Genomic DNA, 55,222 nt, shown 5'->3' on the forward strand with positions numbered 1-55,222 from the left:
ACTGGTCGTCCCGCATGGTCATCACGACGGCGCGCTCCTGTGTCGTCAGATGGGTATAGATTTTCGGCATGGCAGCACCTTACAGCAAAGGGTGTTGCACTTGGTTTTAGAGGCTGCCCCTTCTCTACGTCCATACCGCTGGAGATCCAGTCGATTATCACTGGACTCGAACCTTCGTTTTTGGAGCACTTGCTGGGACGGCACTTTTTATTTTTAGGCGGCAGCAGAAAAACCGCAATTTACCTTGACGGCGGCTTTCCATCGTCCGCTTCGGGTCGGATGCGGCCAGTCAGCAAAAATTGCAACAAGTTCAGATTAGCAACATGCTAGACTTGTCCGAACAGCCGGATTTGGCCAAAAGCGGACCCGCCAATGGACGATCTCTCGACTTTGCGCTAACGTAAGAATTCAGTATCTGGACGACTTTGACCATGAAGAAAAACCTAGCGATTCCCGGAACACTATTTCAGATGGGGTTGTTTACGGTTTTATGCATTAGTTGCGTTATTGCGTTGATGCGTAAATTCCCCGCCCTTCACGATATTAATTTGGCACAATCAGGGTCAATATTGTCATTGTTTTGCACCGCTTGTGCGGTTATCCACCACATATGGTGGGACCTTGCTGATTCGGTCACTGACTTCGGAAGTAACTTCGTTATCCGCCGCAGAGGTAAGGTTATTTCGATCAAACTTGAAGAGATTGCTTGGGTTGGATTCTCTGTCCAACGGCCCCCGCTGGTGACTTTCCACTTTTATCACGCAAACATATTCGGTAAGGAAATCTCTTTCATTCCAGTTGGGGAGACTTGGCAGATTGCTATCGAGAAGAAGAGCTCAATTGCCGAACTGACAAATCATCGGCTTGTGGAAGCGAAAAAATTGACATAGGTAACGTCCGCAATGGGTCGATACCAGACGGCCAGTGGCAGACTGCTTTCGGCCAGAAGCGGCCGTTCAACTAACTTGGAAAAACAAGATGTGTATTGTTGGCTGGCCTGAAGAACCGGACGCAGACGGCGGCATACTTCCTGTGACGATTGTTGACGTAGATTTTCAGGGAACGCCGGAAGAGCTACGTGCAATTGGAGAGTTTCTGTTGAAGGCAGCGGCGGAAGTCGACCTTGCTGAGGCCAACAACTCGGCATTGTACTTAAGCGTTGATCTGGGAAATTCCAACCCTCGCGCCGAAGTTGGCCTCTCGGTTAACGTCGTGCGACATACCGAAGCCTGAGCGTCTGCAATGGGTCGAAAGTTGCCTTATACTGAACGCCCGAGATCGGTAACAGCGGACTTACGCGAAGAACAGAAGAGACGCTAATGTCGACCGCCATGCCAACAACAAATTTAAAAGATCAGGGCGATCAGTATTTGCCATTGTCGCCGCCACTTGCGCGCATTTGTTGGTTTTTGTCGGCGCTGCTGCTTTGGCTGTTCTTGAGTTCCTGTTTCGACTCGGTCGTCGTGTTCAATTATTCGACTGTACGGGAGCCTGCCGATCTAAAAACAACCACTTTTAGGATTACAGAGGTGCGCGACCGGACGCCAAATTTTAAAGTCCGATTCGGCGATGGGGAAACCACATGGCTGTCGTTTCCCGACCAGCTAGGCGGCGATCCCAAAGGCGGTCTCAAGATGCCGCAGATTACCGACGATGCCGGACGACAGCTCAAAGGCTGCATGGCCACGGCAAAAATAAGGGCGGTGCTCAGCTCGTTTGGAAGGGTAAATCAAGTCTGGGATCTCGATTGTCCGCAGGCGCATATCCACTACGGCCCTGAAGCGGCGGCAAGTCAAATCACACAGCATCCTAAGTTCGACCTGGCATTCAACCTGTTGATGGCAACGTTTTTGCTGTGCGGTGCGTACCTTACGGGCATGGTCGCCCATGCACTAGGTAAAAAACGATAGATGAAAAATCGTTGACGTTGTCTGGTGGTCCTGCTGATGCGTCGCTAAACGGCATGCTGTGAAAAACGTCTGCTTTGGGTCGATAGCGGACGTACGCTGACCCAGTTAGGGCACTAACATGGCGTCCGTGTTCGTAGACGGACTGATACCATGGCCCGAGCACTTCTTCCCGAAGACCTGTGGTCACTTATCGCAGCTCATCTTCCAACCCGTCGCCTATCGCCGAAAGGCGGCCGCCCGCGCATCGATGATCGTGCGGCCTTGACTGGAATCCTGTTTGTTCTTAAGACTGGAATACCGTGGGAGTACCTGCCGCGAGAACTTGGCTGCGGCAGTGGCATGACTTGCTGGCGTCGTCTTCACGAATGGATGCTAGCGGGCGTTTGGCAGCGCATCCACGAGGCGATTCTTCGACGGCTCCGAGAGCACGACCAGATCATGTGGGATCGAGCTTGCGTTGACGCTGCAAGCGTACCGGCACCTGCCGGGGCGAGCACACAGGCCGAAACCTAAGCGATCGCGGCAAACTCGGAAGCAAACACCATTTGCTGGTCGATGAGCGTGGGCTTCCGCTGGTAGCTCAGATCTCGGGCGCCCAAGTACACGACTCGCGTTTCCTCATCCCGCTGGTAGAGTCAATTCCCGCGGTTAAAGGGTTGGCTGGCCGTGCACGCAAACGTCCAGGTAAGCTGCATGCTGACCGAGCGTATGCTTCGAGAGTTCATCGGGCCTGGCTGCGCAGTCGGGGCATCGCGGCTCGGATCGCGCTACGGTGTAGATTCGCGCGAAAGGCTCGGACGGTGGCGTTGGGTCGTCGAGCGAACGTTGGGTTGGCTACACCGCTTCCGCAGATTGTGCATCCGACATGAGCGGCGAGCGGATGTGCACCAGGCTTTCCTGTCGCTTGCCTGCTCGCTCATCTGTTGGCGGTATGTCGAGAGGTTTTGTTAGGCGCTCTTAATCAAAGACACTCTGCCTGATTTTCTTTCGAGTCCTCTCAGTCTTTTACCAGATTTTCTGCGTTAGTAGAATGTAGTGTCCGACATCGCGGCGAGCGCCATCACATCCTTGCGAGGGCGAGCATCGTACTTTCGATCACACTTGCAATGGCGAAATTTGTCGAATACGCCAGAACCCGCGTAGAATGCGGGTGTCGCGGGTGTAGCTCAATGGTAGAGCAGAAGCTTCCCAAGCTTACGACGAGGGTTCGATTCCCTTCACCCGCTCCAGTCATCACGGCGCAGCTGTACGGCCTGCCACAGGTCCGTTGCACAGGCTGAGCGCTCGCTGCGAACGTGAGCGCCACCCGATTCCTTGAATTTGAGCAATATGCTAGGCTCAAATTTTTGCTTCCGGCGCCCTCCGTGAAATCCCTTGCCCTGTACGCCATCCGGCTCTATCAACGTTACCTGTCGCCCTACAAGGGGTTTTCGTGCGCCTATGCGGCCGTGTGCGGGCATGCCAGCTGTTCCGCTCTGGGTTACCGGGCGATCCGCCGGTTTGGCCTGTGGCGCGGCGTTGGCGTGCTCGATCAGCGCCTGTACCGTTGCGGCGTGGCGTACCGGCGCCTGCAGCGCGTCACCCTGGCGGTGCCCCGTTCGCGTCAGGCAGGCATCATCGATTGCGGCGGCTGTGATGTGCCATCTAGCTGCGATCTGCCCTGTCACGGCCCGCACGGCTGCCACCTGCCGCATCTGTTTGATGGGTGCGATCTGAGCAGCTGCGGCGGTGACTGCAACTGGCGCCGCCGCCAGCCGCCAGTCGACCAGGATCAACAGCAGGCCGAAGAGGCGGCGCTGCCCGTGCGCAGCCGGCGCGCCGGGCCGTAGTGCCAACGCCAACGCCAACGCCAACGCCAACGCCAACGCAAACGCAAACGGCCGGTGCCACCATTGGGCACCGGCCGTTTTTTGCTGAACTGCTGAACTGAGGAATTACGCTTTGTTCAGCTTGATCTGGCTCACTTCCGCCGTCAGATAACCCACGGCAGCGCCAAATTTATCCTTGTAGTTGGCGCGGATCAGGGGATCGAGCTGGGTTTTGACTTTGCCGTGGATGCCGCCCCAGTCGCCGGCGTGCTGGAAGTTGCTCATGATGTAAGTCCAGCCATTGACCTCATCGACCGCGTGCAGGCCGGTCGACTCGCCGCCGGACGGGATCGACATGATGCGCGAGAGCGCCTTGGTGTCGACGTTGTAGGCCCACAGGAAGTTGTTGACGTGCTGGCTGCTGTCTTCGCCGATGAACAGGGTGCGCATTTTCTCCGAGAATTTCAGATTGTCGGGATTGGCGATCTTGTCCGGGTTGGCGGTGTTGCCCAGATCATCGGCGGCGATGTCTTCGCCCGTCAGCAGCGCCTTGGTGTCGGCCGGCATCCATTCGCTGTCGATGGCGGCGCCGATGCTGTCCTTTTGTCCGCCGGTCAGGTTCAGCATCATGACGGCACCAGCATCGAGCGCCTTCGGAATCGAGATGCCATTGCCGGGCACGTTAAAGGTATTGCCGGCGACCATGGAGCCCTGGCAGTTCTGCAGCGCCGAGTAGGCGATCTTGTCGTGGATGTTGACGGTGGTGCCTTCCATCTTGGTAAAGCCCATCGACGCGCCCACCAGTGCGGCGTAGCGGTGGGTTTCCAGGAAGGCGGCCGCTTTTTGCATGTTCGGCATCACTTTGATCCACTCGACGCGGCCGTTGGCGGTCACCTTGGTGAAGGTGGTGTCCTTCGGATCGTTGATGCGCACATCCATGACGTCGAGCGGTTTGAGGGTATTGGCCAGCTGGCGGATTTCCGCGCTGGAGGCCGAACCGAGCTTGATCCAGGTCAGCGGCGCGGCGCTGGCGGCGGGGTCGAGCGAAAAGCCGGCGCCCACTTTTGCCACGTACAGGCTGCCCGCCGACAAGTCTTTGGCAACGTCGGCGATGAACACGAAATAGCCGCTGTTGGTGGCGTCGTCGCCCATGATGACGGTGCGGTTGTCCGGCATCACCTGCACCAGCTCGTGCGAAATACGGCCCATGCAGTAATGCTTCTTGATCGAGGCGGTGCCATCGACGTTGACCGTCACTTCCGGCAGGTGGCCGTAGTTGTACGGGTTGGCGGCCGTTTCGCTACCGTACAGATTTTTGCTGTAGGCCTTGAACTGGGGATCGGTGGAGGCAAGGTAGGCGTTCGGCTCGTATTCTTCGCTCGACAAGTGGGTGCCCCATGGCGACAGGCTGGCGCCGCAGGTGATCCACAGGCCATTGACGGAGGCGGTGTCGACGTTGTGGTATTTCACCAGGCTCAGTTTGCCCGTGGTGGTGTCCTGGTCGAGCGTGAGCACGGCAATCGGCGACGGCAGTCTGCCGTACATGCTGGTGGTGCCATCCTGCGCCCAGGTGGTGTATTCGAACTGCACCACGGCAAACACGGTGTTGCCCTTGACGCCAGCGACCTTGGCATTCGGTACCGTCAGCAAGGAGGTGCCGTCTGGCGAATCGGAAAAAAACTGGCGGTTTTTGCCAGCCACCGTGGTGTCGATGATGGGCTGGTTGTTGATGTCGACATAGCCGCCGGCCAGGATCTTGCCACCGTTGCCATCGTTGACCAGATCGCCCGTCATGAAGAACGGCTGGTACGCGAGCTTGAACTCGACTTTCGACAGGTCGGTGAAGGTGGCCGTCATCGACGAGCCCACCGAGGTGGTGGCCATGGCGGCAGCATTGTTCAGGTTGGGTGCGGCCATGCCGCTGAAGCTGACGCTGGCGAACGATACCGGGGTCGGTGCCGGCGTCACCACGGGCAGGGGAACGCCCGGGTCAGCACCGCCGCCGCAGCCGGCCAGCAGGGCGGCCGACGACAGGCCAGCCAGTGGGAGCAGGGGGGCGGCGCCAAACAGTTGCAACAGACGGCGACGCGACAGATCGGTAACAGCATTCATGTAACACTCCAGGGTGGATAAACGCGGGGCAACTGCGTGGGCAGTTTGCCAATATTGTTGGCGCAGTGTAGCCAACGAATATGTCAGGAAGATGACGCTGCCCCGCCATGTTCGGCCACCGCCGTGCGATATAATGGCGGCCGCATTCGACTCTCCCCTGGCCTTCCATGTCCGCAGAAAACCCTTCCAGCAGTGGCCGTGCCATGCTGTACGATCCCACCGAGCACCGCATCCGCAGCTTCGTCACCCGCGCCGGCCGGCTGTCGATCGCGCAGGCGCGCGCGCTCGAAGAACTGGGCCCGCAATTTCTGATCGGCTACCGCAAGGCGCCGCTCGATTTCGTCGACGCCTTCGGCCGCACGGCGCCGGTGGTGCTGGAAATTGGCTTTGGCATGGGCGCGACCACCTCGCATATCGCCAAGGCCATGCCAGGCACCGATTTTATCGGCGTGGAAGTGCATACCCCCGGGGTCGGCAGCCTGCTCAAGCAGATCGGCGAAGAAGGGTTGACCAACCTGCGCCTGATCCAGCACGATGCCGTCGAAGTGCTCAATCAAATGATCCCCGATGCCTCGCTGGCGGGGGTGCACGTGTTCTTTCCCGATCCCTGGCACAAGGCGCGCCACAACAAGCGGCGCCTGCTGCAAGCGCCGTTCGTCAAGCTGCTGGCCGAGAAACTGGCGCCAGGCGGCTACCTGCACTGCGCCACCGACTGGGAAGATTACGCCGTCCAGATGCTCGACGTGCTGGGCAGCGAGCCGCTGCTCCACAATACCGTCGAGGGCTATGCGCCGCAACCGGCCTACCGCCCGCTGACCAAGTTTGAAAACCGCGGTATTAAGCTGGGGCATGGGGTGTGGGATTTGGTGTTTATCAAACAAAAGTAAAAACCACCTTTTGTTTGGGCTTGAAGTGAGAAGCGAAGGTGAACACCGGCTTACAGGCGCAAAGATGGTCAGGTAAGAATCACTGGCGAAGCCAGTGATTCTTAGGGGGACGTCAACCCGATGCTGATCTGCGTTTGCCTCGGGGGCGTAGGCTTGTGGCCCGCATGCGCTGCGATGGCCGTTTTGGCCTAACGCCGCGATGCCGGCAGCAGGGGGCTGGCACCGCTGGTGCCTGTCCCATTTTTCCCAACATCCACAGCATGCTGTGATTTTCATTTGACATAGTTCGATGCTTAGCTAATAATCTAATCCATGAACACTGTCTTCAAAGCCCTGTCCGACCCCACCCGCCGCTCCGTGCTGCAGTTGCTGCAGGCGGGGCCGCTGGGCGCCGGTGAAATTGCCGCCCAGTTCGCCGTATCGAAGCCGACCATGTCGGCCCACTTCGCCGTCCTCGCCGAGGCAGGGCTGATCGTCGCTGACAAGCAGGGCCGGGCGATCACCTACCACCTCAATATGTCCGTACTCGAAGAAGCGCTGCTCGGGTTTGCCGGCGTGTTCGGCCTGCAGCTGCAGCGCGCCACCCCACCATTGCGTTCCCCACACCTGAAGGGAAAGTCATGAATCTGACGCATCACGACCGTACTCAACTGCTGCGCGCTCTGCTCGCCGCTGGCATCCTGCTACTGACGGCAGGTGTTTCGAAAATCGCGTCGCCCGCCTTCCTCAGCGCCGATGGCGCCGCGCGCCTGCTCGGCATCGCGATGGGCGCGCTGGTGGTCATGTATGCCAACCAGGCACCAAAAATTCTCGCGCCGCTGGCATCGCGCTGCAGCGCCGCCCACACGCAGGCGCTGCGCCGCTTCACCGGCTGGGCACTGGTGCTCGGTGGCCTCGGCTACATGGCAGCATGGCTGCTGGCACCGGTCGACCAGGCGGCAACGCTGGCGCTGGCGCTGCTGGGAACCGCCTTTGCGCTGGTGCTGCTACGCCTGCTGCATGCGATTGTCCATTGATGTTTAACTCAAGCAATGGGGAGCGCACATGGTCGCCTGGCTATTCGGCTTGAAAAACGTGCCGCCGGCGGCCCTGCACGACCGCCTGGGCGCGGTAGTGGTGGTCGACGTCAACAGCATCCACAGCTGGACGGCTGCGCACGTGCCGCAGGCGCGCCGGCTCGCCCCCTTGAACTTCACGGCCGCCGACCTGCCAGCCGAGCGCACCACGCCGCTCGTGTTTTATTGTTCGAACTGGCTGTGCAGCAAAGCGCCGAATGCAGCGCGGCGAGCCCGCCAGATGGGGTTTAGCGATGTCGCCGTGATGTCGGCGGGAATCGCCGGCTGGCAGGCGGCCGGCCTGCCGACTGCAAGCGGTTGACGGGCTGACAATGAGGGAAGAGCTTCCCTAGGCCATCTCGTTGATGATGGCAACAATCTCGTCGCCATACGACACCAGCTTTTTCTCGCCGACTCCCGTCACGCCGCGTAAATCGTCGATCGACGACGGCTTGACCTTGGCGATTTCGCGTAAGGTCGCATCGACGAAAATGACGTAAGCGGGCACGCCGTGGGCGCGCGCCGTTTCCACCCGCCACCAGCGCAGCTTCTCGAAAATCGCCTGTTCCGATTTCGACAGTTCCATCTCCAGATGCGGCTTGGCCGCAGCGCCCGGCGCACGCTTTTGCTTGACCGGTTTTTGATACTGGCGCAACTGCACCTGCTGGCCGCCTTTTAATACAGGGCGCGCCGCATCGGTCAGTTTCAAGGAGCTGTAGACTTCGTGGTCGACCGTCACCAGGCCCAGCGCAATCGCCTGGCGCAGGATGGCGCGCCACTCCTGCTCGCTGCGTTCGGCGCCGATGCCGTATACCGACAGGGCGTCGTGGTGCCACTGGGTGATGCGCTCGGACGAAACGCCGCGCAGCACATCGATCACATGGCCGGCAGCAAAACGCTGGTCGACCCGGTAAATCGTCGACAGCAGCTTTTGCACCGGCACCGTGCCATCGAACGACACGGGTGGCAGCAGGCAGGTATCGCAATTGCCGCACGGGCTGGCCCGTTCGCCAAAATATTCGAGCAGGCGCACGCGCCGGCAGGTGAGCGTTTCGCACAGCCCCAGCATGGCGTCGAGCTTCATCGACAGCACCCGCTTGAAACTGTCGTCGGCATCCGATTCGTCGATCATGCGACGCTGCAGCACCACGTCCTGCAAGCCATACGCCATCCAGGCCGAAGCCGGCATGCCGTCACGGCCGCCGCGGCCCGTCTCCTGGTAATAACCCTCGATGCTTTTCGGCAGATCGAGGTGGCAGACAAAGCGCACGTCCGGCTTGTCGATACCCATGCCGAAGGCAATCGTGGCGACCATCACGATGTGTTCTTCGCGCAGGAACTTGGCCTGGTTGGCGCTGCGCTTGGCGTACTCCATGCCGGCGTGGTACGGCAGCGCGCGGATGCCGTTTTCGTTCAAAAATTCGGCGGTCTCTTCGACCTTCTTGCGCGACAGGCAGTAGACAATGCCGGCGTCGCCCGCATGCTCGGTGCTGATGAAGTCGAGCAACTGCTTGCGGCCATTGGCCTTTTCGACGATCTGGTAACGGATATTCGGGCGGTCGAACGACGAGACGAATTCGCGCGCCTCGCCCAGTTGCAGGCGCAGGGCGATTTCAGCGCGCGTCTGGTGGTCGGCGGTGGCGGTTAAGGCGATTCGCGGGACGTTGGGGAAACGCTCGTGCAGGATCGATAGCTTGATGTATTCAGGCCGGAAGTCATGCCCCCATTGCGACACGCAGTGCGCTTCGTCGATGGCGAACAGGGCGATGTTCGACGCTTCGAACAGTTCGAGGCAACGGGGCGTCATCAGGCGCTCCGGCGCCACGTAGACCAGGTCGATGCCGCCCGTGCGCACCAGCCGCTCGATGCGCGATGCTTCTTCGTAGGTCTGGGTCGAATTGAGGAAGGCGGCGCGCACGCCCACTTCGGCCAGCGCATCGACCTGGTCTTGCATCAACGCGATCAGCGGCGACACCACCACGCCGACACCATCGCGCAGCAGGGCGGGAATCTGGTAACACAGCGACTTGCCGCCCCCGGTCGGCATCAGCACCAGGGCGTCGCCGCCGCTGGCGACGTGTTCGACGATCTCGGCCTGCTGGCCGCGAAAGGCCGGGTAGCCGAACACAGTGTCGAGAATGGCCAGCGCGCGCGCGCCCAGGTCACTGGTGCTGCTGCCGGCGTCGTCCATCAGATTGCTGCTCATAGCGTGGTTCAAACCCTTACTCGACCCATTGCACCCACCCGTAATGGGCACTGGCGATGATAACAATACCGAAGGCGATGCGGTACCAGGCGAACCACGTGAAGTCGTGCGAACTGATGTAACGCAGCAGCCAGCGCACGCACAGGAATGCCGACACGAAGGCGGCAAAGCCGCCGATGCCAAACAGCGGCAGGTCGGCCAGCGACAGCATGGCGCGTTCCTTGTAGACCGAATAGACGGTGGCCGCCAGCAGCGTGGGAATGGCGAGGAAGAACGAGAATTCGGTGGCCGCCTTGCGCGACAGGCCCAGCATCATGCCGCCAATGATGGTGGCACCCGAGCGGCTGGTGCCGGGAATTAAGGCAAAGGCCTGGGCACAGCCGACCTTGAAGGCATCCATTGCCGTCATGTCGTCGACCGAATCGATGCGCGCGATATTGCCTTGCTGGCGCTGGCGTTTTTCCACCCACAGGATGATCAGGCCGCCGACGATGAAGGCCAGCGCCACTGGCACCGGGGCGAACAAATGGGCCTTGATCATCTTGCTAAACAGCAGGCCCAGGATGGCGGCTGGCAAAAAAGCGACGAACAGGTTGAGGACGAATTTTTGCTGCTTGCGCTCGCCGATGCCGCTGAACACCGCCTTGATACGCGCACGGAATTCCCACATCACGGCGAGAATGGCGCCGGCCTGGATGGCGATATCGAATACCTTGGCGCGCTCGTCAGTAAAGTTGAGCAGGCTGCCAGCGAGAATTAAGTGACCCGTGGAAGAAATCGGCAGAAATTCGGTGAAACCTTCCACCAGGCCCATGACAATGGCTTTGATCGCGAGAATGAGATCCATGTATGTTTTCGAAGAGGTGAGAGAAGCGGTGAGAGAAGCGGTGAGAGAAGCGGTGAGAGAAGCGGTGAGGAAAGTGGTGTAAGCGTCGGCGAAATACGCGCTGCGCAAAACGAATCGGCAGCGGCCTTGCGCGCAGCGCTGCGCAGGAACCGCGCCGAAGCTTACCACGAGCGGCCCCCTTGCTGCCGCGCTGCCGGCCCGATCGGAGCCTGTTTTTTGCGCGGCGGCGCCGCCAGGCTTGGTCGGACGCGGCAGCCGCGCTATCATCGACGGCACGCACGCTGAAGGGGGATGACAGATGATCACTGCATTACAGGAAACGCTGGCGGGACTGCTGGGCACCAACGTCGACTGGAAGCAAGTCTTGCTGGCCGGCGCCACGCCGTTTTTCCTGCTCGCCTTCGTGGTCGAATGGCGCGGTGCGCGCCGGCGCGGTCAGCAGGCCAGTTTTCAGTGGAAAGAAATTCTCGCCAACGTCGCCCTTGGCAGCGCCTACCAGGTGGCCGAAGCGCTGGCCTGGGTGCTGGCGACAGGGGCGATTTTTTCCTGGGTGTACCAGCATCGGCTGTGGACCATCGCCGTCAATGGCTGGACCGTGTTACCGATTTTTGTGCTGTTCGAAGCGTGTTATTACTGCTTTCACCGCAGCTCGCACCGGGTGCGCTGGTGGTGGGCCGCGCATGTCCCCCATCACAGCGGCGAAACCATGAATTTCAGCACGGCCGCGCGCCAGAGCGTGCTCAATGTGGTCGTCGGCTCCTTCATTTTTTATGTGCCGCCCGTCTGGCTGGGGGTGCCGCCGGCGGTGGTGATGTTCATGCTGGCGGTCGATCTGGTCTACCAGTATTTTGTCCACACAGAAGCGATCGGCACATTGCCGCGCTGGTACGAAGCGATTTTTAATACGCCATCGCACCACCGCGTCCACCACGGCCGCAACCGTCAATACATCGACAAAAATTATGGCGGTGTGCTGATCATCTTCGACCGCCTGTTCGGCACCTTCGCGGAGGAAAAGGAAAAGGTCGAGTACGGCATCCCGCGGCAAATTCGTTCGTATAATTTTCTGGTGCTCAATCTGCACGAACTGGTCGACCTGCTGCGCGACGTCGCCGCGCCGGGGCCGCTGCGGCAGCGCCTGCGCCACCTGTGGATGCCGCCGGACTGGCAGCGGCCCGGCCATGTGCCGCGGCACACGTGGACGGTCGAGCGGCGCGATGCGGCAGCCGAGCAGGCGCCGCCCTGACGGCGACTTAGCTGGGGACGGGCGCGGTGGCGATTTCCAGCGCGGTCAGCCACATCATCGCCTCGACCCGGCTGGCGCCGCACATCTCGGCCGATGGCTGCAAACCCGCACAAAAACCCGGCCGCCCGGCTTGGCCAAAGATCAGGCACAAGTGGTTGTCGCCCAGCTGGATGCAGCGCACGCCCGCCGGCTTGCCGTTCGGCATGCCCGGGATGGGGCTGGTGATCGACGGCGCCGTGCAGCAGGCGCCGCAGTCGGGGCGGCATTCAAAGGACGTCAACATGGGCAAAAAACCAGGGCAGGGCGCGCGCGGGGGGCCAGTATAGCGCTCACGCCAGCGGCCGCCGGCGGTAATTGCGCACGTCATCCATCATCGGCACCGCCGCCAGCGCCAGCAGCAAGGCGGCCAGCGGCAAGGTGGTGGCGTAGCCGACATACCGAAAACCGTAGGCACCCATGAAGGCGCCAGCGGTGAAGCAGCCGGCCAGGCCGAATAACAGGCGCAGGTGGGCACGGTCGGCGTGCACCGGCGGCAGATCGTCATGCCTGCCCGAATGCCAGTAAAACATCCGCCCCAGCTCGATGCCGATGTCGGTGACGATGCCGGTGATGTGGGTGGTGCGGATTTCGGCGCCCGATAATTTGGTAATCAGCGCATTTTGCAAGCCCATCACGAAGCACAGCAGGGCCATGGTGAAGGGCAGGGTCAGCGGATGACGCTCATTGAGTTGCGCGCCTACCACACCAAAACACAGCAGCAGCAGCGCTTCCAGCATCAGCGGCATCGCGTATTGACTGTGTAACTGGCGCCGGCGCGCGAAGTTGACCATCAGCGACGAGACGGCAGCACCGATCACGAAGGCCCCCAGCGCCGCCAGGCCCAGTGGAATGGCATTGCTGTGCCCCAGCACGGCATTGTCTGCCATTGCCGAAACGATGCCGGTCATGTGCGAGGTGTACTGTTTGACGGCCAGGAACCCCCCCGCATTGAGGGCGCCGGCGATGAAGGCAAGCACCATCCCGAGTTGCTGGTTTGCGCGCTGGACGCGCTGGGCGCCGGCCAGAGTGCGGGCAAATTGAACGGGCATGTAAACTCCTCAGCTTGGTGAAACATCATACTCCACCGGCCGTTCGCTTGACGCTGGACGACTGCCCCGCCTACTATTAGTGACCCGTGGTTAATTAATTTAATTCACAATTGGCGGGCCAAAAGTGTTGTCAAAAAACTCAAATGGCGTCGGTCCGGGTCATATTCTTTCCTCCATTGCAATAAAGATAGAGCAGGTCCATCGCATGTCATGCCCGTTTGACCCCAAGCCGCGCTGGGAACGCCGAAAAGATGCGCGTCCGCAGGAAGTGCTGGCGGCTGCGCTGGACCTGTTTGTCGAGCGCGGCTTTGCTTCCACCCGGCTGGAAGACGTCGCCCGCTGCGCCGGCGTGTCGAAAGGCACGCTCTACCTGTATTTTGCCAGCAAGGAAGAGCTGTTCAAGGCGGTGGTGCGCGCCAGCATCGTGCCGATCATCGGCGAGGCCGAAGACACCATCGCCCATTTCGACGGTCCCAGCGATCAACTGATGCGCACCGTCATCATGGGCTGGTGGCAGCGCAGCGGCGAATGCAAAACCTCGGGCATCCCGAAGCTGATCATGGCAGAAGCCGGTAATTTCCCCGACATTGCCAGTTTTTACAAAGATGAAGTGATCAACCGCGGCAGCCGCATGATTGCCAGCATGCTCGAGCGCGCCATCGCGCGCGGGGAATTCCGTCCTGTCAACGTCGCCGCCATGACCCAGGTGCTGATCGCCCCCATGCTCATGCTGATGACCTGGAAACACTCGGTGGGCCCGTGCGACCACGCCGATCTCGACCCGCACACCTTTCTTGCTACCTTCCTCGACATGGCCTTGCACGGCTTGAGCGCGCCCGCTGCAGTCGTCCCCGCAGTCGTCCCCGCAGGCATCCCATAAGCGGCGCCGCAGCCACGTCGCCCCTATCCGACGTTCAGCCCCTTCAAACTGCAGACTGTCGCAATTTCAGGCGGTCTGAGATTGCTTGTCGTTAAGATGTCTGGGTGCGGTCCGTTCACGATAAAATATCGCATTATCATTTTCCCCACCGAGTCTCACCATGAATATTGAACAAGCCCGTTTTAACATGATCGAACAGCAGATCCGCCCCTGGAACGTGCTGGACCAGGACGTGCTCGATACCCTGGTGGTGGTCAAGCGCGAGCAGTTCGTGCCGGAAGCGGCGCGGGCGCTGGCCTTTGTCGACACCGAAATTCCCCTCGGCAGCGGGCAGTTCATGTTCACGCCCAAGCTGGAAGCGCGCATTTTGCAGGAAGTGCAACTGAAAAAACACGAGACCGTGCTGGAAATCGGCAGCGGCAGCGGCTACATGGCCGCCCTGCTGGCCCATAAAGGCCGCTCGGTGACCACGGTCGAAAACGTGCCAGCCCTCAAAACGTTGGCAGAAAGCAATCTGGCGAATGCCGGTGTGAGCAATGTCACCGTCGAACTGGGCAATGGCGCGCAGGGCTGGGAGCATGGCGCACCCTACGACGTCATCGTCATTTCCGGCGCCCTCGAAGTGCTGCCGGAAGCGTTCCTCAAGCAGGTCAAGGTGGGCGGTCGCATCGCCGCCATCATCGGCCAGGCGCCGGTGATGTCGTGCAACATCATCACGCGCGTCTCCGACAGCGGTTACGACACCGTCAAGGTGTTCGAGACCAATGTGGCTTATCTGGCCGACGCCGCCGTGGTTTCCCACTTCACGTTCTGAACGATGCAACATCTCAGCGCGCCTGAACTGGCAGCCCGACTTGCCGACGCCGCCCAGCCGCGCCCGCTGCTGCTCGACGTGCGCGAGCCGTGGGAATATGAACACTGCCATCTGGACGGTTCGACCCTGATGACCATGAACACCATTCCGGCCCGCATCGATGACCTCGATGAGGATGCCGAAATCGTTTGCATCTGCCATCACGGCGCGCGCAGCCTGCAGGTGGCGGCGTTTTTGGAACGCAATGGCTTCGCCAGGGTCATCAATTTGACGGGCGGCATCCACGCCTGGGCCGTACAGGTCGACGGCAGCATGCCGACCTACTGATTTTTATTTTAAATTTCAATTTTTTAATTTTCAATTCGACACTCCCACGGAGAGAGCAATGCAGAAACCCCTGATCGCCGCGCTGATTGCCAGCGCATGCCTGTCGCTCAATGTCCACGCGGCCGACCTGATCCAGGTCTACCAGCAGGCCTTGGCGAACGACGCGGTGTATGCCAGCGCGCGCGCCGCGCTGGCGGCGGGGCGCGAGAAGGTGCCGCAAGGCATGGCCGGGCTGCTGCCCACCGTGGGCTTGAGCGGTGCCTATTCCCGCAACAACAATGAGGCGTCGCCCTACAACGAGGGCGTGGTGCTGACCAATCCCGTGACTGGCCTGCAGAGCACGGTGGGCAAATCGAACGCCAGCTACACGTCGAACCAGGTCACGCTGGCGCTGTCGCAACCGCTGTTTCGCTGGGATCGCTGGGAAACCTACGAGCAAAGCAAGCTGGTGCAGGCGATCACCGAAGCCCAGTTTGCCCAGGCCCAGCAAGACTTGATCACCCGCGTGGCGCAAGCCTATTTTGATGTGCTGGCGGCGCAGGACACGCTGGACTCGACGCGTGCGCAAAAAACCGCCACCACCGAGCAGCTGGCCTCGGCCAAGCGCAATTTCGAGGTGGGCACCCAGACCATTACCGATACCCACGAAGCGCAGGCCGCCTATGACCTGGTGGTGGCGCAAGAGTTTGCCGCTCTGAATGATCTGGAAAACAAGAAGAGCGCCCTGCAAGCGATCATTGGCGCGGCGCCCGCCGCGCTGGCGACCTTGAAGACCGGCATCGTGCTGGCGCCACCGCAGCCGGCCGTCATCGATCCCTGGGTGTCGTCGGCGGAAACGCAAAACTATGGCGTGACGGTATCGCAGTTGTCGCTCGAGTCCGCCAAGCGCGATATCAAGCGCAACCGCGCCGGTCACTACCCGACCGCCGACCTGGTCGCCACCTCGCAGCGCATTCACGCTGGCGGTGCCACGTCGAACTCGGGTACCACCACCAGCAACGCCATTGGCGTGCAGTGGAGCATCCCCATCTTCAGCGGCTTTGCCGTCACCAGCCGCGTGCGTGAATCGATTGCGCTGGAAGACAAGGCCCGCAACGACCTCGAAAGCACCAAGCGCAACGCCGCTCTGGCCGCGCGCCAGTCCTTCCTTGGCGTCAATAGCGGGCTGGCCCAGGTGAAAGCGCTGGAAGCGGCGGAAATCTCCAGCCAGTCAGCGCTCGACTCGAACAAGCTGGGCTACCAGGTGGGCGTACGCATCAATATCGATGTCTTGAATGCCCAGCGCCAGTTGTATTCGACGCGCCGCGACCTGTCGCGCGCCCGCTACGACACCATCATGAACGGCTTGCGGCTGAAGGCGGCGGCCGGCTCGCTGCGCGAAGCGGACCTGGGCCCGGTCAATGCGCTGCTGGTGCGTTAGAGATAGATAAACGTTCAGCTTGATTAAAAAAGGGTGCTGCGGCACCCTTTTTTACGTCTGAAAATTATTTTAATTATTTAGTAAAAAATTATTTTTTAATTCTTCTATTAAATTAATTTTATAGTCCGGTATTTTGTTCCATTCTTCAATGCTTATTATCAATTGGTGATATTTTCGCTGGCGATTGCCGACGTCATTTATCAGATTCCTGTTAACCTTGATAGAAAACCAGAATATGCACAGCCATGATTCTGCGCAGCGATATACTTTGCTCACTTTCCAGCCATCGCCGGGAAGTGAGCAGCACGCTTCTCCTGCAGAGGCGTATCCGCCAACGTGTAAATAAGGTATTTACTTGGGAGCCTATGATGAATCTAGAACAGCGCAAGCCATTAAATGAAGATGAAGTGGTGATTCACGTTGCAAAAGGCGGTGCGCCGCACGTGCGCATCGTGGAAAACGACGCAGCTACTTTATCGAATGAAATCACGGTACAGGTCAGCAAAAAACGTAAAACATCGGCAATGCCGGTGCTGGGCGTGATTGTCAAATAAGTTGCAGCGCGTGGCGCCGCGTGCATGGCGGCGCCTGTCCAACCCGTTGTATGCGAGGCTGCCATGGTCGACCTTCATTGTTGTCCCGTGTTGCGCTCTGACGCCATCGTCGCCATTGCAGACGATGCCATCGAACTGGCCATCGAAGATCATGTATTTACCGTGTCCGGGCCGCCACCGGCACCGCTGTGCCATGCGCTGACAGCCATGAACGGCGCGCTGACGGTCACTGCGCTGGCGCGCTTGAGCGGGCTGGTGCAAGCCACCCTGCAACAGGTGATCGGGCAATTGCTGGAGCAGGGTGTGCTGGCGCTGGCGTTGCCTGATGCCGCTGCCGGCGGCGATGGTGCTTGGGAACCTGAACAGTTCGGCGCCCTGTGCCGGCGCCTTAATGACAGCTGGAAGCAAAGGCTGTTCTCGCACCCCCTGTGGACGGGGCTGGCGGCGGGCAACTTGCCCCGGTCTGTATTTGTCGGCTGGGTGGTCGAATCGATGTGGTTCATCGATGGCGTGATGGACCGCTTGCCGATGGCCATTGCGTTCGCACGCGATCGCGCCACCCGCACGATCTTCAGCAAGCACTTTGCCGAAGAATGGGATCATTTCCGCTTTTTTACCCATGCGCTCGACTCCCTCGGTGTCGATGCCGCGCAGCGGCAGCAGGGCCGGCCGTTGCCCGCCACGGCGGCCGTGCAGCACGCCATGCGCGCGGCGGCCCGGCAAGACCCCTTGTTCTACGCCGTCTGCTCGGGTTTTCTGGAGTCCACCGGCAAGGACCGCCTGGCGGCCAGCGAATTTTTTCGCCAGGTCGGGCGCAGCTACGACAATACCGGCAGCGACGGTGGCGGTGGCGCCGTGCGGCCGATGGCTGCCCACGTCGCCCTCGATGAAGAATATGGCCACGGCGGCTTTGTCGACAAGGTCCTCGCCCATGCCGGCAGGCTCGATCGGGCGCGCGTGCGCGCGGCGCTGCAACATGGCTACGGCCTGGTCGAAACACTCGAAATGTGGTCGACCGACATCATGCGGCACTACCAGGCGGCCGACGCGCTGCCATTACGGACGCTGCGCAACTATCGACGGGAGGCGGTATGACAGCGCACATCCACCATCCATGGCGCCTGTCGGCCGGCTGTACCATCCGCAGCGGGCTTGATGGCGTGGTGCTTGACACGCGTGAAGACAGCATCACGATTGCCTCGAATCAGCCAGCGGCGCTGGCCGCCTGGCTCGCGCAATTGCAAACCGGCACGGCGCCGCTGGCAGCGCCCGCCGCTCTGGCCGACCTGTGCGCGCAGCTGCGCGAGGCCGATTTGCTGCTGGAGATCGATGGCGCCGTCAACGCCCGTGACAGCGATGCGCTGGTGCTGGCGTTCGAGCGCGAGGCGCGCTTCTGGGCCCGTGCCATTTTCGAGCAGCCGTTCTGGGTGCGCCTGCTGGCGGGCGACTGCACGTCGGCCCAGGTGTTTGGCTGGGGCACCGAGTTTTATCACTTTGTTGACGCCGCCAATCTGTACATGCCGATCGGCGTCGCCCACAGCGGGCAGACGCGCAGCCTGCGTCCGGCACTGGCCCGCCACTATGTCGAAGAAATGAACCATGGCGAGATTTTTCTGGCCGGTCTGCGCCAGAGCGGAATCGATAGCCGCTCGGTGCAACTGGCGCCGGCGCTGCCCCAAACCGCCGCACTGATCAATAATCTGACCGAGCTGGCCTATGAAGGCGGGGTCGCCTACGCCGCCTGTTTTGCCGTCATGCAGCCGGGACTGTCGACCGGTACCGCGGCCGAGCTGGAACATTTTTATCGCAGCTTGACGGCGCTGTACCCGTACGCCGGCGAAATGTTCGCCGCCTTTCACAAGCATGCCAGCATGGACCTGCTGCTCGAGCACGCTGCACCGCCGTTTTTCGCCCTGTGCCGCGAAGAGCCCGCCCTGTCGCCACAGGCGCGGCGCCGCGCCAGCGCGGTCATGCAAAGTGTGGCGGAATCGTTCATCCTGTTTTTTGAGGGCATCCACGACGCGTATGCCGATAGCGGCGCCTTCGCCCCGCGGCGGCCGTTCGCGCTGGAGGCGGTGCAATGAGCGCGGCGACGGCGGCCGATGCGCTGATCGCCAGTTATTGCAGCGAGTTGGGCGGCGCCGCCTATCGCGACGGCGCCGCCAGCCGCCTCGCTGGCGGCGCCCCCCACGACAGCTGGCGCTTTGCCCCCTTTCCCATCGTCTTCGAGCGCGCCGCCGGCGGCTACAAGTGGGACGTCAGCGGTCGCCGCTATATCGACCTGTGGACGGGGCACGGCTCGCTCATGTTCGGCAATGCGCAGCCAGCGGTGGTTGAGGCGGTCACGCGCCAGATCGCACTCGGTCAGCACCTCGGCGGCGTTCACCGCCTGCACCACGAATGGGCCGAGCTGCTGTGCCAGCTGGTGCCCAGTTGCGAACGGGTGCGCTTTACCGGCTCCGGCACCGAGGCGACGCTGCTGGCGATGCGGGTGGCGCGCGCGTGGACCGGGCGGGCGCGCATCGTGCGCATCGATGGCAATTTTCACGGCTGGCACGACGATGCACTGGCGCATGCCATGCCGGCCACGGCGGCCGGTTTTAACCCGGGCGGCGCCGATTTCATTGACCTGGCGGCGCCGCTCGACATTGACTCGGTGGCCGAGCTGCTGGTTGACGATGACGTCGCCGCCGTGTTTGTCGAGCCCGGTGGTGGCAGTGCCGGTTGCCTGCCATGGTCGGCCCCTTATCTGGCCGCCTTGCGCAAGCTGACCGAGGCGCACGGCACGCTGCTGGTGTTTGACGAAGTGATCAGCTGCTTTCGCTATGCCGCCGGCGGCGTGCAGCAGCTGGCCGGGGTCACGCCCGACTTGACCGTGATGGCCAAGATCGCTGCCGGCGGCATGCCTGGCGGTGTGGTCGGTGGTAAAGCGTCCCTGCTGGGGGTGATCGGCGGTGGACCGATGGCAAACGGGCAAGCTGCCTATGCGCCCCACAGCGGCACCTTCAATGGCTTTGCGCTGAGCGCGGCGGCAGCGCTGGCGACCCTGCCGCAGATTGCCGATGGCAACGCCGTACGCGCTGCGGCCAGCGCGACCGCGCGCCTGGTCGACGGCATCAACGACGCGGCGCGCGCTTGCGGTGTCGATGTGCGGGCGTTTCATCAAAGCTCGATTTTTCACTTGATGATAGGGGCGGTCGCCGCCGGCGAAGCGGCCGCGCCGGGCGCTGCTGCCATCGGACTGACGCGCAGCAGGGCGCACCTGCATCGCTTGCTGCGCGCCGCGCTGTTGCTCGAACACATCGATTGCCATGCCAGCCATGGATGGGTGTCAGCGGTGCACGAGCGCGCGGCCATCGATGAAGCGATCGGCTGTTTCGCGCGCGCCTTCGAGCGCTTGCGCGCGCTGCCGGAATTTGCCGCCCCGGCGCAGCCCTTGCAGCAGTTGCAGCACTTGCAACCCTCTGCCGCCAGCGACACCTGCACGCAGTCGTGCCATCAGCCTGACTGTGCTGCGCGCGTGCGCATGGTGGCGGGCTGCTCGCTACCGATTAGTACGGTCAGCGCGGCGCCATGAGGATCCTGGCTGAACTGGTCGATGGCGTACTGGCCCGTCCCGCTGGCGCTGACACCGTCGTCGCCCGCAATCCGGCCAACGGCGCTTTGATCGGCCATGCGCCGGCCGCTTCGCCGGCACGCGTGGCGCAGGCGCTGACGGCGGCGCGGCTGGCATTCGATGACGGCCGCTGGTCGCGCCAAAGCGCCGCCTACCGCGCCGACCGGCTGCGCGAACTTGCCGATCTGCTCGAGGACAACCTGGCCGCCCTGGCCGATGCCGAAACCGCCAATACCGGCATGCTGCTGAAAATGACCACCCAGGGACACTTGCCACGGGCGATTGCCCACCTGCGCTATTTCGCCGGCGAGGCCGAGCGCATGAGCGGTGAATGCGTCGCCACCGAGGATGCTTATCTGCAGCTGGTGCGGCGCGAGCCGCTGGGCGTGGTGGCCATCCTGGCGCCATGGAATGCGCCGCTGGCGGTGGCAACCATCAATCTGGCGGCGGCGCTGGCAGCGGGCAACACGGTGCTGATCAAGAGTTCGGAACGGGCACCGTTATCGCTGTCGCTCCTGGCCGAACTGGCGGCCGGCGTCGATTTTCCCGCCGGCGTCATCAACATCGTGCATGGCCGCGCTGAACCGACCGGTAGCGCCATCACCGACAGCGCGCTGGTCGACGGCCTGTGTTTCGTCGGCGGCACGGCAACGGCGCGCACCATCCTGGCACGCGGCGCCCATCCGTTTCGCCGCAATACCTTTGAACTGGGTGGCAAATCGCCCACCATCGTGCTGGCCGATGCCGATCTCGAGCGCGCGGTCGATGGCGCCCTGCTGTCGGTGTTTTCCAGTAACGGCGAAGTGTGCACGGCCGGTTCGCGCATCCTGGTGCAGCAGCAATTGTATGGACCGTTTTTGCAGCGCTTCGTCGCCCGCAGCCAGGCCATCCGGGTGGGCGATCCGCGTGACCCGGACAGTGAACTGGGGCCGCTCATCGATCGTCAGCATTTCGATGACGTCAGCGGCCATGTGCGCCAGGCGCTGCGCCAGGGCGCCCGCCTGGAATGCGGTGGCGAGCAATTGCACGGTACCAGCGGTGGCTGCTATCTGGCGCCGGTGGTGCTCAGTGGGGTCAGCGCGCAGATGGATCTGTTTCGCCAGGAAGTGTTTGGCCCGGTCGCCGCCGTCCTGCCTTTTGATGACGTCGAACAAGCCATCGGCTTGGCCAACGATAGCGACTACGGACTATCCGCATCGCTGTGGGGCGCCGACAGCGGGGCCGCGCTGGTGCTGGCTGGACGCCTGCGCTGCGGGGTGGTCAGCGTCAACAGTCCGGTGATCCGCGACTTGCGGGTGCCGTTCGGCGGGCGCGGCAGCAGCGGGGTGGGCCGGGTGGGCGGCCGCTGGAGCATTGAGCAATTTACTGAACTAAAAACCACCTCGATACCGCTGGCGGGTTATCGCTTGCCACGGCTCGGTCTGGGGAGCAGCCATGCGTAGCATTGACCGGCGGGTCTTGATCCTGGCGCCATTTGTTCATCGGCATCGGCTGGGAACGCGTGTGCTGCTCGACGGGCCCGAGGCAACGCTGTCGATCGGCAACGGCAGCATCCTGCAAGGGGCCATCGACCAGCTGGCCGATGGCGTTATCGATAGCGCCTGCACGCTGCCGCCAGCGCTGCTCGAGCAGTTGCATGAGAACGCCATGGTGGCCAGTCTGGCCGCCTGCCCCGCTGATGGTGCGGCCTTCCTGGACGACTTTTATGCGCTGTGCGATGGCTGGGTCGGCGATATTTTTGCCTCGCCGTTCTGGCACGATTTTCTTTCTGGCCACGCAAGACCGGCCCAGGTATGGACCTTTCTGTGCCAGCTGTATCGGCGCACCGAGGGCGCCGACGTCCACAACCGGATCGCTGCAGAGCGCTGCCGCGATGGGGCGATCGCCCGCTTGCTGTGGCGGCATTATGAAGAGGAACTGGGCCATGCGGCCATCCTCGCCGATGGCTTGCGCCAGTGCGGCGGCGCGGCCGTGCGTCACCTGCAGCAGGCGCCGCTGGCCAGTACCAGCGCGCTGATCGAGTTCATGGTGCAGACCAGCAACGAGCCGCTCGCTTACCTGGGCTGCTATGGCATTTTTCACGCGCCAGTGACGATCCGCAGCGAGCAGGAACTGGTCGACCAGTTTGCCGGCTATGCGCGCCTGTATCCGTACGCCGCGCCCGCCTTTGCGGCGGTGGCGCGCCATGCCGCGCTCGATTACCGGCTCGAGCATGACCATATCGTGCTCGAGCAATGGGTCAGCCAGGTGGGACCGCCCGGCCCGCGCGGGGTCGCCGCCGTGGCGCGCGGTGCACGCGGCGCGGCAGTGGCGTTCCGGGCGATTTTCGATGCCTGCGCCTGCGTGTCGTAAATAGGTGTTTTAAATGGGCGTCTTAAGGGCGCGCACGTAGCCAGTTGAGCACGTCACTGGCGTTCTGGTCGGGCGGGAATACCGGATAAAACACCTTGACGATGGTACCCCCCTCGACCACCCAGGCCATGCGCTTGAACAGCCGCTGGCCGGCCGCTTCGAAGGTGGGCAGTGCCATCGCCGTAGTCAGTGCCAGCGCGGCATCGCTGAGCAAGGGAAATGGCAGCGCCAGGCGGCCGGCCAGTTCCTGCTGGTAGTCCGATGATTGGGTCGACAGCCCCAGCACCGTCACCCCGCGTGCCGTCAATGCAGCGAAGTGGTCGCGAAAGCCCTTGGTCTGCGGCGTGCAACCGCGCGCGCCGGCGATGGCGTTCCAGTTGTCGACCAGAGGTGGCTGGCCTGGTTGCCCCGTGCGGGGATAGAAAAACAGCACGCAGGCGCCGGTCAGTTGCGCCAGGTTGATCAGGCGGCCATCGGTGGCGGGCAGGGCAATCGGGGGCAGGGCTTGGCCGGGGAGGTGATCGGTGCCACCGTCATCGGCTGGCACCGGCAAGTCGGCCGGCAGGGTGTCGAGGTCATTGACTGGTGCTGGCATGGTGGTCTCCTGGTCGCACATGGGTGCACGGGCGCGCTGGCCGGGCGGGCAGACGCGTCGTGCGCGGCGAGGGGCAGATGTATTCTAGCGCGCGAGGGCCGCCGTGTGCTCCCTCCGAACTGCTAGTAAAGCAGCGATGGCGCTCGGGTGTTGAAAAACGGGACTGGCACCGCGGGGGTGCCTGTCCCATGTGTGACCCACTGACGCGGTAGCCATGTTGAATGGCCGCATAAAATTACGCGCTCAAGCCCGCACCCGGCGCCTGATCTTTCCGCTCGATCAGCTCGACCTTGTAGCCATCCGGATCAGTAATAAAAGCAATCACCGTACTACCGCCCTTGACCGGCCCCGGCTCGCGCGTGATGTTGCCGCCACTCGCACGCACAGCATCGCAGGTCAGGTAGATATCGTCGGCCGAAATGGCGATGTGACCGTAGGCGGTCCCCATCTCGTACTGGGTTTCGCCGTAGTTGTAGGTCAGCTCGAGTTCGGCATGCTCCGGGTTGGTGCCGTAGCCGACGAAAGCCAGCGTGTACTTGTATTCGGGATTGTCGCTGGTGCGCAGCAGTTTCATGCCCAGCACCTTGGTATAAAAATCGATGGAACGCTGCAGGTCGCCGACCCGCAGCATGGTGTGCAAGATGCGCATTGTTATCATCCTTTAAAGAGAAAGGGTGATTTTAGGCGCTCCGCCGATTTTCTGCTCAGGCGCTTAGCGTGGCTTCGAGCGTGATGGCGGTGTTGAGCAGTTTCGACACGGGGCAGTTGGCCTTGGCGTCAGCCGCTGCGGCCTGGAAGGCAGCATCGGTTGCTCCCGGAATGGTGGCCGTCAGCGCCAGGTGGACGGCGGTGATGGCAAAGCCTTCTCCCTGTTTTTCCAGGGTGACGGTGGCTGTGGTTTCCATGCTGGTCGCCTTCAGGCCGGCTTTTTCCAGTACGCCCGACAGCGCCATGGTGAAGCAACCCGCGTGGGCGGCGCCGATCAATTCTTCCGGGTTGGTGCCCGGGCCGTCTCCGAAGCGGGCCTTGAAGCCGTAAGGCGCCTTGTTCAACACGCCGGTTTCGGTGCTAATGCTGCCAATGCCTTCCTTGATGCCGCCGCTCCAGGCGGCGCTGGCGGATTTCTTGATGACCATGATCGTGCTCCTTTGTGCAAAGTAAAGGGACTGGCAGCGCCAGTCCGGTTGTTCCACTTGTATTAACGGGCGGCCGGCGTCACGCGCCAGATGGCATTGCCGACGTCGTCGGCCAGCAGCACGGCGCCTGCCTTGTCGCTGATGACGCCGACGGGGCGGCCCCAGGCCTTGCCATCGGGGCTCAGAAAGCCCGTCAGGATGTCTTGCGGCGGGCCGCTCGGTTTGCCGTCAGCGAACGGTACATACACCAGCTTATAGCCCGAGGCTGGCTTGCGGTTCCACGAGCCGTGCTGACCGACCAGGGCGCCGTTTTTCAGCTGCGGCAACAGGGTGCCCTCATAAAACTCCAGGCCCAGCGAGGCGGTGTGCGCACCCATGGCGAAATCGGGGGCAATCGCCTTGGCCACCAGTTCCGGTTTTTGCGGCTGGATGCGGGCGTCGACATTCTGGCCGTAATAGCTGTACGGCCAGCCATAGAAGGCGCCTTCCTTGACCGAGGTGATGTAGTCGGGTACCAGATCGTTGCCCAGCTCATCGCGCTCGTTGACGGCGGTCCACAGCATGCCGCTCTGCGGGTTCCACGCCAGGCCGTTGGGATTGCGCAGGCCGGAGGCAAAGATCTTGCCCTTGCCGGTGGCGCGGTCGAACTGCCAGATGGCGGCGCGGCCTTCTTCCTTGTCGATGCCGTTTTCGCCCACATTGCTGTTCGAACCGACGGTGGCGTACAGGAACTTGCCGTCCTTGCTGGCGATGATGTTCTTGGTCCAGTGGTGATTGATACCGGCTGGCAGATCAGCAAACTTGACGGGCACGGCGGTGATCCTGGTGTCTCCCGTTGTGTACGGCACCTTGACGATGGCGTCGGCGTTGGCGATGAACAGTTCGTTGCCAACCAGGGCCATGCCGAACGGCGAATTGAGCCCTTCCATGAACACCGTGCGGGTCACCGCCATGCCGTTGGCGCCGACCCCGCGCAGCAGGGTAATGCGGTTGGGCGAGGCAACGCCGGCGCCGGCTTTTTTCATCACCGCGCCCATCACGGCCGCCTTGATCTGGTGCTTTTCTTTTTCTTCGGCGGCCGGCTTGTTGGTTTCAGCCACCAGGATGTCACCGTTGGGCAGCATGTACAGCCAGCGTGGATGGTCAAGGCCGGTGGCATAGGCCGCCACGCTCAGACCGCTTGCAGCGACCGGCTTGCCACCGCTGGGCCAGCCGATGGCGGAGGCGATATTGACGGTGGGGATCAGATTTTTTTGCTGGGCCGGCAACTGTGGATTGGGGCCGAAACCAACGGCGTAGCCCTGGGTCTGGGCCAGTGCAGCACCGCCGGTGGCGGCGATGGCGAGGGACAGCAGGGATAAGGTGAGAGCGTGCTTCATAGGGTGCTGCCTTTCGGGGTGGCGTTGTTGTTGTGGTCGCGCATGCCGTCGGCGGCATCGCTTTGCGGTTGTGCTGGCTTGCCGCTGCCAGCGGCGTGGGCATCGACATTGGCAGCCGCAGCCGGCTTGCCGTGCAGATCGGTATCGACCAGGCCGCGCGCGAGGTCCGAGGCGGCCTGCTTCATGATGCCGCGCGGCGCCGTGTCCTGACCGTCGGGCGCTTCGTCGCGTTCGTGCGGCATGCGCTTGATCTGGTCGTTGGCGGTCTTGACGTCCGTGTTGACCTTGCGGTCGGCTGTTTCCTTCACCATTGCATCCATCCTTTTCTTGGGTGTTGTGTCAATGTTAAAGGGCGCCGCGTAAATTCGGCGCGCGTTACAGATGGCGGCGCCGCTTGCGGAAAATGCGGGCGCCCCACTATACTGTGCATCCATACAGTAAAATGCTTGGGCAGAGTCCTGCCGTCCACTGGCAGCGCGATTTGGGTTACTCTCCTGCGTATCGCCTTCCTCCTAGCTGAGATTTCATGCCTGCAACACCGTCAACGCCCGTTTCGAAACACCTCATCGCGCTCGTGGTCCGGCGTAACACGGACGGCATCGAAGCGCCCGTGCGCGGGCTGGTGGCGCACCTGCAGGCGCTCGGCTATGCCGTCGTGTTCGAAGCGGAAACGGCATCGCACCTGAGCGTCGACGGCATCGACGCCATGAGCGTGGCGCAGATCGGCGAAGCGGCGCGCGCCGCCATCGTGATGGGCGGCGACGGCACCATGCTGGGCATCGCGCGCCAGCTGGCGCCCTACGATGTGCCGCTCATCGGCATCAACCAGGGCCGCCTGGGTTTTATGACCGACATTCCGATCGAGCGCATGTTGCCGGTGCTGGAAGAGCTGTTGTCGGGCAAGTCGCAGCGCGAAAAGCGCACCCTCCTGCAAGCGTCGGTGCTGCGCGCCGGCGCCGTCATTGCCGGTGGCATGGCGGTCAACGATGTGGTGGTGGCGCGCGGCGCCGGCTCCGGCATGGTCGAGCTGAAGGTGGCGGTCGATGGCCGTTTCATGTACAACCAGCGCTCCGATGGCCTGATCATCAGCACGCCTACCGGTTCGACCGCGTATGCGCTGTCGGCCGGCGGCCCCCTGCTGCACCCGGCGCTGGGCGGCATCGTCCTGGTGCCGATCGCCCCGCACGCGCTGTCGAACCGGCCGATCGTGATTCCCGATTCGAGCCGCATCGTTGTCGAGATCGTCAGCGGGCGCGATGTCAGCGTCAATTTCGACATGCAAACTTTTGCCAGCCTGGTGCACGGCGACCAGATCGTCATCGAACGCTCGCCCAACACCATCACGTTTTTGCACCCGCAGGGCTGGAGCTATTACGACACCCTGCGCGAAAAATTACACTGGAATGAATACCCGTCTGGCGACGGCAAACTGACCTGATTACCTTGACCTCACCAACCGAGCCGACCCCGCATGCTGCGTACTCTTACCATCCGTGATTTCGTCATCGTCGAGTCCATCGAACTGGAATTTGCCAGCGGTTTTTCCGTGTTCACGGGAGAAACAGGCGCCGGTAAATCGATCCTGATCGACGCCCTGCAGCTGGCGCTGGGCGGGCGCGGCGACGCCTCGGTGGTGCGCGAAGGGGCGGCCAAGGCCGATATCTCCGCCGAGTTCCAGGTCAATGACAGCGCCCAGGCCTGGCTGGCCGCGCACGATTTTGCGCTGGAAGAAGGCGGCGCCCTGCTGCGCCGGGTGATCGACAATGCCGGCCGTTCGAAGGCCTACATCAATGGCGGCGCCGCCACCGCCGCCCAGCTGCGCGAGCTGGGCGATCTGCTGGTCGACATACACGGCCAGCACGCCCATCAATCGCTGCTAAAAAGCGAGGCCCAGCGCGCCCTGCTCGACAACCAGGCGCAGCTGCACGACCCGGCCGCCGGCGCCCTGGTGCTGGAAGTGGCGGCCCTGCACAGGCAGTGGCGCGCGCTGGTGCGCCAGCGCGAAGCGTTCGAAAAAGACGAAAAAGCCGTGCTGATCGAGCGCGAGCGCCTCGAGTGGCAGGTGGCCGAGCTCGACAAGCTGGCCGTCAAGGCCGGTGAATGGACCGACATCACCAACGAGCACAGCCGCCTGTCGCATGCCGCCAGCCTGCTCGAGGGGGCGCAGGAAGCGCTCGCTGCCATTTCCGAGTCGGAGCAGCCGATCCTGTCGCAACTGTCCTCGCTCAACGCCAAGCTGGGTAAACTGGTGGCGGTCGACGCCCAGTTGCAGGGCGTGCTCGATTGCATGGAGCCGGCCCGCATCCAGTTGCAGGAAGCGGTGTACGCGCTCAACGATTACCTCGACCGCGTCGAACTCGATCCGCAGCGCCTGCGCGCAGTCGATGCCCGTCTCGAAGCACTGCACAGCGCCGCCCGCAAGTTCCGCGTGACGCCGGACACGCTGCCGGAAGAACACGCGGCGCTGGCGGAAAAATTGCGCGAGCTGTCGGGCGCTTCCGATCTCGACGGCCTGCGCCAGCAGGAGGGCGCGCTCGAACAGGCGTATCGCACTGCCGCCGGCCAACTGTCGTGGCTGCGGGCGGGCGCCGCCCAGCGGCTGGGCGAACAGGTCACCGACGCCATGCAGGAATTGAGCATGACGGGCGGGCGCTTTGCCGTCGGCTTGAACAGTGCCGAGCCGTCGGCGGCCGGGCTGGAACAGGTGGAATTTCTGGTCGCCGGTCACGCTGGCGTGGCGCCGCGGCCGCTGGCCAAGGTGGCCTCGGGCGGCGAGCTGGCGCGCATCGCGCTGGCCATTTCCGTGATTACTTCGAACGCCACCACCACCCCGACCCTGATTTTCGACGAGGTCGACAGCGGTATCGGCGGCGCCGTCGCCGAAGTGGTGGGGCGCTTGCTCAAGCGCCTGGGCCAGCAGCGCCAGGTGCTGTGCGTGACCCACCTGCCGCAGGTGGCCAGCCAGGCCAACCAGCATTTTCAGGTGGCCAAGGGCACCACGGAGGCGGGCAAGACGGTGTCGCACATCGACGTGCTCGACAACAAGGCGCGGATCGAAGAAGTGGCGCGCATGCTGGGTGGCGTGGAAATCACCGCCACCACGCGCAAGCACGCGCGCGAGTTGCTGGCGTCGTAATCGCGTCAGCCGTCGCGCTTGCCGGGTTTTCGCTGATCCATTACCAAATATCCAACGAGGCTGGCGCGACCCTATAATGGCAGTCCCGCCGCCAATTTCGCCATCCCATGTCCTTTCGCAAAGAACCGCCTTACACCCACGGCACCGTCGCCCGTAGCGCCGTCGTGCTGGTCAACCTCGGTACGCCCGACGCCCCCACGCGTGGCGCGGTGCGGCGTTATCTCAGAGAATTCCTGTCCGATCCCCGCGTGGTGGAAATTCCCCGTGCCGTGTGGTGGTGCATTCTCAACCTGATCATCCTGCCGTTTCGTTCCGGTAAGTCGGCCGCCAAATACGCGACCATCTGGACCAGCGAAGGTTCGCCCCTGAAGGTGCACACGCAGGCGCAGGCGGGCCTGTTGCGCACGGCGCTGGGCGCGCGCGGCCACGATGCCCTGCGGGTGACGATGGCGATGCGCTACGGGTCGCCGTCGCTGACCGAGGTGCTCGACAAGCTGGCGGCCGAACACTGCGAGCGCATCGTCATCCTGCCCGCCTATCCGCAGTACTCGGGCACCACCACGGCATCGATCACCGATGCCGTGTTCGCCTATTATCAACAGGCGAGAAATGTGCCGGAGCTGCGCATGGTCAAGCATTACCACGACCACGACGGCTACATCGATGCGCTTGCCGACAGCGTGCAAAAACACTGGGAAATCAATGGCCGCGGCGAAAAGCTGCTGATGAGTTTTCATGGCGTGCCCAAGCGCACCCTGATGCTGGGCGACCCGTATCACTGCGAGTGCTACAAGACGGCGCGCCTGCTGGCGGCCAAACTGCGCCTGTCGAAAGACGATTACCTGGTGACGTTTCAGTCGCGCTTCGGCAAGGCCGAGTGGCTGCAGCCGTACACGGCGCCGACCGTGATCGCGCTGGCGCAGGGCGGCCTCAAGCGGCTTGACGTGATTTGCCCCGGATTTACCAGCGATTGCCTGGAAACCCTGGAAGAAATCAATATGGAAGTGCGTGAAGACTTTATCAAGGCGGGCGGCCAGCAGTACCACTACATCGCCTGTCTGAACGAAGAGCCGGCATGGATCGCTGGCCTGGCCGAGATCGCCGAACAGCACCTGATCGGCTGGCCTACCATGATGACGGCGCAGCAGCGCGAAGCCGAGCAGGCCGATGCCGATGTCGGCAAGGCAATGGCGGCGCAGCTGGGCGCACAAAACTAGACCGCGGCAATGCTGACGGAATGGCCATAAAACGGCGGTGCTACAATACCGCCCTTACGGCAAGACCAATTCCGCGTAGCAGATGCAAGCCATCGCCAGCAAGGTGTACGCCAGCACGCTCATGGAAAGTAATGGCAGTTTCATGGTGGGCTCCGGGGTGTGGTTGGGCGGGATCTGGGCGACAACCTTGTGCAGATGATAGTAAAGCGCCTACATGCCCCGGAAAGATTCTGATCGGTAAATAATGTAACAACGGTTACAAGTTCAGTCTCCACCTGCTGGCAATAATAACCCTTGAAACTGTAGGCGATAGCCCCATCTGCTGCGCATCGTGACGATCCTGCACAGATCGTTGACCGCCAAGTGTTTGATTTAAAAGGAGCTTTTCGATGCAAGACCAAGCAAACCAGGAAGTGTCGCCGCAACATGCCGAAGGTGACGAGCACGCCGTGACGCCAGAGAACTCTTTGGAGCAACAGCTGAGCGCCACCGAAGCGAAGCTGGCAGAGATGCACGACGCGTTTATGCGTGCCAAGGCCGAGGGTGAGAATATTCGCCGCCGCGCTCAGGAAGACATCAGCAAGGCACACAAGTTTGCCGTCGAAAGTTTTGCCGAGGCCATGCTGCCGGTGCGTGACAGCCTGGAAATGGCCTTAAAAGTCGACAATCCGACCATTGAGTCGCTCAAGGAAGGGGTCGAGATGACCCTCAAGCAAATGAGTTCTGCATTCGAGCGCAACAAGCTGATCGAAGTGCAGCCGGCTGTCGGCGACAAGCTCGACCCGATGAAGCACCAGGCCGTGGCCGTGGTGCCGGCCGACCAGGAAGCCAATACCGTGGTCACTGTCTTGCAAAAGGGCTACATGATCGCCGATCGTCTGCTGCGTCCGGCGATCGTCACGGCAGCGCAAGCAAAATAAAAACAGGCAGCTGCGCTGCGCGCTCTTGAAAGCGCGCAGTTGCTCCGCATATTTGGTACATCAAACACTTAGTATCCATACGGTACATATAAAAGGAAAAAATCATGGGCAGAATTATCGGAATTGACTTGGGAACCACCAACTCCTGCGTCGCGATCATGGAAAACGGCCAGCCAAAGGTCATCGAGAACGCTGAAGGCGCGCGCACCACGCCGTCGATCATTGCGTACCAGGAAGATGGCGAGATCCTCGTTGGCGCCCCCGCCAAGCGTCAGGCCGTCACCAACCCGAAGAACACCTTGTTTGCTGTCAAGCGCCTGATCGGCCGTAAATTCGACGAGAAAGAAGTCCAGAAGGACATCGGCCTCATGCCATATCAAATCATGAAAGCCGACAACGGCGACGCCTGGATTGGCGTGCGTGACAAGAAACTGGCACCCCCACAGATTTCCGCCGAAGTGCTGCGCAAGATGAAAAAAACCGCCGAAGATTACCTCGGCGAAGAAGTCACCGAAGCGGTCATCACCGTGCCGGCCTACTTCAACGATTCGCAGCGTCAAGCGACCAAAGATGCCGGCCGTATCGCCGGTCTGGACGTCAAGCGCATCATCAACGAGCCAACCGCTGCAGCACTGGCGTTTGGCCTCGACAAAACTGAAAAAGGCGACCGCAAGATCGCCGTGTATGACCTGGGCGGCGGCACGTTCGACGTCTCGATCATCGAAATCGCTGACGTCGATGGCGAAAAGCAGTTCGAAGTGCTCTCGACCAACGGCGACACCTTCCTCGGCGGCGAAGACTTCGACCAGCGCATCATCGATTTCATCATCGACGAATTCAAGAAGATCAACGGCCTCGATCTGAAAAAAGATCCGATCGCCCTGCAGCGCATCAAGGCTTCGGCCGAGCGCGCCAAGATCGAACTGTCGTCGGCGCAGCAGACCGAAATCAATGAGCCGTACATCGCCATGGCGAACGGCGCACCGGTCCACCTGAACCTGAAAATGACGCGCGCCAAGCTCGAGTCGCTGGTCGAAGAACTGATCAACGCCACCATGGAGCCATGCCGCATCGCCATCAAGGATGCCGGCGTCAAGGTCTCCGACATCGACGACATCATCCTGGTCGGCGGTATGACCCGCATGCCGAAGGTGCAAGAGAAAGTCAAAGAGTTCTTTGGCAAGGACCCGCGCAAGGATGTGAACCCCGACGAAGCGGTCGCTGTCGGCGCTGCCATCCAGGGGTCCGTGCTGTCGGGCGAGCGCAAGGACTTGCTGCTGCTGGACGTCACGCCTTTGTCGCTGGGTATCGAAACGCTGGGCGGCGTGATGACCAAGATGATTCACAAGAACACCACGATTCCTACCAAGTTCTCGCAAGTGTTCTCGACGGCCGATGACAATCAGCCAGCGGTGACGATCAAGGTATTCCAGGGTGAGCGCGAAATCGCTGCCGGCAACAAGGGCCTGGGCGAATTCAATCTGGAAGGCATCCCGCCATCGGCGCGTGGTACCCCACAGATCGAAGTGACCTTTGACATCGATGCCAACGGTATCTTGCACGTGGGCGCCAAGGACAAGGCCACCGGTAAAGAAAACAAGATCACCATCAAGGCCAACTCCGGTTTGACGGAAGCGGAAATCCAGAAGATGGTCAAAGACGCCGAAGTGAACGCCGAAGAAGACCACAAGCTGCGCGAGCTGGCCGAGTCGCGCAACCAGGCCGATGCTTTGGTACACTCGACCAAGAAATCGCTGACCGAATACGGCGACAAGCTCGAAGCGGGCGAGAAAGACAAGATCGACAGCGCCATTGCTGCTCTTGAAACCTCGCTCAAATCGGGCGACAAGGCCGATATCGACGCCAAGGTTGCGGCTTTGTCGGCTGCCTCGCAGAAATTGGGCGAGAAGATGTATGCCGATCAGCAAGCACAGCAGGCAGCCGGCGGTGACGCTGGTCAGCAGCCTGGTAGCGAAGCCCCGCAAGGCGGTGCCAAGCAGGATGACGTCGTCGATGCCGACTTCAAGGAAGTCAAAGACGCCAAGTAATCAGGCTGCAGGGATGCGCAAAGCCGAGCCGCTTACCCGGCTCGGTTTTTTTGCATATTAGAGTGACTAGACAGATAGACAGCAAGGTGCCGACAAATGGCAAAGCGTGATTTTTACGAGATCCTCGGGGTCGCAAAGGGTGCTTCGGAAGAAGAAATCAAGAAGTCTTACCGCAAGCTCGCGATGAAATACCATCCGGACCGCAATCCGGACAACAAGGAATCCGAGGAAAAATTCAAGGAAGTCAAAGAAGCCTACGAAATGCTGACCAATCCGGAAAAGCGCGAAGCGTATGACCGTTATGGTCACGCCGGCGTCGATCCGAATGCCGGCGGTGGCGGCTTCGGCGGCGGCGCGGGCGGTTTTGGCGATGCCTTTGGCGACATCTTTGGCGATATTTTCGGTGGCGGCGCCGGTCGTGGCCGCAGTGCGGGACCGCAGGTGTACCGCGGCGCCGACTTGCGCTACAACCTCGAAATCACCCTCGAGCAGGCGGCGCACGGCTTCGACACCACCATCCGCGTGCCCAGCTGGGACAAGTGCGATACCTGCCACGGCACCGGTGCCAAGCCGGGTACCGCGCCGGTCACCTGCACCACCTGTGCCGGTCACGGCCAGGTGCGCATGCAGCAGGGTTTTTTCAGCATCCAGCAGACCTGCCCCAAGTGTCATGGCAATGGCAAGATCATCGCCGACCCGTGCGCACCATGCGGCGGCCAGGGCCGGATCAAGCGCAACAAGACGCTGGAAGTGAAAATTCCTGTCGGTATAGACAACGGCATGCGCATCCGCTCGTCGGGCAATGGCGAGCCGGGCACCAATGGCGGCCCAGCCGGTGACCTGTATGTGGAAATCCACATCAAGCAGCACGCCGTGTTCCAGCGCGAAGGCGACGATCTGCATTGCGAAATGCCGATCTCGTTTGTGAAAGCGACGCTCGGTGGCGAGATCGAAGTGCCGACCCTGTCGGGCAAGGTGTCGTTCACGGTTCCCGAAGGCACCCAGTCCGGCAAAACCTTCCGCCTCAAGGCGAAGGGCATCAAGGGCGTGCGTTCCGGTTACGCGGGCGATCTGTTCTGCCACGTGCAAGTCGAAACGCCCGTCAAGCTGACCGACAAGCAAAAAGACTTGCTACGCGACTTTGAAAAGCTGACCACCGAGGGGGGCGCCAAGCACAGTCCGCAAAGCAAGGGCTGGATGGACAAGGTAAAAGACTTTTTCGAGTAGTATCGAACCCCAACCGCTGTAGCGGGCACCCGCCCCACAGCGGTTTTTTTTGATTGACAGGATCGCACATGACCCAATCCACTACCGGCTTTTTGACCACCGAAGAATTATTTGAACGCAACCGTAACTGGGCTGCGGCGAGGGTGGCGGAAGACCCCAATTTTTTCAAGAGCCTGGCATCGCAGCAGAGCCCCGAATACCTGTGGATCGGCTGCTCCGACAGCCGCGTGCCAGCCAATGAATTGCTGGGAATGGCGCCGGGCGAACTGTTCGTCCATCGCAATATCGCCAACGTCGTCGTCCACTCGGACCTGAACTGCCTGACCGTGCTGCAATTTGCCATCGATGTCTTGAAGGTCAAGCACATCATTATTTGCGGCCACTACGGCTGTTCGGGCGTGCATGCCGCCATGACCAACCGCCGCGTCGGCCTGGCCGACAACTGGCTGCGTCACGTGCAGGACGTGCAGCAAAAGCATGGCCGCTACCTGGGCGAAGTGATTCCGACGCAAGAGCGCGCCGACCGCCTGTGCGAATTGAACGTCATCGAACAGGTCATCAACGTGGCGCAAACCACGGTGGTACGCGATGCCTGGGAACGCGGCCAGCCCCTCAGCGTGCACGGCTGGTGCTACGGGCTGCAGGATGGCTTGTTGCGCGACCTTGGTATGAGCGTGAGCCGGTTCGATGAGCTGGCACCGAAAATGGCGGCGCGGCTGGCGACCTACGACGCCTGATGGACGGCGAGTTCAGCCAGCTGCGCGCGCTGGTACGCCAGTTCGTCGACGAACGCGACTGGGACCAGTTTCACACGCCAAAAAATCTGTCGGCGGCACTGTCGGTGGAGGCGGCTGAACTGCTGGAACATTTTCAGTGGTTGCACAAGGGAGATCAGGCGGAACTGGGGCCTGACAGGCTCGTTGAGGTGCGCCACGAGATGGCCGACGTACTGGTCTACCTGGTGCGGCTGGCGGACAAGCTCGATGTCGACCTGGTGCAGGCGGTGCAAGAGAAGATGGTGCTCAACCGGGCCAAGTATCCGGCTGAGCAGGTGCGTGGCGATGCGAGGAAGTACGACGCGTATTGACTGCGTGGCGTGAGTGCCGGGGTCAGGCAGCAGGTGCCCGGCCCCGCTGGCTTACATGCCGCCCATGCAGATGTATTTGATGACCAGGTAATCATCCATCCCGTACTTCGAGCCTTCGCGTCCCAGGCCCGACTGCTTGACGCCGCCGAAGGGCGCGATCTCGTTGGAGATCAAGCCCGTATTGACCCCCACCATGCCCGACTCGAGTGCCTCGGCTACTCTCCACACGCGGCCGATGTCGCGTGAATAAAAATAGGCGGCCAGGCCGAACTCGGTGTCGTTGGCCATGGCAATCACGTCGGCTTCCGTTTTAAAGCGGAACAGGGGCGCCAGCGGGCCGAAGGTTTCTTCGGTGGCCACCAGCATGGCCGAGGTGACGCCGGTCAGCACGGTGGGCTCAAAAAAGCTGTGGCCCAGCGCATGGCGGGCGCCGCCCAGCGCCAGGCTGGCGCCTTTCGACAGCGCATCGGCAATATGCTGCTCGACTTTGAGTACGGCCTTCTCTTCGATCAGCGGGCCGGTGGTCACGCCCGCCTCGACGCCATTGCCCACTTTGAGTTTTTTGACGGCGGCCACCAGTTTTTCTGCAAAAACATCGTACACGCCATCCTGTACGTACAAGCGGTTGGCGCACACGCAGGTCTGGCCGGCATTGCGGTACTTGGAGGCGATCGCCCCTTCGACGGCGGCATCGATGTCGGCATCATCGAAGACGATGAAGGGCGCATTGCCGCCCAGCTCCAGCGAGAGCTTTTTGATGGTCGGCGCCGACTGCGCCATCAACAGGCGGCCAACAGCAGTCGAGCCCGTAAAGCTCAGTTTGCGGACGATGGGGTTGGCCGTCATTTCGCCGCCGATCGCCTTGGAATCGCCCGTGACGACGGAAAACACGCCCTTCGGCACGCCGGCGCGCTCGGCCAGCACGGCCATGGCCAGCGCCGAAAATGGCGTCAGTTCAGCCGGTTTGACGACGATCGGGCAGCCAGCTGCCAGCGCCGGTCCGACCTTGCGGGTGATCATCGCTGCCGGGAAATTCCACGGCGTGATGGCCGCGCACACGCCGATGGGCTCGCGCGTGACCACGGTGCGGCGGTCGGCCCAGGGCGATTGCAGGGTATCGCCTTCGACCCGCTTGGCCTGCTCGCCGAACCATTCGAGAAATGACGCTGCATAGGCTACTTCGCCCTTGGCTTCGGGCAGCGGTTTGCCCTGTTCGGCCGTCATGATCAGGGCCAGGTCGTCGGCGTTTTCGAGCATCAGGTCGTTCCACTTGCGCAGAATGAGCGCCCGTTCGCGCGCAGGTTTCTTGCGCCAGGCGGGCCAGGCGGCGTTCGCCGCAGCGATGGCGCGGCGCGTTTCCAGCGCCCCCATGTGCGGCGCCGTACCGACCAGTTCGCCGGTCGCCGGGTTGCTGACGTTAAAGGTGGTGGCGTCATTGGCGTCGCACCACTCGCCATCGATATAGCACTGCGTACGCAGCAGGGTAGGGTCTTTCAGATTGAGCATGCTGTCCTCGGAAGAATGGAAGATGGGTCGCTTGATAGCACGATGGATCACGCAATAAATAACACCATGGTAGACCAATTTCGCCGCACCGGTCGGCACCCTGCTGTCCTTAGGTGTTGGCATGAATAGGCCTTTGCGCGTATGCTTTTAGCAAGAAATCAACCCTACCACGATGCGCCGGTCTTCTCGTTTATGATGAAGGCGTGCGTCAAACCACCGAGGGACTGTCCGTATGCGCCGCCCGATTGTTCTCGTTCCTGCCTGTTCCTGCGATGTCGGCCACCACGCCAACCACGTCGTGCAACGCAAATACATCGATGCCGTGGTCATCGGCGCCGACTGCGTGCCGCTGATCTTGCCGGCGCTGGGCGAAGCGACCGACCTGGAAACCGTGCTCAATCTGTGCGATGGCATCATGCTGACGGGCGCGGCGTCGAATGTGCACGCCAGTCTCTATGCAGAAGCGGTGCTCGACCCGTCTCTGCCGCAAGATCGCCTGCGCGACGCCACCACCTTGCCCCTGATCCGCGCGGCCCTGCGGCGCGGCATTCCGATTTTTTCCATTTGCCGGGGCATGCAGGAAATGAACGTTGCCCTCGGCGGCAGCCTGCACCAGGCGGTGCAAGAAGTCGACGGCCATATCGATCACCGCGAAAACGATGAAGCTGCGCTGGACCAGCAGTACGGTCCCGCGCACCAGGTCAGCTTGACGGCGCACGGTGTGCTTGAGGGCATCCTCGGCGCCGGCGACATCAGCGTCAATTCGCTGCACGGCCAGGGCATCAAGCAACTCGCTGCCGGCCTGGCGGTCGAAGCGCGCGCCCCCGACGGCCTGGTCGAAGCGTTTTCGGTGCCGGGTGCGGCCGCCTTTGCGCTGGCCCTGCAGTGGCACCCCGAATGGCAGATTGCCGACAACCCCGTGTCGATGAAACTGTTCGGCGCCTTTGGTGCGGCGTGCCGCGCCTACCAGCGGACCAGGCAGGCCACATGACAAGCCCGACACGCTGGGCGCGACTGCGCGAACCCTAGCTAGGCTCTCGACGATGCAATCGCCGGCGCGCCAGCGCGCAGGGCCGGCCCCTTCAATCATTGAGAGAATACGATGGCAATTCGCGAAAATTTTAGCTATACCGACATGGATTTGTGGCTCAACGAAAAACGGGTCACGGAAATCGAGTGCCTGATCCCCGATCTGACCGGAGTGGCACGCGGCAAGATCATGCCGCGTGCAAAATTCACGCAGGAACGCGGCATGCGCATGCCCGAAGCGGTGCTGGGCATGACGGTGACGGGCAATGTGCCGGTCGACGACGCCCCCTACGACCGCGCCATTTCCACCACCGACCGCGACATGATTTTAAAGGCCGATCCCACCACCATCACCATGGTACCGTGGGCCGCCGACCCCACCGCCCAGGTAATCCACGACTGTTATTTTGCCGATGGCGCACTGGTCGATTTCGCCCCCCGCACGGTGTTGCGGCGGGTGCTTAAATTGTATGCCGACAAGGGCTGGAAGCCAGTGGTGGCGCCTGAACTTGAATTTTATTTGACGGCAAAAAATATCGATCCCGACCTGCCGCTGCGCGCCCCGGTGGGCCGCTCGGGCCGCTCGGAAACCTCGCGCCAGGTCTACAGCATTGATGCCGTCAACGAATTCGATCCGCTGTTCGAAGACATCTACGATTACTGCGAAATGATGAACCTCGACGTCGACACCCTGATCCACGAGATCGGCGCCGGCCAGATGGAAATCAATTTTTTGCATGGCGATCCGCTGGGCCTGGCCGACAAGGTGTTTTTCTTTAAACGCACCCTGCGCGAAGCGGCCTTAAAACACGATATGTACGCCACCTTCATGGCCAAGCCGATGGCCGGCGAGCCGGGTTCGGCCATGCACGTGCACCAGAGCGTGGTCGACATCAAGACCGGCCTGAACATTTTCAGTGCCGACGACGGCGCCGCCGCCCCCATCTTCAAAAGCTATATCGCCGGCCTGCAGCGCTACATGCCATCGGCGATGGCGATCGTCGCCCCCTACGTCAATTCCTACCGCCGCATCGTGCGCCACACGGCCGCGCCGATCAACATCCAGTGGGGTATCGATAACCGCACGGTCGGTTTCAGGGTGCCCGAATCGGGCCACCAGGACCGCCGCGTGGAAAACCGCATCATCGGCGCCGATGCCAACCCGTATCTGGCGCTGGCGGTGACCCTGGCCTGCGGTTACCTGGGCATGACGGAGCAGCTCGAACCGACCCCGATGATGGCCGGCAGCGCCTACGATCTGCCGTTCGAATTGCCGCAGGGTTTGCCGGAAGCGCTCAGCCTGCTGCGGGGCGAAGACAAATTGCGCAGCGTGCTGGGCGACCGCTTTATCGACGTCTACTGCGCCATCAAGGACCTCGAGCACCAGGAATTCATGCGCGTGATCAGTCCGTGGGAACGCGAACACCTGTTGCTGCACGTGTGAGGCCGGCCATGCAAACCATCGATACCGGCGCCATCCAGGCGCTCGACGCCGCCCACTACCTGCATCCATTTACCGACCATGCGGCGCTGGCCGCCGCTGGCGCGCGCGTGATGGTACGCGGCGACGGCATCTGGCTGTGGGATTCGGAAAACAGGCGCATCCTCGACGCCATGTCGGGGCTGTGGTGCGTCAACATTGGCTATGGACGCCAGCGCATGAGCGACGCCGTCTACCAGCAAATGCAGACGCTGCCCTTCTACAACAGCTTTTTTAACACCACCAATGTGCCGGCGGTGACGCTCGCCGCCAAGCTGGTGGCGCTGGCGCCGCCCCATTTTAATCGGGTGTTTTTTACCGGTTCCGGTTCGGAAGCGAACGACACCATCGTGCGCATGGTGCGCCGTTACTGGCAATTGATGGCGCAGCCCGAGCGCCACATCATCATCAGCCGCGTCAATGCCTATCACGGCAGCACGATTGCCGGGGTGTCGCTCGGTGGCATGGCTGGCATGCATGCGCAGGGCGGTCCGCTGCTGCCAGGCATCGTCCACATCGACCAGCCCAGCTATCTGGAACACGGCCAGGGCATGACGGAAGACGAATTTGGCGTGGTGGCGGCCGGCTGGCTGGAAGAGCGCATCAAGACGATCGGCCCGCACAATGTGGCGGCGTTTATTGCCGAACCGGTGCAGGGCGCCGGCGGCGTGATTATTCCCCCCACAAGCTACTGGGCGGAAATCGGCCGTATCTGCGACAAGTACGGCATTTTGCTGGTGGCCGATGAAGTCATCTGCGGCTTCGGCCGCCTCGGCGCCTGGTTCGGCAGCACGCGCATGGGCATCAGGCCCGATCTGATCGCCTTTGCCAAGGGTGTCACCTCGGGCTATATCCCCCTCGGCGGCGTGCTGGTGGGCGACCGCGTGGGCGATGTGCTCACCACCAAGGGGGGCGACTTCAACCACGGCTTTACCTATTCGGGCCACCCGGTGGCCTGCGCGGCGGCGCTGGAAAATATTCGTATCATCGAAGACGAAGGGCTGGTCACGCGGGTCGCCGAAGACACCGGACCGTATCTGAACGCCGCGTTTACCGCGCTGGCCGCGCACCCACTGGTGGGCTACGCCGACAGCTTCGGTTTTGTTGCCGGCCTTAATCTGGTGCAAAGCAAGGGTGCCAGCGTGCACGCGCACACCCTGTTCGATGGCGACCTTGGCGTGGGCATGCTGTGCCGCACTCACATGTTCGACGCTGGCGTCATCATGCGCGCCGTCGGCGAACGCATGATCATCGCGCCGCCGCTGGTGATGACGCGTGCCGACATCGACGAAATGATCCGGCGTATTACGCTGGCGCTGGACGCCACCCTGGCCGAATTGCAGACCAAAGGGCTGATGGCGGAATGATGGAATGCTGGAATGCTGGAAAAATCAAACCACCATGGTCTTGGTGGTGTCGTGGCGGTTTTCCAGCACCTGCGGCAGCAGCGAGCCGGCCACCATGGCGGCAAACGCTGCCAGCAGGCCGGCCAGCGGGCCGGGGAAGTGGGCGCTGAAATTACTCAGCTGCGGGAACGACAGCAGCCACACCAGCAGCCCCGCCGCCACCGAGGCAATCGCCCCCTGGGTGGTGGCGCGCTTCCAGTACAAGCCCATCACCAGCGGCACGAAGGCGGCCACCAGCGTGACCTGGTAGGCCGACGACACCAGCTCGTAAATCGAGGTGCCCTTCATGGCGATCGCATAGGTGAGCACAATGGCGGCAAAGACGACGATGGAAACGCGCATGGCGAACAGCTTTTGCTTGTCGCTCATGCCGGGCCGCATATTTTGCAAAATGTTTTCTACAAAACTGGTCGACGGCGCCAGCAGGGTGGCGGACGAGGTGCTTTTAATGGCAGAGAGCAGGGCGCCGAAAAAGACGATTTGCATCGCCAAGGGCATGCGCGTGAGGACGAAGGTGGGCAGCAGGCGCTGGTAGTCGTTCTTGGCGATGTCCATCGCTTCCTGGCCCATCACCACGACGGCAGCGGCGACCACGAACATGGGCACGAAGGCAAACAGAATGTAGCTGGCGCCACCGATGACGGCGCCGGCGCGGGCCGTGGGAGCGTTCTTGGCCGACATCACGCGCTGGTAGACGTCTTGCTGCGGAATGCTGCCGAACATCATGGTGACGCCGGCGCCGATAAAAGCGAAAATTTCCGTCATGGTGGGCGCCGGCCAGAAGCGCCACAGATCGCCCTTGGTGGCCACCGCCAGTACCGGGGCGGCGCCGCCAGCGAGGTCGGCGGCGAAAAAAGCGATGATGGTCAAGCCGATCACCAACACGATCATCTGGATAAAATCGGTGATCGCCACCGCCAGAAAGCCGCCCACCACCACGTAGACCAGCACTGCCAGGGTGCCGACGATCATGCCGGCCGTTTCCGACATGGCGCCATTGGTCAGCACGGAAAACACCAGCCCCAGCGCGGTAATCTGCGCTGCCACCCAGCCCAGGTAACTGAGGATGATGGCGCTGGAACAGAAAATTTCGATGCCCTTGCCATAGCGCGCGCGGTAATAGTCGCCGATGGTGAGCAGATTGAGTTTATACAGTTTGGCAGCGAAAAACAGGCCGACCAGGATCAGGCAGGAACCGGCGCCGAACGGGTCTTCGACGACGGCATTCAAGCCGCCCTGGACGAACTTGGCGGGAATCCCCATCACCGTTTCGGCGCCAAACCAGGTGGCGAAGGTGGTCGTCACCACCATGATCAAGGGCAGGCTGCGCCCGGCCACGGCGAAGTCGCTGGTGTTCTTGATGCGGGTGCCGGCCCAGAGGCCCAGCCCGAGCGTGCCGACGAGATACAGCACGACCGAGGTGATCAGGATTGTATTCATGAATGTGGGAGATGTTCTTGAGGAAACTTTGGCGATTATATCGTTATCGACGGCCGCCGGCTTCCTCAATTCAAGGCCGGCCGTGACGGCCTTGCCACAAACGTTCAGTTAACCAAAAACGCCGCCCGGTGGGCGGCGCTGGTGAGGCTTGATAGTTTAATTGCGGCGGCGCCGGGCCCCGGCAATACCCATCAAGCCCAGGCACACCAGTGCCATCGACATTGGCTCTGGCACGGCCGTGATCGCCTGTGCCTTGAAGGTGGCGCCCACTGCGCCCAAGTCGGCATCGGTGACGCCGAACACATAAAAATTGTTGTTGCCGGCGCTGGTCAAGAAGTCATTGTCGTTGGCGACGTACAGCGTGTGGTTGAGCACGCCGTCGACCATGACGTCGCCACCAAAGGCGAGGCCCTCGATTTTCGACGGAATGCTGTCGGCCGACAGGCCATAGGCTTTCAATGCCGCCACCAGGTCGATGAACATGGTCTTCTTGACCGCCTTGGCCGACAGGTCGCCGCTCTGGGCGGTGATGTCTTCGGCGCCGGCAATGTCGATTTTGAACAGCTGCTTGATGACCGCCTTGCTGCCGTCGCCCAGGCCCTTGCCGTCGCGCTCGTCGACCAGGAACTCGGTGGCGCTGAGGGCGACGATGTCGCTGACGCCGCTGCCGGTGGTGAGCATGTAGGCATATTCGTGGGTGACGCCGGTGGCGATGTCGATGGTAACGATCCGCAAACTCTTGGCGGCATCCTGTTCGAGTGGTGCCTGCATGATGCCGACCAGAGTCTTGCCGTCCGGCGTGATGGCCAGTCCTTCCATGCCCTTGTTGGCCACGCGGCCGCTGGTGTTGCCGCTTATTTCCAGGCTGCCTTGGGCGCTCAGGTTGGTCACTGCCAGGTTGGCGGGCAGGGCGAACGAGGCGATGCGCTCGCCGGTGGCGCGGTTGAACTGGTAGACATACGGGCCATACTCGTCCGACACAAAAATGCTCTTGCCGTCATTCGACACGCGGATCGATTCCGGGTCGAGGCGGGCATTATTGGGATTCGTCGAGGTTTTGCTGGCATCGAAGCCGTCCGAGCGACCGGTAAAATAATTGGTGTTGTTGGTGGCGTTCAGGGTCGGCGTGCCGTTACCCAATGTGTAGGCGATACCGCCGACGCTGCCGGTGCCGGCGGCGCCGCTGCCGTACACCAGCGCAGTCGGGCTCGACAGCAGGGTGGTGGCGCTCAGGGTCGGCGTCAGGTTAAATTTCAGGCCGCTGCCGCTGGTGTTGGCGCTCAAGCCCATCGTCACCGTTTGAAAGCGGGCGATGTAGGAGGTGGTGTCATCAACCAGCGGATTGTAGGGGACGGCGTTGGGGCCGCGGTCAGGCGTGGCCAGGAAGGTCGAGCCGCCGGCCCAGGCCAGTCCCGAACCCATGCCGCCAAGCAGATTACCGGCGACGCCGTTTTCCAGCGCACCGGCGGTTTGCGTCGACAGATCGGCGCCGCCTGCCTTGAGGCTGCCGACGGCCAGCAGTTGCGGGCCGGCCAGTGCGGCGGTCGAGAACACAGCGCTGATCAGGGCAGCTGCGAGTGGCAATAATTTCATGGGTTCTCCGTCAGATTGTTATTTAGAATGCATTGGCATCGAAACAATACCCAACGTTTGTGACAGCCCGATGACGAGGGGCAGTTTTCGTGCCATCTTCGCGGCCCCCGCAATCGAGGCGACGTCCGATGATCCGCGGGCGTGCGTCCCCTCAAAAATCAACTGGCTGCGCCAGTGATTTTTGCCTGACCATCTGTGCGCCGGTAAGCCGGTGTTCCCCTTCGCTCCTCACCTCAGGCCAAAAAAAAAGTAGGTTTCCACTGTTGTTTGATTCTTTAAAAACAGTGTTCCGGCCCCGGAAAACGACGGTCGGTCACTGCCTCGACGTAGGCGGCGACGGCCGCTTCGATCGACGTCTGCCCTTCCATGAAATTTTTGACAAAGCGCGCCTTGCGGCCCGGGAACACCCCCAGCATGTCGTGCATCACCAGCACCTGACCGGAGCAGTCGGGACCGGCGCCGATGCCGATGGTGGGCATGCTCAGCGCATCCGTGGTTTCCTTGCCCAGCGCGGCGGGAATCGCTTCGAGCACGACGATGGAGGCGCCCGCTTCCTGCAGCAGTTTGGCGTCGGCCTTGAGCTGGTCGGCGCTGGCGGTGGTCTTGCCCTGCACCTTGTAGCCGCCCAGCTGGTGTACCGACTGCGGCGTCAAGCCGAGGTGGGCGCACACGGGAATGGCGCGCTCGGTGAGGAACTTGACGGTGTCGGCCAGCCAGGCGCCGCCCTCGAGCTTGACCATGTGGGCGCCCGCCTGCATCAGGATGACGGCGTTGGCATACGCCGCTTCCTTGGTGCCGTAAGCGCCAAATGGCAGGTCGGCGACGATCATCGCGCTCTTGGCGCCGCGCGCCACCGCCGCCGTGTGATACGCCACTTCCTGCACCGTGACGGGCAGGGTCGAATGGTGGCCGTTGCACACCATGCCCAGCGAATCGCCGATCAGCAGCATGTGCACGCCGCAGCGGTCCATCAGCGCGGCGAAGCTGGCGTCGTAACAGGTCAGCATGGTAATGGGCGTGCCAGCGGCCTTGAGGGCGGCCAGCATGGGCGCGGTGACCGCTTTGGGGGGCACGGGCTTGGCGGGCGCCGCTACTGCTGCGGCGCTGTTCGCCTCTTTGCCCTGCATGTCGGCACCCTGCAAATATGAGCTCATCGCATATCCTTCATCAATCAGTTTTTGAAAATAAAACCCAGTGTACGGCGCGCTGGCGAAGTTTGCTGGGGGCGCACACATGGGAGACGCCCCCTGCGCTGCCAGGCGCAGCCCGGCCAGTCCCCCCCCCTGCGGCAGGCGGCGCTGCTAGTTAGGCGGGCGCCGCTCCATCGAGCCGCGCGATCGCCTGTTCTGCCAGCGCCGGCAACAAGGCCGCCGCCAGCCCAACGCCGGGGATGCGCAGCGCCGGCGCGATCTCGCACAAAGGCGCCAGCACAAAGGCGCGCTGGTGCATGCGCGGGTGCGGGACGGTCAGTACATCGGTATCGAGCTGCAGATCGTCGTACAGCAAAATGTCGAGATCGAGCGTGCGCGGGGCGTTACGATACGGCCGTTCGCGGCCGTGCGCCAGTTCGATGGCGCGCACGGCATCGAGCAGTTCGAGGGGAGCGAGCTGGGTATCGATGCTGGCGACGGCATTGATGTAATCGTCACCGGAGGAGTCGATCGGCGCGGTGCGCCACAGCGACGAGCGCGCCAGCACGCAGGTAGCAGGCAGCGCCGCCAGCCGCACAAAAGCGTCGACCACATTGGCGCGGGCGTCGCCCAGATTGGCGCCGATGCCGATGTAAGCGATCATTCCTCGCCGCTGCCATCGGCCACGCCTTCGCGCTCGCCCGGTTTTTTGGCGCGCCGTGGCGCCCGTTTTTTGCGGGCGCCGGCCACCGGCATGCGCTCGCTGGTCAGGAGCAGTTCGCGCTCGCTGGCGTCGCCGTCATAAAACGCGGTCCACCACTCGCCCAGTTCCATGTCGATTTCGCCCGATTCGCAGCGCAGCAGCAGGAAGTCGTAACCGGCGCGAAAGCGCACGTGCTCCAGCAGTTTATAGGGCGCCTTGCCAGTGCGCCGTTCGAAACGCGGCTGCATCGACCAGATGTCGCGCATGTCGGAAGCGATCTTGCGCTGGATGGCCAGCTGCTCCGTTTGCGAGTCGAGCACGTCGTCGGCGGCCAGGTGCAGCGCCGGAATGGACGACTCGCCGGCGGCGCGGTAGGCGCTCCATTTTTCCACCACCTGGTGCCACAGCAGCGAAGCGAACAAAAAGCTGGGCGAGACGCCCTTGCCAGCCTTGATGCGGTTGTCGGTCGACGCCAGCGCCAGGGTGACGAACTTCATGCCGATCGGCTGCTCGAGGACGACATCGAGCAGCGGCAGCAGGCCGTGATGCAAACCTTCGGTGCGCAGCTGCTGCAGGCAGGCCAGTGCGTGACCGCTCATCAAGAGCTTCAACATTTCGTCGAACACGCGGGCTGCCGGCACATTGTCGATCAGCGGCGCCATCACGGCGATCGGTGCGCGCGTGGCTGGCTCGATGGTGAAACCGAGGCGGGCGGCAAAGCGCACCACGCGCAGCATGCGCACCGGGTCTTCGCGGTAGCGCGCTTCCGGCTGGCCGATGATGCGCAGGATCTTGGCGCGGATGTCGCCGATGCCGCCGTGGTAATCCATCACCTGCTGGGTGGCCGGATCGTAGTACATGGCGTTGATGGTGAAGTCGCGCCGCATGGCGTCTTCGTGCTGCGGACCGAAGCTGTTATCGCGCAGTACGCGGCCGTGTTCATCCTTGGGCGCATTGCTGTCGCCGGCGCCGCGGAAGGTGGTCACTTCCAGCAGGTCCTGGCCGAACATCACGTGGACGATCTGGAAGCGGCGGCCGATGATGAAGGCGCGCCGGAACAATCGTTTGACCTGCTCCGGCGTGGCATCGGTGGCGATGTCGAAGTCTTTCGGTTTGACCCCCAGCAGCAGGTCGCGCACGGCACCGCCGACGACGAATGCTTTAAAGCCGGCCTCCTGCAGCGAGGAGGTGACGCGGATGGCGTTCGACGACACCAGTTTCGGATCGATGCCGTGTTCGGCGGGGCCCAGCACCACCGCCACGGACGTATCGCGGACGCTTTCTTTGACGCCAAGGATCTTGCGGATGAATGTTTTAATCATTGAATAGTTGGAGTGTTGGCCAGCCGTGCAGGGCTGCGTGCGCGGAAAGGGCGGCGTTGGGGTTGGTCGCCACCGGGTGGGTGACGACCGACAGCAGGGGAATGTCGTTGTGCGAATCGCTGTAAAAATGGCTGCTCTCGAAGCTCTCGAGGGGGGTGCCGAGTGCGGCCAGCCAGGCGTGGGTATGGGTTACCTTGCCGGCGCCGGAGGTGGGCACGCCGCGCAGCTTGCCGGTTGGCCGGCCACTGTCATCCTGCTCCGGCACGGCAGCAATCAGGTGCGTCACCCCCAGCGCGGCGGCGATCGGCGCGGTGACGAAGCGGTTGGTCGCCGTGACGATGGCGACAACGTCACCGGCGTCCTGGTGCTGGCGCAGCAGCGCCAGCGCCTGCGGCAGGATGGCCGGTTCGATCACCTCGCGCATGAACTGCGCGTGCATGGCGTCGAGGGTGGCACGGGGAAAGCGCGCCAGCGTACCGAGGGCGAATTCAAGGTATTCGACCGGGTCGAGGGTGCCAGCCTGGTACTGCGCATAAAAATCGTCGTTGGCGCGCTTGAAAGCGGCGGCATCGACGGCGCCGGTGCGCACCAGGTATTCTCCCCACTCGTGGTCGGAGTCGATCGGCAGCAGGGTGTGATCGAGGTCGAACAGGGCGAGGCGGGTCATGGCTTGAAGTCTTCTGGTGAACTGTGCGAGGCGGCCTGCTGTAACAGGTCGCGCAGCAGCGGCAGGGTGACCGGCCGCTGGGTTTCGAGGGAATACTGATCGAGGGCGTCTAGCATCGTCGACAGGGAGCGCATGTCGCGCCGAAAATGGGACAGCAGGTAGGGTAACACGCTGGCCGAAATGGTCAGGCCGCGAGCATCGGCAGCGTGCGTGAGGGCGGCGATTTTTTCATCGTCCGACAGCCCGTGGATTTGATAGATCAGGCCCCAGCCCATGCGCGTGCGCAGGTCTTCCCGCACCGGCAGCACCGCCGGCGGCACCGCGCCGGTGCTGACCATGTAGGCGCCGTGTTCGCGGATCTGGTTGAACAGGGCAAAGGCATCGATCTGCGCCTCGGCCGACAGCGCGCCGCAGTCATCGAGTAAATACAGGGTCACCTCGGCGGTGTAGACGAAATCGTCGGGGTGGTCGGCGCGGATGTAGCGCGAGGCCGGCGTGGCAGCCAAGGCATGCAGCAAATGGGTCTTGCCGGCCGACGCTTCGCCCCACAGGTAGGCAAAGTGTTCACGCGAGCTGCGTCCGGTGAACTGGTGCATCAAGTGCGCCAGTTCGGCATTTTGGCCCACCTCGAAGGAATCGAGGCTTTGCGCCTGGTCTGCGCCCAGGTCGAGCACCAGCTGCTTCATGGCGGTCGTCTCATACGGTGTCGCGGCTTGCCTTCGTCAGGGAGGGAGATAATAATCAGCCTGCATTATAGAAGGAGCTGCGCAGATAGTGGTGGCGCAGATGGCGAAACGCCACCATCAGCACCGCCGACGCGGGTAGCGCCAGCAGCACGCCGACGAAACCGAACAGCTGGCCGAACGCCAGCAGGGCGAAAATCACGGCCAGCGGATTTAGTCCAATGCGCTCGCCGACCAGCCGCGGCGTGAGGAAAAACCCTTCGAGCAGCTGGCCGCAGCCGTAAATGATGGCCACCGCGATCAGGCCTGCCCAGCCGGTAAATTGCAGCATGGCGGCGATCAGCGCGAGAATCAAGCCGAGGCCGAAGCCGATATAGGGGATGAATACCAGCAGGCCGGTGACGATACCGACCGGCAGAGCGACATCGAAGCCGGCGATGGTCAAGCCCGCCGAGTAATAGGCCGCCAGCACCAGCATCACCAGCAGCTGGCCGCGCAGGTACTGCGCCAGCAGCACGTTCACCTCGTGCGCCATGGCGGTCGTTTGTACCAGATAGCGACGCGGCACGGCGTCGCTGACGGCGCCGAGCAGCTTGTGCCAGTCGAGCAGCAAATAAAACAGGGCGACCGGAATGAGCAGCAGGGTGACCAGCCAACCCAGCACGCGGGTGCTGCCCACCTTGGCCGAGGACAGCACGGTGGTCCAGATCTCATCGCTGCCGGCGCCGGCAAACTGCTCGCTGAGCAGGGCGCGCAAGCCTGTGCTGTCGAGTTGGATCTTGAAGCCCATGTCGTGCAGCCTGGGTGACAGTACATTGTCGAGGTAGACCAGGAAGGCGGGAATTTGCGCCAGCAGCAGCGGGATCTCGGTTTGCAGCACCGGCAGCACGATCAGCACCAGCGCGGTGACGGTGGCGAGAAATAGCAGCATGACGACGCTGACCGCCAGTACGCGCGGGGTGCGCCAGCGACCGAGGCGCCGGCTGGCCAGAACATCGACGCCGCCATTGAGCGCGTAGGCCAGGATGGCGGCAGCGAGGAAGGGCGTGAGCACGGGGCCGAGCGCATACACCAGCAGCAAAAAGGCGCACCACAGGGCCAGCCAGAAGGCGCTTTGTTTTTGGTCGGGGGTAAATGGTAGGGGCATGAACGGAGGAGCAATAGCCGCGCTGGGTGGAGACGCCGGGGTAGTAAAAACACGGCAAAACACGGCGAAAAACCGCGCCGGCGGCGATCAAGCAGGCCGCGCCTTGCCGACTTTGATAAAATACCGGCTTGACCGCGGGCCCCGTACCTCGCCGCCCGTGCTTCGCCCTCTCCCCCATTCTACCGCCTCGGCTGCCAAAAACACCATGAACCAACCTTCGAATGTGTCTCTTTCCTACCGCGATGCGGGTGTCGACATCGATGCCGGCGATGCCCTGGTCGAGGCGATCAAGCCGCTCGCCAAGCGCACCATGCGCGAAGGCGTCCTCAAAGGCATCGGCGGCTTCGGCGCGCTGTTTGAGATCAGCAAAAAATACCAGGAACCGGTGCTGGTGTCCGGCACCGACGGCGTCGGCACCAAGCTCAAACTGGCGTTTGAACTGAACCGCCACGACACCGTCGGCATCGACCTGGTGGCCATGAGCGTCAACGATATCCTGGTGCAGGGCGCCGAGCCGCTGTTCTTCCTCGACTATTTCGCCTGCGGCAAACTCGACGTCGCCACCGCCACCGCCGTCGTCAAGGGGATCGCGGAAGGCTGCCTGCAGTCGGGCTGCGCGCTGATCGGTGGCGAGACCGCCGAAATGCCGAGCATGTACCCGGCCGGTGAATACGATTTGGCCGGTTTCGCCGTCGGCGCTGTCGAAAAATCGAAGATCATCGATGGCACTACCATCGCCGCCGGCGACGTCGTGCTGGGCCTGGCCTCATCGGGCGTGCACTCGAACGGTTTTTCGCTGGTGCGCAAGATCATCGAAGTGGCCAAGCCGGACCTCAACGCCGACTTCCACGGCCGCCCGCTGGCCGATGTGCTGATGGAGCCGACCCGCATCTACGTCAAGCCCCTGCTGGCGCTGATGGAATCGTTTGACATCAAGGGCATGGTGCACATCACCGGTGGCGGCCTGGTCGAAAACGTGCCGCGCGTGCTGCAGCCGCACCTGACGGCAGTACTCGAGTCGTCGGCCTGGACCATGCCACCGCTGTTCCACTGGCTGCAGCAGCACGGCGGCGTGGCCGACGCTGAAATGCACCGCGTGTTCAACTGCGGCATCGGCATGATCGTCATCGTCGCTGCCGACCAGGCCGACGCCGCGCTGGCGCAGTTGCAGGCGGCCGGTGAAACGGTCAGCAAGATCGGCAGCATCCGCGCGCGCGTCGGCGACGAGCACCAGACCATCGTCGCCTAAGAACGGACACGCGAACCAGCGAACAAACCAGCGAACGAACCAGCGAACGAACCAGCGGCGGCCCATGCATTGCATCGGCCGCCGCTGTCGTTTGCGCAGTGCTGGTTTGTTCGGATACAGAAAAGTGTCATGCATATATGGTTGGCGTCACATTTCCGCAAGTTTGTCCATCATCGTCCCAGCGACAGTTTTGTCATGTGGGCGCGGCGGCGCTTGTGCGGAGCGATCTGCTCTCTAGACTGGCTGCATGGGCGCCCCCAGTGGTGCAGTGCGCCTTCGACCAGCCGAAAGGATTCATCATGCGCAGCCTTGTATTCGTTGTCCTCGCCGCCGTCAGCACGGTGCCCGCCCTGGCCCAGGACCAGTCGATCCGCGTTACCGGCGCCCAGCAGGGCTACCAGCTGCAGCCGCCGGAAGTGGCCGAGATGGTCGGTGTGTACAAGCTCGACAACGGTGGCGTGTTCCGCATGAGCAGAACGGGACGCCACCTGATGGCACAGCTGGGCGAGCGCGCCGTGACCGAACTGGTGGCGCAGGACGCCACCCATTTCATTGCGCGCGACCAGAGAATGACGGTCGACTACCTGCCGCAGGCGTTCGGCGATCTCATTACGCTGACCTACCCGGCCGACCTGGCCAGGCTGGACGCGCCGATGGTCAGCGTCACCTTCGCCGCCAATTAGGGCCGCAGTATCTTCGGCACCGGCGCCGCCAGTAAATGGTGCGCCGCCGGCATGTGCGCTCCCAGCAGCGGGCGCAGATAATCGATAAACGCCGCCGTCACGTCGGTGCCGGTGGCGTCGATGAAGGCGTCGTCCATCACCCGCGTCTTGCCGGCGACCTCGCGCAAGGGCAGCAGCACATACTCGACCGCGTAGGTGCCATCGCTGCCGACGGCGCGGCGGATCGCCACCGAGCCGTCGACCCTGCCGTCGAGCGCAAACTGGACCGCCCGTTCGCCCACCGCGCGCGCTTCGCGCTGGTCGACGTCGGACACGCAGCCGAGGAAGGAGCGCTGCAGGTAGCCGAAAGTGTCGCCACGCACGCGCTTGATGCCCAGCTGCGTCTTGATGGCGTCGCACAGCAGGTCGGCCAGCGCGCCGGTGCCGGACAGCTGCACGTTGCCGTGGGCGTCGCGCTCGACGCGCGCGGCCAGCAGGCTGGCGATGGCGTTGCCGTCGGCGTCGTGGATGCCTTCGGAGACGGCGATCACGCAGCGGCCCAGGCGCGCATAGACCTGCTTGACGTCGGCCAGGAAGCGCGCCATCTCGAAGGTGCGTTCGGGCAGATAGATCAGGTGCGGGCCGTCGTCAGCGCCAGTGCGGCCGAGCGCCGCGGCGGCGGTCAGAAAGCCCGCATGGCGGCCCATCACCACGCCCACATAGATGCCGGGCAGCGACGCGTTGTCGAGATTGGCGCCGGCGAAGGCCTGGGCGACGAAGCGGGCGGCCGAGGGAAAGCCGGGGGTGTGGTCGCTGCCCACCAGGTCGTTGTCGATGGTCTTCGGGATGTGGATGCAGCGCAGTGGGTAATTGGCCTTGTGCGCCGCTTCGCTGACGATGCGCACGGTGTCGGACGAGTCATTGCCGCCGATGTAGAGAAATTGCGCGATCTGGTGCGCGCGCAGGGTGGCGAAGATGTGCTGGCAATAGGCGACGTCGGGCTTGTCGCGGGTGGAGCCGAGCGCCGACGACGGCGTGGCCGCCACCAGCTCGAGCGCGGCGACGCTCTCCTGGCCCAGGTCGACCAGGTTTTCATCGACAATCCCGCGCACGCCGTGCAAGGCGCCGTAGATGCGGCCGGCACCGGCAGCGCGTGCCGCCAGCACCACGCCGACCAGCGACTCATTGATGACGGCGGTGGGGCCGCCTCCCTGTGCTACCAGTATGCTTGGCGCGGTCATGTGGGTCTCCTGTCAGTGTTCTGGAAGGTCAGAATACTCCAATACGGGCGCTATCTGGCCAGTGATGGCGGGGAGTTGAAACATGGGACAGTCCCAATGATGCCCTGACTGCGGCTTTATTCCGGCGCCCGAATATGGTCGACAAAACCGCCACTGGTCGCATCCGGCGCCGCCGTGCACAGGCTGACCACCACCAGCACCGCCAGCCCGGCCGGCACGCCAAACACGCCGGCCGAAATGGGGGCGATATGAAACCACTGCGCACCGATGCTGCCGCCCAAAATCGGATTGGTATGCAGCATGTAATACAGGCAGACGGCAAAACCGCTGATCATGCCCGCGAGCGCGCCGGCGTGATTGGCGCGCTTCCAGAACACCCCCATCACCAGCGCCGGGAACAGCGCCGAACCGGCCAGCGAAAAGGCGGCCCCCACCAGGGAGAGGATATCGGCCGGCTTTTGCGAGGCGGCGTAGGCGGCGATGAAGGCCACCGCCAGCAACAGCAGTTTGGAAATCGTCACCCGTTTCTGGGTCGAGGCGGTCGGGTCGACCACCTTGTAATAGACATCGTGCGAGAGGGCGTTGGAAATGGCCAGCAGCAGGCCATCGGCGGTCGACAGTGCCGCTGCCAGGCCGCCGGCGGCGACCAGCCCCGAGATCACATAGGGCAGGCCGCCGATCTCCGGTGTGGCCAGCACCAGCACGTCGCCATCGATGGCGATTTCTGCCAGCTGGACGATGCCGTCGTGGTTGACGTCGGCGATGCTGATCAGCGGATTGAGCTTGTCGACATTGGCCCAGTACGACACCCAGGTAGGCAGGTGGGCGTAATCGCTGCCCACCAGGTAGGCATAGACGTCGTATTTGACCAGCACCGCCAGCGCCGGAATGGTCAGATACACCAGCAAAATGAAGAACAGGGTCCAGAACACCGAGACGCGCGTCTCCTGCACGCTCGGCGTCGTATACGAGCGCATCAGGATGTGCGGCAGGGCGGCGGTGCCCAGCATCAGGCACACCACCAGCGCCAGAAAATTATTGCGCCGCTCGTCGCTCTGGGCGGCGTCGGCACCGGGAAATGGCGTGGTATGGCGCTCGGCTGGCTGGGCGCGCGCCTGGTTGGCGCTTTGCTGGTCGGCCCACAGGCGCGCTGCCTCGTCGGCCGTTTTCGGGTACGCCATCAGCAGGCGCTCGGCGGCGCGCCACTCGAGCAGGCTGCCGTTCTTGCGGCGCACGGCGTCGAGCTTGCGGCTCAATTCCTGCTTGCCGGTTTCCCACGACGCCGGCAGTCCCTTCAGGCGCGCGCCCAGGTCGTCGGCGCGCTGTTGAAAAATGGCGCGCACCTGCTGCTCTTTGGGGTCGTGCTCAAGGGTGATTTCGCGCTGGCTCAACTTGGCCAGCACGGCGCCGTACGCCACCTGCGGGATCGGGTTGCCAGCGTGTTTGACCGACAGCCACATGGTGGGAATCAAAAAGGCCACCAGAATGATGATGTACTGCGCCACCTGGGTCCAGGTAATCGCCCGCATGCCGCCCAGGAAAGAGCAGACCAGGATGCTGGCCAGGCCCAGAAAAATCCCGACCGAAAAATCGACGCCGGTAAAGCGCGAGGCGATCAGGCCGACCGCGTAAATTTGCGCCACCACGTAGGTGAACGAGACGATGATGGTGGCGCCGACGGCGATCAGGCGCACGGCGGCGCCGCGGCCGCCCTGGTCGATGGCGCCGCCGCTGTAACGCGCCGCCAGAAAGTCGGGGATGGTGTACTGGGCGAACTTGCGCAGATACGGCGCGATCAGCAGCGCCACCAGGCAGTAGCCACCGGTCCAGCCCATGATGTACGCCAGGCCGTCGAAGCCGCGCAGGTACAGGCCGCCCGCCAGGCTGATGAAACTGGCCGCCGAGATCCAGTCGGCGGCGGTGGCCATGCCATTAAAAATGGCCGGCACGCGGCGCCCGGCGACGTAGTACTCGGAGACATTCGAGGTGCGACTGAGTACGCCGATGGTGCCATACAGGGCGATGGTGGCGAACATGAACAGGTAGCCGATCCATGCACGCGGCATGCCTTCGCTCTCGAGCATGGTCAGCGCCAGC

Annotated in this window: 53 protein-coding genes, 1 tRNA gene and 1 pseudogene (1 of these 55 cut by a window edge); 34 read left to right on the plus strand and 21 right to left on the minus strand. The window is 62.6% G+C overall.

Features of this window, described 5'->3' with window-relative positions; translation table 11 throughout:
* The first annotated feature begins 431 nt into the window (after positions 1-431).
* From ACP7BZ_RS21685 to yidD, 6 genes and pseudogenes are all read left to right on the plus strand, one after another.
* On the plus strand, positions 432-890 hold the full coding sequence (locus tag ACP7BZ_RS21685) for a hypothetical protein (RefSeq protein WP_426117049.1): 459 nt from the start codon (positions 432-434) through the stop codon (positions 888-890).
* Between the two features lie 88 nt (positions 891-978).
* Positions 979-1,233: a hypothetical protein gene (locus ACP7BZ_RS21690; protein ID WP_426117051.1), complete on the plus strand. Its 255-nt coding sequence runs from the start codon at positions 979-981 to the stop codon at positions 1,231-1,233.
* Between the two features lie 86 nt (positions 1,234-1,319).
* Complete coding sequence (locus ACP7BZ_RS21695) at positions 1,320-1,910, plus strand: hypothetical protein (RefSeq protein WP_426117053.1); 591 nt, start codon at positions 1,320-1,322, stop codon at positions 1,908-1,910.
* A 150-nt stretch (positions 1,911-2,060) separates the two neighbouring features.
* Positions 2,061-2,861: pseudogene (locus ACP7BZ_RS21700) on the plus strand (IS5 family transposase).
* Between the two features lie 204 nt (positions 2,862-3,065).
* Positions 3,066-3,139: transfer RNA gene (locus ACP7BZ_RS21705), tRNA-Gly, on the plus strand.
* A gap of 135 nt (positions 3,140-3,274) precedes the next feature.
* A complete protein-coding gene (gene yidD, locus ACP7BZ_RS21710; RefSeq protein WP_426117055.1) occupies positions 3,275-3,739 on the plus strand; it encodes a membrane protein insertion efficiency factor YidD in 465 nt (154 codons plus the stop codon).
* Positions 3,740-3,844: 105 nt separating this feature from the next.
* Here the strand turns inward: yidD and ACP7BZ_RS21715 are convergent, their stop codons facing one another.
* The gene (locus ACP7BZ_RS21715; RefSeq protein ID WP_426117057.1) at positions 3,845-5,830 is read right to left on the minus strand and encodes a PhoX family protein; all 1,986 of its coding nucleotides are present in this window, start codon (positions 5,828-5,830) and stop codon (positions 3,845-3,847) included.
* Positions 5,831-6,033: 203 nt separating this feature from the next.
* On the opposite strand from ACP7BZ_RS21715, the gene trmB reads away from it, so the two are divergent.
* From trmB to ACP7BZ_RS21735, 4 genes are all read left to right on the plus strand, one after another.
* A complete protein-coding gene (gene trmB, locus ACP7BZ_RS21720) occupies positions 6,034-6,717 on the plus strand; it encodes a tRNA (guanosine(46)-N7)-methyltransferase TrmB (RefSeq protein ID WP_426117170.1) in 684 nt (227 codons plus the stop codon).
* Positions 6,718-7,029: 312 nt separating this feature from the next.
* Positions 7,030-7,341 carry an autorepressor SdpR family transcription factor gene (locus ACP7BZ_RS21725; RefSeq protein WP_426117059.1) on the plus strand — a complete coding sequence of 104 codons (312 nt, stop codon included), beginning with the start codon at positions 7,030-7,032 and terminating at the stop codon, positions 7,339-7,341.
* Complete coding sequence (locus tag ACP7BZ_RS21730) at positions 7,338-7,733, plus strand: hypothetical protein (protein ID WP_426117061.1); 396 nt, start codon at positions 7,338-7,340, stop codon at positions 7,731-7,733. The genes ACP7BZ_RS21725 and ACP7BZ_RS21730 overlap by 4 nt, the downstream gene beginning before the upstream one ends.
* Before the next feature lie 28 nt (positions 7,734-7,761).
* Complete coding sequence (locus ACP7BZ_RS21735) at positions 7,762-8,094, plus strand: rhodanese-like domain-containing protein (protein WP_426117063.1); 333 nt, start codon at positions 7,762-7,764, stop codon at positions 8,092-8,094.
* Between the two features lie 27 nt (positions 8,095-8,121).
* Here ACP7BZ_RS21735 and recQ read toward each other — a convergent pair whose 3' ends face one another.
* Positions 8,122-9,978: a DNA helicase RecQ gene (gene recQ / locus ACP7BZ_RS21740; protein WP_426117065.1), complete on the minus strand. Its 1,857-nt coding sequence runs from the start codon at positions 9,976-9,978 to the stop codon at positions 8,122-8,124.
* A 16-nt stretch (positions 9,979-9,994) separates the two neighbouring features.
* Complete coding sequence (locus tag ACP7BZ_RS21745; protein WP_426117067.1) at positions 9,995-10,825, minus strand: undecaprenyl-diphosphate phosphatase; 831 nt, start codon at positions 10,823-10,825, stop codon at positions 9,995-9,997.
* A gap of 298 nt (positions 10,826-11,123) precedes the next feature.
* Here ACP7BZ_RS21745 and ACP7BZ_RS21750 point away from each other — a divergent pair, with 298 nt between their 5' ends.
* Positions 11,124-12,071 carry a sterol desaturase family protein gene (locus ACP7BZ_RS21750; RefSeq protein WP_426117069.1) on the plus strand — a complete coding sequence of 316 codons (948 nt, stop codon included), beginning with the start codon at positions 11,124-11,126 and terminating at the stop codon, positions 12,069-12,071.
* Positions 12,072-12,078: 7 nt separating this feature from the next.
* Here the strand turns inward: ACP7BZ_RS21750 and ACP7BZ_RS21755 are convergent, their stop codons facing one another.
* Positions 12,079-12,354: a YkgJ family cysteine cluster protein gene (locus tag ACP7BZ_RS21755; protein WP_426117071.1), complete on the minus strand. Its 276-nt coding sequence runs from the start codon at positions 12,352-12,354 to the stop codon at positions 12,079-12,081.
* Positions 12,355-12,400: 46 nt separating this feature from the next.
* Positions 12,401-13,159 (minus strand): YoaK family protein, encoded by a 759-nt coding sequence (locus tag ACP7BZ_RS21760; RefSeq protein WP_426117073.1) that lies wholly within the window; start codon positions 13,157-13,159, stop codon positions 12,401-12,403.
* A gap of 205 nt (positions 13,160-13,364) precedes the next feature.
* On the opposite strand from ACP7BZ_RS21760, the gene ACP7BZ_RS21765 reads away from it, so the two are divergent.
* From ACP7BZ_RS21765 to ACP7BZ_RS21810, 10 genes are all read left to right on the plus strand, one after another.
* Positions 13,365-14,039: a TetR/AcrR family transcriptional regulator gene (locus tag ACP7BZ_RS21765; protein ID WP_426117075.1), complete on the plus strand. Its 675-nt coding sequence runs from the start codon at positions 13,365-13,367 to the stop codon at positions 14,037-14,039.
* Positions 14,040-14,199: 160 nt separating this feature from the next.
* A complete protein-coding gene (locus ACP7BZ_RS21770) occupies positions 14,200-14,853 on the plus strand; it encodes a protein-L-isoaspartate O-methyltransferase family protein (protein WP_426117077.1) in 654 nt (217 codons plus the stop codon).
* 3 nt (positions 14,854-14,856) lie between these two features.
* Positions 14,857-15,180 carry a rhodanese-like domain-containing protein gene (locus ACP7BZ_RS21775; RefSeq protein WP_426117079.1) on the plus strand — a complete coding sequence of 108 codons (324 nt, stop codon included), beginning with the start codon at positions 14,857-14,859 and terminating at the stop codon, positions 15,178-15,180.
* A 58-nt stretch (positions 15,181-15,238) separates the two neighbouring features.
* Positions 15,239-16,600, plus strand: coding sequence for a TolC family outer membrane protein (locus ACP7BZ_RS21780; protein WP_426117081.1), 1,362 nt, complete (start codon positions 15,239-15,241; stop codon positions 16,598-16,600).
* Positions 16,601-16,845: 245 nt separating this feature from the next.
* A complete protein-coding gene (locus ACP7BZ_RS21785; RefSeq protein ID WP_426117083.1) occupies positions 16,846-17,154 on the plus strand; it encodes a hypothetical protein in 309 nt (102 codons plus the stop codon).
* Positions 17,155-17,217: 63 nt separating this feature from the next.
* Entirely contained in the window at positions 17,218-18,249 is a 1,032-nt protein-coding gene (locus ACP7BZ_RS21790; protein WP_426117085.1) for a hypothetical protein, read from the plus strand.
* Complete coding sequence (locus ACP7BZ_RS21795; protein WP_426117087.1) at positions 18,246-19,238, plus strand: iron-containing redox enzyme family protein; 993 nt, start codon at positions 18,246-18,248, stop codon at positions 19,236-19,238. The genes ACP7BZ_RS21790 and ACP7BZ_RS21795 overlap by 4 nt, the downstream gene beginning before the upstream one ends.
* A complete protein-coding gene (locus tag ACP7BZ_RS21800) occupies positions 19,235-20,731 on the plus strand; it encodes an aminotransferase class III-fold pyridoxal phosphate-dependent enzyme (RefSeq protein WP_426117089.1) in 1,497 nt (498 codons plus the stop codon). The genes ACP7BZ_RS21795 and ACP7BZ_RS21800 overlap by 4 nt, the downstream gene beginning before the upstream one ends.
* Entirely contained in the window at positions 20,728-22,212 is a 1,485-nt protein-coding gene (locus tag ACP7BZ_RS21805; protein ID WP_426117091.1) for an aldehyde dehydrogenase family protein, read from the plus strand. Before ACP7BZ_RS21800 ends, ACP7BZ_RS21805 begins: the two co-directional genes overlap by 4 nt.
* Entirely contained in the window at positions 22,205-23,122 is a 918-nt protein-coding gene (locus ACP7BZ_RS21810; protein WP_426117093.1) for a hypothetical protein, read from the plus strand. The genes ACP7BZ_RS21805 and ACP7BZ_RS21810 overlap by 8 nt, the downstream gene beginning before the upstream one ends.
* Before the next feature lie 22 nt (positions 23,123-23,144).
* Here ACP7BZ_RS21810 and ACP7BZ_RS21815 read toward each other — a convergent pair whose 3' ends face one another.
* From ACP7BZ_RS21815 to ACP7BZ_RS21835, 5 genes are all read right to left on the minus strand, one after another.
* Complete coding sequence (locus ACP7BZ_RS21815) at positions 23,145-23,717, minus strand: peroxiredoxin (protein WP_426117094.1); 573 nt, start codon at positions 23,715-23,717, stop codon at positions 23,145-23,147.
* A gap of 235 nt (positions 23,718-23,952) precedes the next feature.
* Complete coding sequence (gene gloA / locus ACP7BZ_RS21820; protein WP_426117096.1) at positions 23,953-24,366, minus strand: lactoylglutathione lyase; 414 nt, start codon at positions 24,364-24,366, stop codon at positions 23,953-23,955.
* Positions 24,367-24,421: 55 nt separating this feature from the next.
* Complete coding sequence (locus tag ACP7BZ_RS21825; RefSeq protein ID WP_426117172.1) at positions 24,422-24,847, minus strand: OsmC family protein; 426 nt, start codon at positions 24,845-24,847, stop codon at positions 24,422-24,424.
* Between the two features lie 68 nt (positions 24,848-24,915).
* The gene (locus ACP7BZ_RS21830; protein WP_426117098.1) at positions 24,916-26,232 is read right to left on the minus strand and encodes a PQQ-dependent sugar dehydrogenase; all 1,317 of its coding nucleotides are present in this window, start codon (positions 26,230-26,232) and stop codon (positions 24,916-24,918) included.
* Positions 26,229-26,543, minus strand: a complete 315-nt coding sequence (locus tag ACP7BZ_RS21835; protein WP_426117100.1) for a hypothetical protein — start codon at positions 26,541-26,543, stop codon at positions 26,229-26,231. Before ACP7BZ_RS21835 ends, ACP7BZ_RS21830 begins: the two co-directional genes overlap by 4 nt.
* Before the next feature lie 215 nt (positions 26,544-26,758).
* Between ACP7BZ_RS21835 and ACP7BZ_RS21840 the strand changes: the two genes are divergently transcribed.
* The 8 genes from ACP7BZ_RS21840 (at position 26,759) to ACP7BZ_RS21875 (ending at position 35,867) form a co-directional block, all read left to right on the plus strand.
* Positions 26,759-27,670: an NAD kinase gene (locus ACP7BZ_RS21840; protein ID WP_426117102.1), complete on the plus strand. Its 912-nt coding sequence runs from the start codon at positions 26,759-26,761 to the stop codon at positions 27,668-27,670.
* A 33-nt stretch (positions 27,671-27,703) separates the two neighbouring features.
* Complete coding sequence (gene recN, locus ACP7BZ_RS21845; protein WP_426117104.1) at positions 27,704-29,368, plus strand: DNA repair protein RecN; 1,665 nt, start codon at positions 27,704-27,706, stop codon at positions 29,366-29,368.
* A gap of 107 nt (positions 29,369-29,475) precedes the next feature.
* Positions 29,476-30,585 carry a ferrochelatase gene (gene hemH / locus ACP7BZ_RS21850; protein ID WP_426117106.1) on the plus strand — a complete coding sequence of 370 codons (1,110 nt, stop codon included), beginning with the start codon at positions 29,476-29,478 and terminating at the stop codon, positions 30,583-30,585.
* A 389-nt stretch (positions 30,586-30,974) separates the two neighbouring features.
* Complete coding sequence (gene grpE / locus ACP7BZ_RS21855) at positions 30,975-31,505, plus strand: nucleotide exchange factor GrpE (protein ID WP_426117108.1); 531 nt, start codon at positions 30,975-30,977, stop codon at positions 31,503-31,505.
* Positions 31,506-31,609: 104 nt separating this feature from the next.
* The gene (dnaK, locus tag ACP7BZ_RS21860; RefSeq protein WP_426117111.1) at positions 31,610-33,553 is read left to right on the plus strand and encodes a molecular chaperone DnaK; all 1,944 of its coding nucleotides are present in this window, start codon (positions 31,610-31,612) and stop codon (positions 33,551-33,553) included.
* A 96-nt stretch (positions 33,554-33,649) separates the two neighbouring features.
* The gene (dnaJ, locus tag ACP7BZ_RS21865) at positions 33,650-34,780 is read left to right on the plus strand and encodes a molecular chaperone DnaJ (RefSeq protein WP_426117113.1); all 1,131 of its coding nucleotides are present in this window, start codon (positions 33,650-33,652) and stop codon (positions 34,778-34,780) included.
* A 68-nt stretch (positions 34,781-34,848) separates the two neighbouring features.
* Entirely contained in the window at positions 34,849-35,517 is a 669-nt protein-coding gene (gene can / locus ACP7BZ_RS21870) for a carbonate dehydratase (RefSeq protein ID WP_426117115.1), read from the plus strand.
* A complete protein-coding gene (locus ACP7BZ_RS21875) occupies positions 35,517-35,867 on the plus strand; it encodes a nucleotide pyrophosphohydrolase (protein WP_426117117.1) in 351 nt (116 codons plus the stop codon). The genes can and ACP7BZ_RS21875 overlap by 1 nt, the downstream gene beginning before the upstream one ends.
* Positions 35,868-35,918: 51 nt before the next feature.
* Here ACP7BZ_RS21875 and ACP7BZ_RS21880 read toward each other — a convergent pair whose 3' ends face one another.
* On the minus strand, positions 35,919-37,373 hold the full coding sequence (locus tag ACP7BZ_RS21880; RefSeq protein WP_426117118.1) for an NAD-dependent succinate-semialdehyde dehydrogenase: 1,455 nt from the start codon (positions 37,371-37,373) through the stop codon (positions 35,919-35,921).
* Between the two features lie 232 nt (positions 37,374-37,605).
* Here ACP7BZ_RS21880 and ACP7BZ_RS21885 point away from each other — a divergent pair, with 232 nt between their 5' ends.
* The 3 genes from ACP7BZ_RS21885 (at position 37,606) to ACP7BZ_RS21895 (ending at position 41,249) form a co-directional block, all read left to right on the plus strand.
* The gene (locus ACP7BZ_RS21885; RefSeq protein WP_426117120.1) at positions 37,606-38,364 is read left to right on the plus strand and encodes a gamma-glutamyl-gamma-aminobutyrate hydrolase family protein; all 759 of its coding nucleotides are present in this window, start codon (positions 37,606-37,608) and stop codon (positions 38,362-38,364) included.
* Between the two features lie 111 nt (positions 38,365-38,475).
* Positions 38,476-39,846: a glutamine synthetase family protein gene (locus ACP7BZ_RS21890; RefSeq protein WP_426117122.1), complete on the plus strand. Its 1,371-nt coding sequence runs from the start codon at positions 38,476-38,478 to the stop codon at positions 39,844-39,846.
* A gap of 8 nt (positions 39,847-39,854) precedes the next feature.
* Positions 39,855-41,249, plus strand: a complete 1,395-nt coding sequence (locus ACP7BZ_RS21895) for an aspartate aminotransferase family protein (RefSeq protein ID WP_426117124.1) — start codon at positions 39,855-39,857, stop codon at positions 41,247-41,249.
* A 24-nt stretch (positions 41,250-41,273) separates the two neighbouring features.
* Here the strand turns inward: ACP7BZ_RS21895 and ACP7BZ_RS21900 are convergent, their stop codons facing one another.
* The 8 genes from ACP7BZ_RS21900 to ACP7BZ_RS21935 form a co-directional block, all read right to left on the minus strand.
* Positions 41,274-42,728, minus strand: a complete 1,455-nt coding sequence (locus ACP7BZ_RS21900) for a sodium:solute symporter family protein (protein WP_426117126.1) — start codon at positions 42,726-42,728, stop codon at positions 41,274-41,276.
* Between the two features lie 156 nt (positions 42,729-42,884).
* On the minus strand, positions 42,885-44,321 hold the full coding sequence (locus tag ACP7BZ_RS21905; protein WP_426117128.1) for an esterase-like activity of phytase family protein: 1,437 nt from the start codon (positions 44,319-44,321) through the stop codon (positions 42,885-42,887).
* Positions 44,322-44,596: 275 nt separating this feature from the next.
* Positions 44,597-45,475 carry a 3-methyl-2-oxobutanoate hydroxymethyltransferase gene (gene panB, locus ACP7BZ_RS21910; protein WP_426117130.1) on the minus strand — a complete coding sequence of 293 codons (879 nt, stop codon included), beginning with the start codon at positions 45,473-45,475 and terminating at the stop codon, positions 44,597-44,599.
* A 151-nt stretch (positions 45,476-45,626) separates the two neighbouring features.
* Positions 45,627-46,115 carry a 2-amino-4-hydroxy-6-hydroxymethyldihydropteridine diphosphokinase gene (gene folK / locus ACP7BZ_RS21915; protein WP_426117132.1) on the minus strand — a complete coding sequence of 163 codons (489 nt, stop codon included), beginning with the start codon at positions 46,113-46,115 and terminating at the stop codon, positions 45,627-45,629.
* Positions 46,112-47,476 carry a polynucleotide adenylyltransferase PcnB gene (pcnB, locus tag ACP7BZ_RS21920; RefSeq protein ID WP_426117134.1) on the minus strand — a complete coding sequence of 455 codons (1,365 nt, stop codon included), beginning with the start codon at positions 47,474-47,476 and terminating at the stop codon, positions 46,112-46,114. The genes folK and pcnB overlap by 4 nt, the downstream gene beginning before the upstream one ends.
* A complete protein-coding gene (locus ACP7BZ_RS21925; RefSeq protein ID WP_426117136.1) occupies positions 47,469-48,143 on the minus strand; it encodes an HAD family hydrolase in 675 nt (224 codons plus the stop codon). Before ACP7BZ_RS21925 ends, pcnB begins: the two co-directional genes overlap by 8 nt.
* Positions 48,140-48,829 (minus strand): DnaA regulatory inactivator Hda, encoded by a 690-nt coding sequence (gene hda, locus ACP7BZ_RS21930; protein WP_426117138.1) that lies wholly within the window; start codon positions 48,827-48,829, stop codon positions 48,140-48,142. The genes ACP7BZ_RS21925 and hda overlap by 4 nt, the downstream gene beginning before the upstream one ends.
* 55 nt (positions 48,830-48,884) lie before the next feature.
* Positions 48,885-49,973: an AI-2E family transporter gene (locus tag ACP7BZ_RS21935; RefSeq protein WP_426117140.1), complete on the minus strand. Its 1,089-nt coding sequence runs from the start codon at positions 49,971-49,973 to the stop codon at positions 48,885-48,887.
* Between the two features lie 205 nt (positions 49,974-50,178).
* Here ACP7BZ_RS21935 and purM point away from each other — a divergent pair, with 205 nt between their 5' ends.
* Together purM and ACP7BZ_RS21945 are read left to right on the plus strand one after the other, a co-directional pair.
* The gene (gene purM / locus ACP7BZ_RS21940; RefSeq protein WP_426117142.1) at positions 50,179-51,222 is read left to right on the plus strand and encodes a phosphoribosylformylglycinamidine cyclo-ligase; all 1,044 of its coding nucleotides are present in this window, start codon (positions 50,179-50,181) and stop codon (positions 51,220-51,222) included.
* A 299-nt stretch (positions 51,223-51,521) separates the two neighbouring features.
* Positions 51,522-51,905: a hypothetical protein gene (locus ACP7BZ_RS21945; RefSeq protein ID WP_426117144.1), complete on the plus strand. Its 384-nt coding sequence runs from the start codon at positions 51,522-51,524 to the stop codon at positions 51,903-51,905.
* Here the strand turns inward: ACP7BZ_RS21945 and ACP7BZ_RS21950 are convergent.
* Complete coding sequence (locus ACP7BZ_RS21950) at positions 51,902-53,125, minus strand: 6-phosphofructokinase (RefSeq protein ID WP_426117146.1); 1,224 nt, start codon at positions 53,123-53,125, stop codon at positions 51,902-51,904. The two genes, ACP7BZ_RS21945 and ACP7BZ_RS21950, sit on opposite strands and share 4 nt — an antisense overlap.
* Before the next feature lie 116 nt (positions 53,126-53,241).
* On the minus strand, positions 53,242-55,222 hold the 3' portion of the coding sequence (locus ACP7BZ_RS21955) for a sodium:solute symporter family protein (RefSeq protein ID WP_426117148.1). The gene runs 98 nt beyond the window's last position; only the last 1,981 of its 2,079 coding nucleotides appear in the window; its start codon lies off the right edge, out of view — the gene reads right to left on this strand; it ends in the stop codon at positions 53,242-53,244.

The sequence above is a fragment of the Massilia sp. PWRC2 genome, from assembly GCF_049896725.1.
In the GTDB taxonomy this organism is placed as follows: domain Bacteria; phylum Pseudomonadota; class Gammaproteobacteria; order Burkholderiales; family Burkholderiaceae_D; genus JAFCUW01.

Coding starts and splice junctions, on each gene's coding strand:
- ACP7BZ_RS21780 (WP_426117081.1), top strand. CDS start 15,239: ATGCAGAAACCCCTGATCGCCGCGCTGATTGCCAGCGCATGCCTGTCG.
- ACP7BZ_RS21785 (WP_426117083.1), top strand. CDS start 16,846: ATGATTCTGCGCAGCGATATACTTTGCTCACTTTCCAGCCATCGCCGG.
- ACP7BZ_RS21725 (WP_426117059.1), top strand. CDS start 7,030: ATGAACACTGTCTTCAAAGCCCTGTCCGACCCCACCCGCCGCTCCGTG.
- ACP7BZ_RS21715 (WP_426117057.1), bottom strand. CDS start 5,830: ATGAATGCTGTTACCGATCTGTCGCGTCGCCGTCTGTTGCAACTGTTT.
- trmB (WP_426117170.1), top strand. CDS start 6,034: ATGCTGTACGATCCCACCGAGCACCGCATCCGCAGCTTCGTCACCCGC.
- dnaK (WP_426117111.1), top strand. CDS start 31,610: ATGGGCAGAATTATCGGAATTGACTTGGGAACCACCAACTCCTGCGTC.
- ACP7BZ_RS21755 (WP_426117071.1), bottom strand. CDS start 12,354: ATGTTGACGTCCTTTGAATGCCGCCCCGACTGCGGCGCCTGCTGCACG.
- ACP7BZ_RS21885 (WP_426117120.1), top strand. CDS start 37,606: ATGCGCCGCCCGATTGTTCTCGTTCCTGCCTGTTCCTGCGATGTCGGC.
- ACP7BZ_RS21790 (WP_426117085.1), top strand. CDS start 17,218: ATGGTCGACCTTCATTGTTGTCCCGTGTTGCGCTCTGACGCCATCGTC.
- ACP7BZ_RS21890 (WP_426117122.1), top strand. CDS start 38,476: ATGGCAATTCGCGAAAATTTTAGCTATACCGACATGGATTTGTGGCTC.
- ACP7BZ_RS21735 (WP_426117063.1), top strand. CDS start 7,762: ATGGTCGCCTGGCTATTCGGCTTGAAAAACGTGCCGCCGGCGGCCCTG.
- ACP7BZ_RS21880 (WP_426117118.1), bottom strand. CDS start 37,373: ATGCTCAATCTGAAAGACCCTACCCTGCTGCGTACGCAGTGCTATATC.
- ACP7BZ_RS21800 (WP_426117089.1), top strand. CDS start 19,235: ATGAGCGCGGCGACGGCGGCCGATGCGCTGATCGCCAGTTATTGCAGC.
- recN (WP_426117104.1), top strand. CDS start 27,704: ATGCTGCGTACTCTTACCATCCGTGATTTCGTCATCGTCGAGTCCATC.
- ACP7BZ_RS21730 (WP_426117061.1), top strand. CDS start 7,338: ATGAATCTGACGCATCACGACCGTACTCAACTGCTGCGCGCTCTGCTC.
- purM (WP_426117142.1), top strand. CDS start 50,179: ATGAACCAACCTTCGAATGTGTCTCTTTCCTACCGCGATGCGGGTGTC.
- ACP7BZ_RS21690 (WP_426117051.1), top strand. CDS start 979: ATGTGTATTGTTGGCTGGCCTGAAGAACCGGACGCAGACGGCGGCATA.
- ACP7BZ_RS21935 (WP_426117140.1), bottom strand. CDS start 49,973: ATGCCCCTACCATTTACCCCCGACCAAAAACAAAGCGCCTTCTGGCTG.
- ACP7BZ_RS21775 (WP_426117079.1), top strand. CDS start 14,857: ATGCAACATCTCAGCGCGCCTGAACTGGCAGCCCGACTTGCCGACGCC.
- hda (WP_426117138.1), bottom strand. CDS start 48,829: ATGAAGCAGCTGGTGCTCGACCTGGGCGCAGACCAGGCGCAAAGCCTC.
- ACP7BZ_RS21840 (WP_426117102.1), top strand. CDS start 26,759: ATGCCTGCAACACCGTCAACGCCCGTTTCGAAACACCTCATCGCGCTC.
- ACP7BZ_RS21925 (WP_426117136.1), bottom strand. CDS start 48,143: ATGACCCGCCTCGCCCTGTTCGACCTCGATCACACCCTGCTGCCGATC.
- ACP7BZ_RS21795 (WP_426117087.1), top strand. CDS start 18,246: ATGACAGCGCACATCCACCATCCATGGCGCCTGTCGGCCGGCTGTACC.
- ACP7BZ_RS21900 (WP_426117126.1), bottom strand. CDS start 42,728: ATGAATACAATCCTGATCACCTCGGTCGTGCTGTATCTCGTCGGCACG.
- folK (WP_426117132.1), bottom strand. CDS start 46,115: ATGATCGCTTACATCGGCATCGGCGCCAATCTGGGCGACGCCCGCGCC.
- ACP7BZ_RS21830 (WP_426117098.1), bottom strand. CDS start 26,232: ATGAAGCACGCTCTCACCTTATCCCTGCTGTCCCTCGCCATCGCCGCC.
- can (WP_426117115.1), top strand. CDS start 34,849: ATGACCCAATCCACTACCGGCTTTTTGACCACCGAAGAATTATTTGAA.
- ACP7BZ_RS21760 (WP_426117073.1), bottom strand. CDS start 13,159: ATGCCCGTTCAATTTGCCCGCACTCTGGCCGGCGCCCAGCGCGTCCAG.
- ACP7BZ_RS21685 (WP_426117049.1), top strand. CDS start 432: ATGAAGAAAAACCTAGCGATTCCCGGAACACTATTTCAGATGGGGTTG.
- gloA (WP_426117096.1), bottom strand. CDS start 24,366: ATGCGCATCTTGCACACCATGCTGCGGGTCGGCGACCTGCAGCGTTCC.
- ACP7BZ_RS21835 (WP_426117100.1), bottom strand. CDS start 26,543: ATGGTGAAGGAAACAGCCGACCGCAAGGTCAACACGGACGTCAAGACC.
- ACP7BZ_RS21950 (WP_426117146.1), bottom strand. CDS start 53,125: ATGACCGCGCCAAGCATACTGGTAGCACAGGGAGGCGGCCCCACCGCC.
- dnaJ (WP_426117113.1), top strand. CDS start 33,650: ATGGCAAAGCGTGATTTTTACGAGATCCTCGGGGTCGCAAAGGGTGCT.
- recQ (WP_426117065.1), bottom strand. CDS start 9,978: ATGAGCAGCAATCTGATGGACGACGCCGGCAGCAGCACCAGTGACCTG.
- pcnB (WP_426117134.1), bottom strand. CDS start 47,476: ATGATTAAAACATTCATCCGCAAGATCCTTGGCGTCAAAGAAAGCGTC.
- ACP7BZ_RS21810 (WP_426117093.1), top strand. CDS start 22,205: ATGCGTAGCATTGACCGGCGGGTCTTGATCCTGGCGCCATTTGTTCAT.
- panB (WP_426117130.1), bottom strand. CDS start 45,475: ATGAGCTCATATTTGCAGGGTGCCGACATGCAGGGCAAAGAGGCGAAC.
- ACP7BZ_RS21805 (WP_426117091.1), top strand. CDS start 20,728: ATGAGGATCCTGGCTGAACTGGTCGATGGCGTACTGGCCCGTCCCGCT.
- hemH (WP_426117106.1), top strand. CDS start 29,476: ATGTCCTTTCGCAAAGAACCGCCTTACACCCACGGCACCGTCGCCCGT.
- grpE (WP_426117108.1), top strand. CDS start 30,975: ATGCAAGACCAAGCAAACCAGGAAGTGTCGCCGCAACATGCCGAAGGT.
- ACP7BZ_RS21770 (WP_426117077.1), top strand. CDS start 14,200: ATGAATATTGAACAAGCCCGTTTTAACATGATCGAACAGCAGATCCGC.
- ACP7BZ_RS21945 (WP_426117144.1), top strand. CDS start 51,522: ATGCGCAGCCTTGTATTCGTTGTCCTCGCCGCCGTCAGCACGGTGCCC.
- ACP7BZ_RS21875 (WP_426117117.1), top strand. CDS start 35,517: ATGGACGGCGAGTTCAGCCAGCTGCGCGCGCTGGTACGCCAGTTCGTC.
- ACP7BZ_RS21745 (WP_426117067.1), bottom strand. CDS start 10,825: ATGGATCTCATTCTCGCGATCAAAGCCATTGTCATGGGCCTGGTGGAA.
- ACP7BZ_RS21765 (WP_426117075.1), top strand. CDS start 13,365: ATGTCATGCCCGTTTGACCCCAAGCCGCGCTGGGAACGCCGAAAAGAT.
- ACP7BZ_RS21895 (WP_426117124.1), top strand. CDS start 39,855: ATGCAAACCATCGATACCGGCGCCATCCAGGCGCTCGACGCCGCCCAC.
- ACP7BZ_RS21815 (WP_426117094.1), bottom strand. CDS start 23,717: ATGCCAGCACCAGTCAATGACCTCGACACCCTGCCGGCCGACTTGCCG.
- ACP7BZ_RS21695 (WP_426117053.1), top strand. CDS start 1,320: ATGTCGACCGCCATGCCAACAACAAATTTAAAAGATCAGGGCGATCAG.
- ACP7BZ_RS21750 (WP_426117069.1), top strand. CDS start 11,124: ATGATCACTGCATTACAGGAAACGCTGGCGGGACTGCTGGGCACCAAC.
- ACP7BZ_RS21905 (WP_426117128.1), bottom strand. CDS start 44,321: ATGAAATTATTGCCACTCGCAGCTGCCCTGATCAGCGCTGTGTTCTCG.